The organism is Pseudomonas marginalis, assembly GCF_001645105.1.
Classification (GTDB): domain Bacteria; phylum Pseudomonadota; class Gammaproteobacteria; order Pseudomonadales; family Pseudomonadaceae; genus Aquipseudomonas; species Aquipseudomonas petroselini.
Genome location: NZ_LKEG01000025.1, coordinates 7,986 through 64,232, shown reverse-complemented (window position 1 = coordinate 64,232; position 56,247 = coordinate 7,986). Strand labels below are relative to the sequence as shown.

Genomic DNA, 56,247 nt, shown 5'->3' with positions numbered 1-56,247 from the left:
ATTGGCTGGAGGGCCAGACGTTGGCCATATAACGTTCACCGTTGAGCTCAACTTCAAACGCGCTTTTCCGGGCGTTGGCCAACTGTTCATAGCCGCCGCCGATCTCTGTAAGCGTCTTGAAGTTATGCGCAGGTTGCTGAGGGTCAACCAACACCTTGCCGTCGCGCTCGACCAGCATCAGGTAACCACTCTCGCCGAGTTTGATGTGTTTGATGATTTCGGTGAGTTGCTGCAACGACACATCGATACTGATCACGCCGCTGTTGCTACCCAGTTGGGTATCGATGCTGCGCACAACGCTGACATACACCGCATCTTTAGGCGCGTAGTAGTAAGCATCGGTACGCAGGGTCTTGCCTGGACTGCTCAACGCAGACTTATACCAAGGCCGCTCGCGGGGGTCGTAATTGGCCCGGTTCGGGTTGTCGGGCCAGGACACAAAACCGCCGGTGCTGTTACCGAAAATGATGTTGGAATACGCCGAATGGCTATTGGCCAAGTGCGCATAAAAATCAAAGATCTGCTTATCCAGCGCGCCTTGCGCAATGCTGGGAGCGTTGGCGCCACTGTAGTTTTTCAGGCTGCCGTCAGCGTTGCGCAATAACGGCTGAGAGGCGAGGTAGTCGACGTTCTGGCGAATACTTTCGAAGTACAACTGCATCGCCGTTTCAACCTGGCGTATTTCCCGGTTACTGCCCTCGATAAAATCATCGCGGGCGGCGTTGCGCAAATCCATGACCACCAGTGTCGCAATCAGGCAGACAGGCAAGCAGGCGATCACAACAAACGCCCAGGTCAACTTCTGTTTGACGTTCATCTGCACTCCAGAATGTTATCGAGTCATTTTTATAAGAGGATTGCGTAGAACGAGGTGGCCTTGAGTCAGGCGGCGACTTGGTTACGCGCGGGTTGGACAGTAGCGAGCAGCCGCCAGGAATAAAAACAATAAGATTTACTGGTTCATATAAATAATATTGATCAGACACCGACAGCCAAGCCCGTCAGGAATCACCGATATGTGGGGTGCTCATGGAGCACGCAGATCGAGCCTTCCGACGCGCCAGCAAGCGGTGAATAGCGATTCATCACCAAGGGATCATGCCCCGGGACAATATGATGCTCGGAATCGGCCAACGATCTGATTCGGGCCCAGCCACTGCGCATATCGTCCACATTGAAGACGATCGGGAATGGACGGTCCTCGATAAAATTGCGGTAGTAGTGGCTGGCATCGGAGGCCAGTACCACCCAGCCTCGGCGGGTAAAAATGCGCACCACTTGCAAACCCATGGTATGCCCTCCCACCAGGTGCACGGAAAGGCCGGGCGTCAACGTGGCGTCACCGTCATGGAACTGCACACGCCCGCGGTAGACCTCGCGGACCATCCCGACCACATTCTCGACGTCATAGGCCTCGTGTGCACACGTGTGCGCCATGTGCCGTCCGGTTGCGAACAGCATCTCATGGTCTTGAAGATGATAAGTGGCCGATGGGAACAGGTCGAAGTTGCCCACATGATCGTAATGCAGGTGGGTAATGATCACGTTGTCGACAGCGGCCGCATCAATACCGAGCATCCGCAACGATTCAGCCGGGCAACGAATGAAGTCTCGCCCACGCTGGCGGGCCGTGGCCTGGTTGAAGCCGGTATCAATCACCCAAGTGCCGGTGCTGTTGGTCGCGACCCAGATAAAGTAATCCATGGGCATCGGCCCATCGTGCGGGTCGCCGCCGAGGAAGTTCGAGGAGGCGGTGCGCCGATGCTCGGCATATTTCACCGCGAACACGTCAAAAGGCTCAATCGCGGGGGCGATGTTCATGGTTCGGATACCCAGCAGTTGGACGAAGAGCCGGGACGTAGCGGTGACGCCCCGGACGGTAGCGCGCAGCTTGTCGACTAGCCGTGAGCATCGATGATGCGGTACATCTCAGTGTGATCGGTCTGAGGCGTGGTGCTTTGCGCCGCTTCCTGCCAGACGGCCAGGCACTCATGGCCGAGCTTCATCTGCTGACCCATCTGCTCTGCAAGGGTGACGGCGATTTTCAGGTCCTTGACCATCAGTTGCAATGCGAAGCCCGATGCGTAAGTGCCGCTGAGCATGAACTGGTTGACCTTGTTGGCCGTGGTGAAGTTACCGCCGGAAGCATTATTGAGCACGCTGGTCATCACTGCCGGATCTACACCGAATTTCTCACCCACATGCAGCGCCTCAACGGTGGCCAACAACCCGGTGGCAGACACAAAGTTGTTCAACGCCTTGACCGCATGACCTGCACCATTTGGACCAACGTGGGTTGAGCTGCCCATGACGTCCAGCAGCTCGCGGTGTTGCTGGAGCACGTTGACATCCCCGCCCACCATGATTTGCAGCGTCCCGGAAATAGCGCGTTTCACGCCACCGGAAACCGGCGCATCAAGGAAACACAGCGACAGCTCATTCAGTTGTTTGCCCAGCGCTTGGGTTTCGAGCGGTTCCGAGGAACTCATGTCGATCACGCAGGCGCCCTGCGCCAGGCGTTTGGCGACACCATAGTCGCCCACAAGCACCTGATTGACGATGCGGGAGTTGGGCAACATGGTGATGACGATACGGACATCGGCAAGTGTCTGCGCACTTTCAAGGCGACGGGCGCCCACTTCTGCACACAGATCACTGACAGCCTGGTCGTTGGTGTCGCTCACCAACAAAGGGTATCCCGCCTTGGCAATAAGACTTGCCATCGGGCGCCCCATCATCCCCAGCCCGATGAAGAGGACTGTAGGGCGAGTGCCTTGGTTATCGTCGTTCATAGCGTATCTCGATGGTTAATTGTTTTTTTGGCCAAGGTGCTCAGATACCCCGGGCGCTTTGTGAGAACACCTTAAGTATTGTAATACAATATGTCAATAATTCAGACCAATTACGACTTGCTGCCTGAACCCCCTGTATTGTTGAAGCTGTAATATTGTAATACAGTGATACGACTAAATCGCTGAACGCGCCCTCATAAAAACAATTGATTTAAAGGAAATCCCCATGCAAATCAGAGCTGCCGTGTTGGACCAGATGGGTTTGCCGGCTCCATTTGCCCAAAGCCGACCTTTGCGCATCGATACGATTGAGCTACGAGATCCGGGACCCGGCGAGGTATTGATCAAGATCGCCGCAGCCGGCATCTGCCATTCCGATCTGTCCGTGATCGAAGGCGTGCGACCACGTCCGCTGCCGATGGTAATCGGGCATGAAGCCGCGGGTGTGGTCATCGCGGTCGGGCCTTATGTCGACGACTTGGTTGTGGGTGATCATGTCGTGACTGTGTTCGTCGCCTCCTGTGGCCATTGTGTTGAATGTTCGGGTGGGCGCCCTGCCCTTTGCGGCCCCGGTGCGGTGGCGGGCGCGGCTGGCACGCTGTTGCGCGGTGATCGACGCCTGCAGCGCGGGGAACAAGTCCTCAATCATCATTCGGGCATCTCCGCATTCGCCGAATACGCCGTGGTTTCGACACGCTCTCTGGTGCGCGTGGCCCGAGATATTCCCTTGGAACATGCGGCACTGTTTGGCTGCGCCGTCTTGACCGGCGTTGGCGCAGCGACCAATACCGCCAGTATAAAACTGGGCTCGACCGTCGCAATCGTCGGCATGGGTGGCGTAGGCCTGGCGGCGCAGCTAGGCGCGCTAGCGGCGGGCGCAAGCCAAGTGATCGCCATCGATACCAATGCGGAAAAACTGGCGATGGCCAAATCGTTGGGGGCGCAGCATATGTTTAATGCAGCCGACCCTGACCTGGTCGAAGCCATCCGCGACCTGACCGGCGGAGGTGTTGATGTGGCGCTGGAGTTCGCGGGGGCATCCGCTGCGTTGCAAACGGCCTGGAAAGTCGGCAAGCGCGGCAGCGAGGTCGTCACCGCCGGCCTGGCTCGACCGGACGCGACATTCGAGGTGCCGATGGTCGGCCTGGTGGCTGACGAGCGCACCTTGCGCGGCAGCTACATGGGCAGCAGCGTGCCCAGTCGCGACATCCCGCGCTACCTGGAATTATTCCGTCTCGGTCGCCTGCCGATCGACAAGCTGGTGACGCACCGATTGACCCTGGATGAGATCAATGTCGGCATGGATCGCCTGCGTGACGGTGAAGCCGTTCGCCAGATCATCACGTTCGATTGAGCAGGAGTGTCGCCATGTACCCTACAGACAAGTTCTACATTGATGGGCAATGGGTCGAGCCGATGGGCAAGGCCACGTTTACCCTGATCAATCCGGCTGACGAGCAAGCCTATGGTGAACTGGCCATGGGCAACGCCGACGATGTGGAGCGCGCAGTACACGCTGCACGCCGGGCGTTCGCGGACTATTCACGCTGGACACCGGGGCAGCGCATCGATTTGCTTGAGCGGGTATTGAGCATCTATAAGCGTCGATACGAAGAGTTTGCCCAGGCGATGACCCTGGAAATGGGCGCGCCGATTGCCTTCTCCCGGGCGGCCCAGGCGGCACGGGGCTCGCTGCATATCGAGGAAATCATTCGTGTGCTGCGCAGTTTCGAGTTCGACGAGCTGCAGGGCACGACCCAGATACGTCGCGAAGCGATCGGCGTATGCGGGTTGATCACTCCGTGGAATTGGCCGATCAACCAGATCGTGGTGAAAATCGCCCCGGCGCTGGCGGCCGGCTGCACGATCGTCCTCAAGCCCAGCGAATTCTCTGCGCTCTCAGCCTTGCTGTTTGCCGAGGTGCTGGACGAAGCGGGCGTACCGCCAGGGGTCTTCAACCTGGTCAATGGCGACGGACCCAACGTGGGCCACGCTATCAGTGCGCACCCGGACATCGACATGGTGTCTTTCACCGGCTCTACCCAGGCCGGTATTCGCGTGGCGAAAACCGCCGCCGACACGGTCAAACGCGTCGCTCAGGAGCTGGGGGGCAAGTCGGCCAATATAGTGCTGGGCGATGCTGATTTCAGCCAAGCAGTCTCCAAGGGTATCGCCGCGTGCTTCACCAACAGCGGGCAATCCTGCTCGATCCCGACTCGCATGCTGGTGCCGGCGGAACGCATGGCCGACGTAGTGCAAATCGCTCGGATCGAGGTGGCGAAGTACCGTGTCGGTGATCCGCAGGATGAAAATACCCAGCTGGGGCCGCTGGTCAACAGGGCTCAGTTCGAACGCGTACAAACCCTTGTGCAACGCGGCATTGACGAAGGCGCTGAGTTGGTCTGCGGTGGCGTCGGCCGTCCCGAGGGCCTGCAACAGGGCTATTACGTCCAGCCCACGGTGTTCGCCAACGTAACCCCGCACATGACCATTGCCCAAGAGGAAATCTTCGGCCCGGTGTTGTCGATCATTGCCTATCACAACGAGTCAGAAGCCATCGCAATCGCGAACGGCACGCCTTACGGCTTGGCGGCCTACGTGCAATCCGCTGATCTGAACCACGCCCGCGATATGGCCGGGCACCTGCGTGCTGGCCAGGTTCACCTGAACTATCCGCCGGCCGATATCGGCGCGCCCTTCGGCGGCTTCAAACAGTCCGGCAATGGCCGAGAGTGGGGGGCGCACGGACTGATGGAGTACTTGGAAACCAAGGCCATCGTCGGCTTTTCGCTTGCCAACTGAACACACCAATAAAAACAATACAGGTTGTGAAAAAATGAAAACGACTGCTGAGTCGGTGGACTTGAAATCCACCCAAGGTGTAGACCGCTCTACGCTCAAAGTAATCGCTGCCGCGTCCCTGGGCACCGTGTTCGAATGGTACGAATTCACCCTGTATGGCGCGCTGGCGTCGGTGATCGCGCTTAATTTCTTCTCCGGCCTGGACACCGCCACCGGGTTTATCTTCGCGTTGCTGACCTTTGCGGTCGGCTTTGTGATGCGACCGGTTGGGGCAGTGGTATTCGGGCGTATCGGCGACCGTATCGGGCGCAAAAAGACCTTCCTCATTACCATTGTGATCATGGGTATTTCTACGGTGGCGGTGGGCCTGCTGCCCACCTATGAATACGCCGGGATCCTGGCCCCCAGTCTGTTGATCGCACTGCGGATGCTGCAAGGCCTTGCGCTGGGCGGTGAGTATGGCGGAGCGGCGACCTACGTCTCCGAACACTCGACCAATCGCCAGCGCGGCCTCAATACGGCGTGGATCTCGGCCACCGGCACCCTGGGGCTGCTGCTGGCTTTCGGTGTGATCCTGGCGTGCCGTTACATCAGCGGCGACGACTTTAATACCTGGGGCTGGCGCATCCCGTTCCTGTTCTCGCTGGTACTGCTGGGCATCTCGATATCCGTGCGCATGGGCATGGAAGAGTCGCCGGCGTTCAAGAAAATGAAAGCCGAGAAACGCCTGTCGAAATCACCGCTGCGCGAAACCTTTCTGGACAAGGCCAACCTGCGCCGCCTGGTAATCGCCTTGTTCGGCATTTGTGGCGGCATGACCTGCGCTTACTACATCGCAGTGCTGTACCCCACGTTCTTCATGACCCAGAACCTCAAGGTCGATCCCCAGCAAGCCAACACCACGCTGACGCTGGCATTGATGACTGCACTGCCTATGTTTTTGCTGGCCGGCTGGCTGTGTGATCGCCTCGGACGCAAACCCGTCCTGTTGGCGGGTTTCCTGATGTCGGCACTGTCCATCTTCCCTATCTACAAAGGCGTGGCGCTCTACGCCAACCCTGACTTGATGGCCGCTGAACAGCGCACGCCGGTGACGTTGGTCACCGACACTTCCCAATGCTCATTCATGTTCAATCCGACCGGTACCCGGACCTTCAGCAGCCCGTGCGACGTCGCCAAGCAGGCCCTCTCCGCAACCGGCATCAGCTACGAAACCCAATCACTGCCTGGCCAAGCCCACGCGGTGATCAAAGTGGGTTCGGCACAGCTGGTCTCTGAAGGCACCGTAGGCCTCGACGCAGCGGTCGCCAAGGACCGCATGGGTGCGCTGAAAACCTCGTTGCAGAGCCAATTGGACCAGGCGGGATACCCCCTCAAAGCCGACCCGGAGAAGTTCCAGCGCGGCAAAGTTTTCCTGCTGTTGATGGCGTTGGTGTTTTGCGGCGTGATCTCGCTGACGCCGGTCGCGCCCATGCTGGTGGAAATGTTCCCGGCGCGTATTCGTTATACGTCCATGTCGTTCCCCTACCACTTTGCCAGCGGCTGGATCGGCGGACTGTTGCCCACCATCGCCTTCGCCCTTTCAGCACAGATGGGCAATATCTACTTCGGCCTGTGGTATCCGGTGGCATGGATCGGCGTGTCGTTTGTGGTCGGCCTGTTTTTCCTGCGCGAGACGCGCGATATCGACATCAATCTCTAACCTCCCCTCCCCTGAGCCAGGTGAAACCATGAGCAATAACGAACTGTTTGATAAAGGCTTCGAGAATCGCAAAGCCGTACTGGGTGCCGCCCACGTTGAGAAGTCCTGGTCGTCGGCAGACGATTTCAATAAACCCATGCAAGCCTTGGTGACCGAGTATTGCTGGGGTGCCGTGTGGGGTGACGAGACCTTGCCGTTCAAAACCCGCAGCCTGCTCAACATCGGCATGCTGACGGCCATGAACCAGCACCATGAGCTGGGCGTGCATGTGAAGGGCGCGCTGACCAATGGCGTGTCCGTCGAGGAGATTCGCGCAGCGTTGATGCAGGCTGCAATCTACGCGGGTGTGCCGAGCGCATTGGCGGCGTTCCGGGTCGCGACGGAAGCCATCAAGACCTGGAACACCGAGCACAGCCGTTAAACCTCGAACACCAAAACGCAGCCCTCGGGCTGCGTTTTTTGTTGTGATTACAGTGCCGCGATCTGTCGACAGCCATCAAACGACATCAATAACCACCTTCCCAACCATCTTGCCCGACTCCTGCAACGTATGCGCGGCGTGTGCGTCTGCCAGGGAGAAGCGCTGCTCATCCAGCAAAGGAACGAGCCTGCCTGCCTCGGCAAGGCGTGTGGCATGCCGCAGAATCTCACCGTGATGCGCACGCCCCTCCCCACTCAACATCGGCAACAATACGAATATCCCGGACACCGTCACGCACCGCAGCGAGCTTGGCGCCAGGTTATGAGTGCCGAACGCAAAGCAACTCAATACATGACCATAGGCGCGAGCGGCTACCAGCGAATCATCAAGGGTCTGACCGCCGACGGTATCGTAAACCAGATCGAAACCTGCCCCACCCGTATGCTGTTTTACATACTGCTCAACCGTACTGCTGCGGTAGTCGATGGCCGTTGCACCATAGGACTCAACAATTGCGCGCTTCTGGGATGATGCTGTGGCGAACACCTTGGCGCCATGAGCAACCGCGATTTGTACCGCCATGTGCCCTACTCCACCGGCGCCGCCTTGCACCAGCACAGACTGCCCCGATTGCAGGCCAGCACGGTCAATCAGCCCCTCCCACGCGGTCAGGAATACCAACGGTATCGCAGCGGCTTCGCGCATGCTGAGGTTACTCGGTTTGGGCGCCAGCAGGTCGGCATCGACGGCGGCGTACTCAGCCATGGAACCTTGCAGGCCACGTACGCCACCCGTCAGCCCATACACCGCGTCCCCAACCTTAAAGCCGGTGACACCCTCGCCCACGGCTTCCACCACGCCGGCGAGGTCAGTGCCGAGGATCGCGGGAAGTTCAGGCATCGCATAGGGCGCCTGCCCCTTGCGAATCATGAAATCAATCGGGTTGACCCCGCTTGCCGCTATCTTGACAAGTACTTGGCCGGCTCCAGCCAAAGGGCGATCAACCTGGGTCAGGGTGAACGTACCGTCGGCATAATCGCTCAACACCTGAGCCTGCATCTGTGTCTGTATGCTCATGACGCTCTCCTGTTTACAGCCTTGTAAAACGACAGTCTTTACCTTTGAGTAACAATGGTTGATGCAGCTTAGACACCTCGTGTCAACGCGGGAAATTGCGGCACGATGAACTCTGCCAATTCGTCCAGAACCTCCGGGGCCGAGCGCTGCCCATATTTGAGCTGGATCATCACGTGGTTAACCCCGAAGGATTGAAGGGTGTGCAGCATCTCCAGCAGTGCATTGCGGCCTAACCTGAAGCCTTGGTGAATAGGTGTGGGGGCAGTATCGGGGTCGAGGGTCAGGTCGATAAAGAGGGACTGACTGAATGGCTTGAAGGCATCGCCTGCCTGCTCGCGCACAGTCTCGTGCCAGAGGCGAACGATATCCCTTTGCTTATCCAAGGCGCGCGGGTAAGAGATCCAACCGTCGGCTTCCCTGGCGATCCACTGCAATGTCTGGCGACTACTGCCGGTGATAAGTAATGGAATGGATTGGCCTGAGGGTTTGGGCACCAGGTCTGCATGCCTCAGCTCGCCCTCGCTCCAGCGAATCGGTTCGAACTGAGTGCTGAGGGATTTGCGCATAACCTCCAGATGCTCGACGAATCGCTCCCCACGGCTGTGGGATTCCACATTGAAAGCAGGGTATTCCACCGGACGGTCGCCAGAAGCCACGCCGAGCAACAACCTGCCTCCGCTGAGTTGATCGATGCTCGCTGCAGCCTTGGCCAAATGGAGCGGATGACGAATGGGAACAACGATCGCGGCGGTTCCCAGTGCGATATCCCGGGTTTGCCCGGCAAGATAGCCCAGGTAAGTCCAGGGGTCGTAGATTTGCCCGACATCGCCAAACGTCGGATCGCGCAGCGGGACATCACGAAACCATAAGGAGGCAAAACCGGCCTTTTCCGCCTGCTGAGCCAACGCGACCTGGTTGCGCATTGTGGGCATATCGCCCTCGTAAGCCTCTATCGGAAAAAACAAACCGAGGGTCAGTTTCCCAGGCTGGAAGGTCCGACGAAAACCCGGTAACGCCTGGTACGGTGTACTGGACAACGAAAACATAAAAACTCCTTATTGATGATCGACGTGACGGGCCCAATGCGGGAATTTGCGCACGCGCTCGTCCATGCTGCGCAGGGCCTCCAGCGACTTGCGCAGCTTGGTAAAGGCATCGCCGCTTTCATCCCATCCTTGCCAACCGATATAGCCGTCGTAACCCAACCGCTTCAACAGCGCCATGACCGCAAAATTGTCCATTTCGCCCTGGTCGAGGGTTTCAATGGTCGCGGTCTGGCCCCAGCCCAGAGGGCTGCGGCGTGAACCTGAAAGATTCACTTGCTTGAGAAAAGGCAGCGCCCGCCTGAGCGTGGCGCCCAGCCGCTCGCCGTCGCCGGCGTACCAGTGGTAGCCGCAGAAAACGATCCCCAGATTGGGGTGATTGAGTCGCTCACAAATACGCAGGGCGTCGTCGTGCTTTTCGCTCCAGTGCAGTAAATGCGAGTAGATCAGGATGCGGATATTGCGCTGCTGCGCGATAGACAAGGCTTCGGCCAACCAGCGCACCACAGGCTCATCGCCCGCAGGATCCGAACGCGCGAAGTCCCCCGCGGTTTTAATCGCCAATTCAACGGTGGAGCCTGGCGGTGCCACTTTCAGCATCTGATAGATGCCCGCGTTCTGCTCCGCCTCTACGCCTAGGCGCAGGTTGAGCACCACATAGATGCCCGCTACCTCCAGGTCGTAACGCTCCTTGACGCTGCTCAATTGCTGGACAGCTGCCCAGTTGCGTCCCTCCCAGATTGAAAGATAGGTGGCGTCATAACCCACCGCCTTAGTCATCTCGCACCGGTCCTCAAAACTGTAGGTGCCCATGGAGCTGTAGAAACAGGTGTCCTGTGCGTAAAACTTTTGCGTCATGGTGCTCTCCAGCAGGCCGTCAGGCATTGATCGCAAAGCACCGTCGAACGTCCACTTCGCCTTCACCAACACCGACAGCAAATGTCTTGACACTAACTGTAGTGATCACTATAAAATACACATAATATGTAGCGGTCGCTACCTAAATAGCTTTCAGTGATGTGCCGGACGGGAAGCATTCCCACCGACCGAATGAATGGGATAGGCAACGTGATAGACCTCGCCGTACACCACATCGCGCAGTGGATCGAGATTATTCGCTCGCTAGACGTTGTCGGGATTGCGCTGTATGCCGCGATATTTGTGGTGGGCACGGTCGCCTTCGTACCCGCCTCGGTGCTCACGGCGCTCGCCGGTTTTTTGTACGGCCCGATGTGGGGAACGCTGCTCATCTCGCCCGCTGGTTTGCTGTCTGCAGCGGTCGCGTTCGCCTTGGGCAGATCGCTTCTGCGCCCTTGGGTCAAACGACGCCTGGTGAACAGCCCCACATCAGCGGCGGTCGACCGCGCAATCGAGTCTGGAGGTTTTCGAATTGTTTTCCTCTTGCGCCTGGCGTCCATCGTGCCGTTCGCTCCGCTGAGCTACGGACTCGGAGCCAGCCGAATCACCCGTCGAGAATTCCTCCTGGCGACCTGGATCGGCCTGCTCCCTGGAACATTTCTGTATGCGTATCTGGGCTCTCTGGCGGCTGATGTCACACAGATAATCAGTGGCGAGGTAACGACCAATCGCTCGACTCAAATGATGACTTGGGCGGGACTGGTCGTTGCATTGATCGCCTTACTGACCATCGCTCGATATGCACGCAAAGCAATCAACCAAGCCCTTCTTCAACCCTCTTCAAACTAGGAGTAACACCATGAGCAACCCAACTTACGTCGAAGACTACAACGCCATCGTCACGGTGCTGAACCACTACAACGAAGGTGGCAAGCAAGCCAAAAGCAGCATCATGAAACCTGCCTTCAGCGAGCAGGCCACCATCTTTGGTGTAGATGGCGAAGGCAAGCTGACCGGAGGCCCGATCCAAGGTCTGTTCGACATCATCGACAGCGCCTTCCGGCCGTCACCGGAAGCCAAAGGTGCCATCGTCAACGTCGATATCGTGGGCACCGCTGCCAGCGCACGTATCGATACCAATGACATCTCCGGCTTCTGCTTCACCGATTTCTTCAACCTGCTGAAGGTTGATGGAAAGTGGACCGTCATCAGCAAGATCTACCACACCCACGTTGCTCCTTAACCCACCCGCTTGAACCGCGCCCCATTGGCGCCAAAACCCTGCAAAGGAGTTTGACCATGAGCAAGAACATCAAGGCAGTACCCACCCAGGACTACAACGCCGTTGTCGCCGTGGCCCAGCAATACGCAGACGGCCTGCGTGCCGGCAGCCCGGAAGTGCTGGAGCAGGCCTTCCACAAGGAAGCGGTGATGTACGGCTTCACCAACGGCAAACTGCTGGGCGGCCCGATCAGCAATCTGTTCGACTTCGTCCGCACTAATGGCAAGGCCCCGGATATCAGCACTCGCCTGGACGTGCTGGCGATCACCCCAACCACCGCCGTGGTACGGGTGGACATGGAAAAGGACGCGATTGGCGCCGACTACAACGATTACCTGACACTGATCAAAATCGACGGCACCTGGAAGGTGATCGCCAAGGTTTATCACCAGTTCGAAGGCTGATCCGAGCGGCCTGAACGCAATGCTGTTTCTTAAGGTGATAAATCATGGCAAAAGTTGAATACAGCGCCGTTGTAGACGGCGGCGCCGAGCGCGTTTGGGATGTACTCAAGCGCTTCGGGAAAATCAGCCAGTGGCACCCGGCGATCCCGCAGAGCGTCATCGAAGACGGTCAGCCGGACGGTCTGGTCGGTTGCATCCGTCGGCTGACGTTGCAGGATGGCGCCATTCTGCGCGAGCAGTTGTTGTCGATAGACGCGGTAAATCTGCAGTTCTCCTACCGTTTCGTTGAAGCGCCACTGCCCGTCGACAACTACGTGTTGACCGTGCGCCTGATCCCGTTGACTGGCAAGGACGAAACCGTGATTCTGTGGTCTGCGACCTTCGATACGCGCGAGCCTGACCCAGAGGGGCAATGGACCTCGACCATCGAGTCGCTCATTGTCGGTGGTCATGAAAGCCTCCAGGTTTACCTGAACCAAACCGCCACCGCGTGAATGTGCCCTACCCCGCTCCAGCAATGGATGCGGGGTTCAATTTTTCTGGAGTTACGATGCACGACCACCTTGCCGAAGTGCCGCTTGAAAAAGCTTATCGGCTGATCAACCACGGTCCCACCGTGCTGGTTTCTGCTCAACACGAGGATACTCGAAATGTGATGGCCGCGGCATGGGCCTGTGCATTGGATTTCTCACCGCCCAAAGTCACTGTGGTGCTGGACAAGATCGCCAAAACCCGCGAACTGGTAGAGCGTAGCGGCCTCTTTGTGATTCAGGTTCCCACCGTGGCACAGCTGCAATTGACCCGCGATGTCGGCAGCGTCAGCCTGCAGGAAGATCCACAGAAGCTGGCTCATAGCGGCGTGGAGCTATTCAGTATCAGCGGCCATGACGTGCCATTCGTGGCCGGCTGCTCAGCCTGGCTTGCGTGCAAACTTTTGCCCGAACCGCACAACCAGTCGACCTACGACCTGTTTATCGGTGAAGTCGTCGCTGCCTGGGCCGACACACGGGTATTCAGCGACGGCCATTGGCACTTTGAGCGTGCGCACCCGGACTTTCGTAGCCTGCACTACATCGCAGGTGGCCACTTTTATGCGATCGGAGAAGCGTTGGACGTCGCGACAAAGGAGGACACGTAATGAACCCCATCGAGAAACGCCCGCTCGGTCAATCCAACGTGGCACTCAGTGCCGTCGGCTTGGGCACGGTGCAGATCGGCTATAACGCCCACATCGATTACGACCAGGCGCTGGCCATCGTGCAGTCAGCTCATGAAGCGGGTATCCGCTATTTTGACACGGCACCGATGTATGGCACTGGCCGCGCGGAATACACCTTGGGTCGTGCGTTACGCGAACTGAATATACGCAACGATGTGGTCGTCAGCACCAAAGTAGGCCGGGTACTCGACACCGGCGACATCCCGGCTGCCCAGCGCCCGGCGGACTCAAGATGGTTCCTGCACAACCCTCACTATCAGTACGATTATACCTATGACGGATTCATGCGCTCGGTGGACCACAGCCTTGAGCGCTCCGGCCTGGATCGTATCGACGTACTCCTGGTGCACGATCTGGGACGTGCCTGGCATGGTCGACGGGCTGAAGTTTATTGGAATCAGATCCGTGAGAGTGGATTCAAGGCGCTGGACGAACTGCGCAGCACAGGGGTGGTGTCTGCCGTTGGCCTGGGTGTCAATGAAACCGAAGTGGTCGTGGAGGTGGCGCGGGAGTTCGCCCTCGACTGTGCGATGATTGCCGGCCGTTATACGCTGCTCAACCATGAGCCACTCAACGGGCATTTTGATGAATTGCAACGTCGCGACGTTTCGATCATCGCGGCAGGCGCCTTCAATTCAGGCGTGCTGGCGATGGGTGCACGTCCCGACGCAATGTTTGATTATCGTGCCGTTCCGGCCGACATCGCAGCGCGCGTGGCTGTCATACAGTCGATCTGCGCCGACCATGGTGTGGCGATGTCGGCTGCAGCGTTGCAGTTTTGCGCCTGCCACCCAGCTGTACGGGCGCTGGTGTTCGGCGCTCAGTCGGTGGCGGAGGTTCAGCAGAACGTCGCAGCGTTTTCGACACGGATCCCCGGCGCATTTTGGGCACAGCTCAAGCAGCAGAAACTTATTCCTGAACACGCACCGGTGCCTGGCGAAACCCCGCGCTGACACGCCAAGAGCGCAGCCCGCAAGGCGCTGCGCTCTCCCAGTGAATGATCTAGTGCAGTTTCAACCGAGGCTCGGTGCCTCGTCCCAGGCGGTTACCCAACATCAGCAATGCGGTAGGCACCAGTCCATAGAGCGCGACCTGGTGCATGCGGTACAGCGATGCATAGAACACCCGCGCCAACCATCCCTCCAGCGTCACACTGCCCGTCAGTTTACCCATCAGGTTACCCACCGCCGAAAAGCGTGACAGCGAGACCAGCGAGCCATAGTCCTTGTAGACATAAGTCGGCAAAGCTTTACCTTCAAGCCGGGCCTGCAGGCTCTTGACCAGCATCGAAGCTTGCTGGTGAGCGGCCTGAGCGCGCGGCGGCACATTCTGCTCACTCCCCGGCTGTGGGCACGCGGCACAGTCACCGAACGCAAAAATATTGTCGTCCAGCGTGGTTTGCAACGTGGGTCGCACCTTCAGCTGGTTGATGGGGTTAGTCTCCAGGCCATCAATATCCTTGAGGAAGAACGGCGCACGAATACCGGCTGCCCACACCTTGAGGTTGGCCTCGATCAATTCTCCGTTGCGGGTTTTAAGGTGTTCGGCAGTAACCTCACTGACGGCAGCGTTTGTCATCACGGTCACCCCCAGTTTTTCCAGCGTGCGGTGCACGGGATCGCTGATGCGCTTGGGCAGCGCTGGCAGCACTCGGTCGCCCGCTTCTATCAAGGTGATGTGCATGTCATGCGGCTGAATGCGATCCAGCCCGTAGGCCACCAGCTCATGGGCAGCGTTGTGCAACTCGGCAGCCAGCTCCACGCCCGTTGCGCCGGCACCGACGATCGCCACACGGATTTTCTCACCCGCAACGCCGAGCGCCTGAGCACGCAGGTAGTGGTTCAGCAACTGCTGATGGAAGCGTTCGGCTTGCTGGCGGGTGTCGAGGAACAGGCAGTGCTGTGCCGCACCGACGGTGCCAAAATCATTGGTGGTGCTGCCGACGGCGATGACCAGGGTGTCATAGTTCAAAACACGTTCAGGCACCAACTGCCGGCCGGCGCCATCCAGGGTAGGTGCAAGCCGAACGGATCTGGCGGCACGGTCCAGGCCGCTCATGCGGCCGAGTTGGAAATGGAAGTGGTTCCACTTGGCCTGGGCCACGTAGTTCAACTCGTCATCGTGGGCATTGAGTGAGCCCGCCGCGACTTCATGCAACAGTGGCTTCCAGATGTGCGTGAGGTTGGCGTCAACGAGGGTGATGTGAGCGGTGCCGCGCTTGCCAAGGGTCTTGCCCAAACGCGTCGCAAGTTCCAGACCGCCAGCGCCACCGCCGACAATCAAAATACGGTGTGTCATTGAAGGGTCTCATTGCTTTTACAGGGGGAGACAGGACGGATCCTGTAGCGCCCAGGCACACGGCGTTGCGTCGGTGCCTGGGCGGGGTGATTTCAACGCTTATGACTTACCAATCCTGGCGGGTCGGCGAAATGATCAGGTCGTTGACGGTGACGTTTTCAGGCTGATTCAGTGCATACACCACTGCGCGACCAATGTCGTCCGGCGAGATAGCGATTTTATTCAGCTCTTGAGCCGCTTTACGGCCTGCCGGGTCGGTGACTTTATCGGCCCAACCGGTGTTAATCACACCCGGGCTGACCGTGTTGACACGGATGCCGTGCTGCACGCCCAGCTCTTTGCGCATCGACTCAGTCATGGCCTGCACGAAGAACTTAGTGGCGCTGTAGATACCTGCAGCAGGTCCGACCTGGTGACCGGCGACCGAATCCATATTCAGGATCTGGCCCGACTTCTGTTTCAGCATGAACGGCAACACCGCTGCGATACCATGCAGGTAGCCTTTGATGTTCACGTTGATCATCTTTTCCCAATCATCGGTGGCCAGGTCGACCCAATTGGAAAACAGCATCAAGCCTGCGTTGTTGATCAGGATATCCACCGAACCGAAAGAGTCCTGGGCGAATTGCGCGAGCGCTTTCATATCCTCAGGGTTGGTAACGTCGCTGACGCGACCTACCGCTTCACCGCCCTTGCCTTTCAGTTCGCTGACGATGGCGTCCAGGCCTTGCTGGTCCAGGGCTGCTGCGACAATTCGAACGCCTTTCTCGGACAAGGCACGTGCCGATGCAGCACCCAGGCCGGACGATGCGCCAGTGATGATCGCGGTTTTATTCTGCAGATAGTTCATGGGCGTTCCTCTCGTTGGTGACTGCCCGTCTGTGCGGGCAGTTTTTGGGGTTATCGCGGATATAAGCGGATCAGTAGTTGCCGACAGGCCAGTCGGTGTAGCCTTTGGCGCCGCCGCCGTAATACGACTCGCGCGGTGCGATGGTCAGTTCGGCCCCACGACGCAAGCGCTCAACCAGGTCCGGGTTGGAGATAAACAGGCGACCAAACGCTACGGCGTCGATCTTGCCTTGGGCGCGGCGCTCGATAGCCATGTCCAGGTCGTAGTTGTTGTTGCCGATGAAGGGCCCGTTGAACTGCGCGCTCAATGCGTCCATGTCCACGCCTTCCGGCACTTCACGCGAGGTGGCGGTAGCGCCTTCAACGAAGTGCAGGTACGCCAGGTCGAAGGCGTTCAACTGCTGGATCAGGTAGCCGTACATCGCCATCACGTTGCTGTCGGGCGGCGTGTTGCCGGCGTCAGGCGTCACCGGCGACAAACGGATGCCAACCCGGTCGTTGCCCCAGATCTTGATGATTGCTTCGGTCACTTCCAGGGTGAGGCGCGCACGGTTCTCGATGGAGCCGCCGTACTGGTCGGTGCGATGGTTGGTCGAGTCCCGCAGGAACTGGTCCAGCAGGTAGCTGTTGGCCGAGTGAACCTCTACACCATCAAAACCAGCGCGCTTGGCATTCTCGGCAGCACGTTTGTACTGCTCGATGATCCCCGGGATCTCATCGGTTTCAAGCGCCCGTGGCATCGACACCGGGACGAAGCCGTTGGTGGTATAGGTGTCGCCTTCGGCCTTGATCGCGGAAGGCGCGACCGGTGCGGCACCGTCAGGTTGCAGCTCAACACTGGAGAACCGCCCCACATGCCACAGCTGGCTGACGATCTTGCCGCCGGCGGCATGCACGGCGTCCGTCACTTTCTTCCAGCCCGCAACCTGCTCCTCGCTCCAGATGCCAGGGGTGGCCGCGTAACCGCGGCCTTGCGCGGAAATATTGGTGGCCTCGGCGACGATCAAGCCCGCCGTGGCGCGTTGAGCGTAATACTCGGCGTGCAGCTCGTTGGGGATGCCATCTTCGGCATAGCGGCTACGGGTTACAGGCGCCATCAAAATACGGTTGGCGAGTTTCATCGCGCCCAGGCTGATGGGGGTGAATAAGTCGGTACGAGTCGCGTTATCTGTCATGATAGACCTCAGTTAAATAGACCGGTCGTCTAGTAATTTAGTAAAAAATAGCTACGACAAAAGTCGCTTTGCCAGCGTCAGGGATGCTTCAAAGGCGTCGTCGCGCTTGCCGATCTTCATCATCAACGAAGCGCCGAGCCAAACCTGATAGAGCGATTGCGCAAGCGTCGCGCTTGGCGCTGTGGACGTGATCGAGCCATCGACAAGCCCCTGCTCAATACAGCGCTCAAGCTTTGCGTGGATAGTCTGCGTGCCTCGGTCGAGCACCAGGCGCATGCCCTCCGAGAGATCACAGACCTCGGCACCCAACTTGACCACCAGGCACTTGTCGGTAGGCAAATCAGAGCACTGGGTCTGCGCCCAATACTGGAAGTAACTCAGCAACCTTTGCGCGGCGGGTGCAGAGCCCATCAACAGCGTGTCGACTGTTGCGAGGTAGTCGGAAAAATACTGTTCAAGCAATGCCTGACCAAATTCTTCCTTGGATTTGAAGTAGTGGTAGAACGAACCTTTCGGCACGCTCGCAGCCGCTACCACCTCAGCTAACCCTACGCTGGTGTAGCCTTTGTGAGTCATCAACGTCCTGGCGACATCCAGGATGTGTTGGCGTGTTTCAGAATGATGCTTTTTCATAATGCAGCCACTCTAATTAAAACTAGACCGGTCGTCTAGTAGATTTTAGAATAGCCTCACGTTCTACGACCAACGGCGAACGAAGACAAATGACAGGGTCACGCTCATGAACACCCCTCCCCCCACGTCAACGTTCAATACCGAGTGCCTTGCGCAATTCAACCTCAATTGCCTGGTGATCTTCGCTGCGCTTTATCAGGAAAAAAGTGTCACCAGGGCGTCCGAGCGCTTGAACATTGGACAGCCCGCGGTCAGCAACAGCCTGTCCAAGCTCAGGCTGATTTTTCAGGACCCACTGTTTTTTCGCCGAAACGCAGAGATGGTGCCCACCGCAGTCGCCGATGATATTGCGCAGCATGTGATACCGCTATTGAGCGGTATTGGCCATGTACTTGAGCGATACACCGTACCGCCCTTTTGACACGCGTCACGGTAGACCTGAAATCTCAACATTATGCTGCGCAACCGAAAAGTTCATTTTGTGTATCATTAGGGGAGAAATCTATTCCAGGCATGCTGTCTGGCGATACGCCCCAAGGTGCTGCACTCAATGACCGACCCCGCCCCAACCCCTGTTCCACGCGCAAAAGGCCGCCCGCGCGCGTTCGACCGCGACCAGGCTCTGCTGCATGCGCTTGCAGTGTTTTGGAAGCGTGGCTACGAGCCGGCCTCTGTGGCGGAATTGTGTTCAGCCATGAGTATCAGCCCTCCCAGCCTGTATGCGGCGTTTGGCAACAAAGCCAAGTTGTTTCTGGAAGCGGTTGCCTACTACGAAGCGACCTTCTGGGATGCCACGTGGGAGCGCATGGACACCGAGCCGGACATCGTGCGCGCCATCAGCGACTTCTTCCACACCTCAGCGTCGATCCTGACCGAACCCGAGGCCCCCTGTGGCTGCATGGTCGTACTCGCGGCCGTCAATGTCTCCGACGATGCCGGAGAAGTCACCGCCACCCTCAAGGCCTTGCGCCAAGAGGGCCGTGACTACCTGCAGCAACGGTTGGACCGCGCGGTTGCGGACAGGCAACTGCGCCACGACACCAATACCCGCCTGCTCGCCTCTGCCTTGAATACCCTGCTCGAAGGCATGTCGCTGCAAGCGCATGACGCTGCCAGCCGTGAAGACCTCCAAGGCATAGGCGCCACAGCGGTAGCCATGCTTGCTCCTGCCCTCGTAGAGCCCGCATAGGCGCGGACGACCTCTGACAATGGAGGGTGCTGGAAGCACTGCACCCTCCTGGCGATCTCCGTGATTCAATTCACGAACGACTGCTGCCCCTCCCCCAACGCCACCTCGACAATATAATGCCCGTTCTTCGTGACCCGGCTTGGGTACAGATTGGCCATTTCTGTTTCATGGGGAGCAAGCACCCGCGACATCTCTCCGCCGACCGTTTTCATTATTTCATCGGAGGTCATGATTAAATTGGTCTGACTTCCGAATGCCAGCCCTACCGGAAGATAAAAGGGATCGGCCGGGTTGCCGCCATGAAGATTCTCATGGCGGTAAACCAAATCACCGGTATAGACGAACACATCGGCACTTTGCGGCTTGTTATCGTTCCTGATAACAATGTACTGCGACGCAGCAGTGTGGGTGTCTTTCGCCAGGCGCACATCAACACCCGGGAACAGATCTTCAATATCCCCCTTGAGCCCACGCATTCTGCCTTCACGCGCCAACTGCACGGCGTAGATCATGTCACCGGTGTCAGTTGCGGTGAGCAACCAGCGAAACCGGCGCTCCATTGCCATGATCGAAACCCAGGAGGCTAACTCTTCCTGCTGAATGTAGAAGGTTGCATTGGGGAAAAGCTCCAGCCCTCCCATGTGATCAAAGTGCGCATGAGTGAGGACCACGTCCGTCACCTCTTCCGGCTTACACCCCACTTCAGCCAAGACATCTTGCGGCCCGAACCAATTCTGGACATTAAAGCGATTGACGAATTCGGCACCGTGGGACGCGTTGTTGAGCCCGCAGTCCAGGAGGATGGTACGCCCCTGGCCTTTTAGCAACGTGTAGCAATAAGGGAGCTTTGCGGTTCCAGCATTGTGCTTCCCGTACACCAGAGAGCTCTCAGCGGCATCAGGTACCCATGCGTATTCGAGCATCCAGATTGAGTAATTCGACATTTTCCTATCCTTCTTGTTGTTGGGATTTTGTCTACGTATTGCTCACGATTACAGCCGCGTGATTGGCACAGCATGAATGGCTGAAATCCACCACTTCGAATCCCGGCAAGCATCGGGATGCAGACTCAAGCTCTTTCCACGCCGCTTGCAACAGAGGTAATGGATCGAGCGCCGCTGAATGGCCTGACAAGGTGCCGTCAATCGCCTTGGCGGTTTGTGTGAGGCGCTCCAGCCCACCCTTCATATGCCGGTGAAAATGCGCAGTCCTTTGGGTTGATGTGAGGCCCAGCAAAAGATCCCGGCCCTCTGCTATCTGCGCGACAGCCGCCAGGCGGGCAGCATGATCCAGCGCGGCTCTCGAGCGCTCAAACGACATCGCCAGCAACACAGCGGCAAGCCTGCTTGCCGCGTCTTGAAGCTGCTGGAAAACACGTTGGGCGCCCGCCGCGTAAGCGACGGTGGCGTCATCAAAACCCGCCGAGGAACTGACCCTCGTGAGCACAACACTTGCCCCCTTCATGCGCCGATCTCAACTGACGGGAGTTTTTGCCCCAGGATCATATCGGCGGCTTTTTCCGCAATCATGTAGGTGGTCGCGTTCGTATTGGCAGAGGGCATCGACGGCATAATGGAGGCGTCTACCACCCTTAAGCCCTGCAGACCATGCACGCGAAGCTCGGCGTCAACCACGGTTAACGGCTGATCTTCAGGGCCCATGCGGGCCGTGCCCATCATGTGATACACCGTGGTGCCCATGCGCCTGGCGAAGTCGAGCAACTCATCATCGGTCTGCAGGTCAGCGGACGGAGAGGTTTCCGACTCAACGAATCGTGCCAAGGCGGGGCTGCGGAAAAGCTGGCGGGCCACTTTCATCCCACCAATGAGGACTTGCTGGTCCGTCTCGTGGGCCAGGTAGTTGGGTTGAATTATCGGTTTGTCGAACGCATCACGACTGCGCGCACGCACATACCCCAAACTCTCGGGGCGCTCCTGCCATACGCCTAACGTAAGCCCAGGGTGAGAATCGAGCAGGCCCACGACGCCCTCACGAAAGCTGGCAGGTGAACACGCAAACTCCAGATCCGGGCGATCAACCGAAGGATCGGATTTGCAGAACAAGTGAACCAGGGAAGGGCTGACCGCCAGAAGGCTGGGGCGTCGTAGCAACCAACGCCCGATTTCCAGCAACAACGCGGGGCCCTGCACCATCTGATTGATGGTGCGGATTCCCTTAACGCGCGAAACCATCCGAACCGCATAGTGATCGCGCAGATTCCGCCCCACGCCCTCCAGCGCATGCACGACCGGAACACCAATCTCAGCCAGCACATCGACCGGTCCCACGCCGGAAATCTGCAGCAATTTCGGGGTATTGAGTGCACCGGCAGACAGGATCACCTCATGCCGGGCGTGAATTTCGACCACCTTGCCATGAGGGCCACCCTGGATGTAACGGATGCCCACCGCACGCTTGCCCTCAAAAATGATATTCGTCACCTGGGCATCGGTACGTACGCTGACGTGCTTGCGTTTTTCCGCCGTACGCAGGAACGCTTTGGCGGAGCTGTAGCGAAACCCGTTGTGAATCGTGCGCTGAAAGAACCCCACGCCCTCCTGCCTGCCCGCATTGTGATCCGGATTGCGTGGAATCCCGATTGACTCAGCGGCATCCACCAGCGCGTTACTGACCGGGTGATGCCAGTCCAGGGGCGAGATCGGCAGCTCACCACTGCGACCACGAAACGTAGCGTTTTCCGGGCCTTCCCACGCTTCTGAGCGTTTGAAATAGGGAAGCACGTCCTGGTAGGCCCAGCCTGGGTTTCCTGCGGCGGCCCAACCGTCGTAATCAGCGGCTTGGCCGCGGACGTAATTTAAACCATTGATCGAGCTGGATCCGCCTAACACCCGCCCCTGAGGCAGCGAAAAGCGTCGATTGTTGGTACCTGGACTCGGCTCTGCCTCGAAATTCCAAGTCAACGTCTTGCTGTAAATATTCTTGATGTACCCCGCAGGGATGTGAATCAGCGGGTTCGTGTCACGAGGACCCGCCTCAAGCACACAAACGCTCTTGCCCCCAGCGCTCAGACGGTTGGTGAGAACGCATCCGGCTGTACCTGCACCTACGACGATGTAATCGAAGACTTCCTTCAGACCGGTATCGATGACCATTGAAGACCTCATTTGCGCATGGGTGCGGACCATGGGTTCCCGGCACCCTTTATTGTATTTATTGAGCAAATTCACGCTATATTATTGTACTACAATATGTCAAGAATACTGATTCACGCTGCTTCAGCCTGGTGAGTGTTGAGAGGTTGCGCCTATGACCTTTCGTCGTCCGCCAGAACACAGCGCCAACAACGACAATCCAAACACTTGGCAGACGCGTGAAGAACTCCTAGAGTGCGATAGTAGGACGCTAATATTGTAATACAATAATAAGGTAGAAATATGACTACTAAAGCTTCTCCCCTCACCAGGGAAATGTCATTGCCGGGAGACAGAATTGATGCGGGCAAACGGCGCGTATTGATCTCAAGCGTCATAGGCAGCGTCATTGAGTGGTACGACTACACGCTCTATGGCGTCGCCGCTGCGCTGGTGTTCAACCACCTTTTTTTCCCAAACTTCAGTCCTGCTGCTGGCACCATCGCGGCATTTGGATCGTTCGCCGTAGGATTCATCGCACGGCCGCTGGGTGGTTTTTTTGCGGGACAGATGGGCGACAGACTGGGGCGTAAAAAAACCCTGGTACTGACCCTGATGCTCATGGGCGTTTCGACAACATTGATCGGAATGCTACCGACCTACCAACAGATCGGCATGTGGGCCCCCGCACTGCTAATACTGCTGCGCGTCGTGCAAGGGTTTGCAGTGGGTGGAGAATGGGGAGGCGCCGTGCTCATGGCCGTGGAGCATGCGCCTGATAATCGTCGAGGCATGTGGGGAGCATTCCCCCAAACCGGCGTCTCTACGGGCCTGGTGCTGGGTTCAGCGGCGTTCGCTGCGGCGTCTGCATTACCAGAATCGGAATTCCTTAGCTGGGGATGGCGTATTCCTTTTCTGTTCAGTGTCTTGCTGGCTGCAGTGGGTCTTTTCATACGGCTCAAGACCGAAGAATCACCGGCCTTTCTAGCCATGACAAAGTCTGTCGCGCAGCGAAAAAGTCCTATCTCGCAAGTGTTCACGACTCAACGCAAGCCACTGCTTCTGGCGCTGGGCGTGCGTTTTGCAGAAGGTGGAAATTACTATATTTACACCGTGTTCATTCTCGCCTTTGTGTCGCAGTACACCCAGATACCCAAGAGCGACGTGCTCCTGGTGGTGATGCTGGCGGCGCTATTCAACATTGTCTCAATCCCCTTCTGGGGTGCCGTCTCGGACCGCATCGGGCGCCGTCCGGTATTCATAGGGGGCGCGTTATTTATCGCAATCACCGCCTACCCGTTCTTTTTGATGGCCATGAGTGGCTCGCTGGTATTGCTGGCGATAGCGCTTATCGCGGTACTTTGCCTCGGCCATGGTCCGGTCTACGGCACACTGGCGGCCTATTACTCAGAACTGTTCCCCACCGCGGTGCGCTATACCGGGATTTCAATCGGCTACCAGGCGGCCTCGATTCTGCTGGGGGGGATTACCCCAATGCTTGCCAGCGCACTAATCCTTTGGGCTGACGGCTCTCCTTGGGCAGTGATCCTCATGATGACCCTGAGCGCTCTGGTTGCGGCAACCACTATGTTCATCAGCCCGGAGACATTCCGGCGAGACCTCAAGAACATCTGACCTGACAATTTCAAACGCTTGGACCGGGTGCCTTCCTTGCTGATCGCAAGCGAGTAAACACCCGGTATATCCCCTTATCCGTCTCACCTTTTAAATGGCTCGATCAGTGGCCAGGCACGCCTGCGCGCCCAATATTCGGGGCTTTCAGCCCACATGGAAAAAATATCCGGCACGTCCCGAAAAGCTGCCGATCACCTATTGCAATTTGGTTTTGTTCGGATATATTCGCTTACAACAGATCAATAATATTGTAATACAAAAACACAAAAATTTATACTTCAGACCTGCCTACGCCGCATTTATCGGTACCACCGATAACAACGCCGCCGGGCATCTGAATACTTGCAAGTCATTCATGAGCGTCTTCAAGACGCCTAAGGAGCACGTCCGCATGCCTCGTATGATTGCTGCAGTGGCCACCCAGGCCAAAAGCCCGCTAGAACTCAGAGAATTGACGATCGCCGAACCGGAGGGGAATGAAATCCTCATCCGCACGGTCGCCACGGGTATTTGCCACACTGACCTACTGTTGCGAGACGGTATTTTTGGCCCGAAGCACCCGGTAATCCCGGGCCACGAAGGCGTCGGCATAATCGAGGCAGTCGGTAGCGACGTAAAAAGCCTGCAGGTGGGCGATCACGTTGCACTGAGCCAGAGTTCCTGCGGCTACTGCTCAGACTGCCGTCGCGCGCACCCGATGAACTGCAGGAATTACGTCCAGTACAACCTGACCGGCGCTCGGCCCAACGGCAAACGCGCCATCCTGGATGCGGACATTGCATCGAATTTCGTCGGCCAGTCCTCGTTCGCCAGCTACATCCTCGCGACAGAAAACAATGCGGTAAAGCTGCCCAAAGACTTTGATTTGAAGATCGCAGCACCATTGGGGTGCGGCATGGCCACGGGCGCCGGCACCGTCATGAACGCGATGCAGCCGCCCGTGGGCTCCACCATCGCAATATTCGGCTGCGGTGCGGTAGGCCTGGCGGCAATCATGGCGGCAAAGATCCGACGTTGCAGCGTGATTGTCGCCGTCGACCTGCACGACTCGCGCCTGCAGATGGCCAAGGACCTTGGGGCCACACACGTCATCAACGGTCGTGCGACGGATATCGTCGAGCAGATTCAGAAAATCACGGACGGCGGTTCCGACTTCAGCATCGATGCCGTCGGTTTGCCCAACGTTATTCGTAACGCCGTCGAGTCGACTCGCCCAGGTGGTCACTGCGCCCTGCTCGGTCTCGATAGCCTGGGCAAAGACATCCCGATCCTCCTCGATTGGATTGCATTCAACCGCAAGCTTCAGGGCGTGATTCTGGGAGACCAGATCCCCCAGGTATTCATCCCTCAGTTGGTGCAGTTGCAGCAGGAAGGGATGTTTCCGTTCGAGCGTTTTATCACGCACTACCCGTTTGAAAAGATCAACGAAGCCATCGCCGATGCCGAGTCCGGCAAGGTCATCAAACCCGTCTTGCTTTTCTGAAGGAGCCCTTATGACTGCCATCTATGTGGTTGCCAGCTTCACCGTAAAACCCGAGAGCATTACGCAAGGCAGCGCCCTGATCCAGGGTCTGGCCGGTCCATCGCTGAAGCAGAAAGGCTGCCTGTTCTACGACGTGTACCAATCGACCGAAAACAACAGCGAGTTCGTCATCGTCGATGGGTGGGCAACTCAAGAAGACGTTGACGGGCATGCCAATAGTGAGCATGTCGCCAAAACAGTCGAAAGGCTCAATCCACTGTTGGCAGAGCCTATTTCGGTCAAGACCTATCGCAAGCTTTAGTAAACCTCTCCACAAGCATGATGCGTTCCCTTAAAACAACAATACGAGGCAACAAAAATGGAAAACGTAAAAGGCAAAGTTGTAGCAATTACAGGCGCCAGCAGCGGTATCGGTGAAGCAACTGCAAGGCACTTGGCCGGCTTGGGCGCCAAAGTCGTCATTGGTGCGCCTGCCAATACCGTGTCCGCGATGGAAAAGATCGTTAAGGAAATTCAGAGCGCTGGCGGCACTGCCACTCACGTAGTGGTCGACGTCACACGCCGCCAAGACGTTCAGCACTTTGTCGACGTCGCCGTGGAAACCTATGGCCGCCTGGACGTGATCGTGAACAACGCCGGGATCATGCCACTGTCCCCGATCGAGGCCCTCAAAGTAGATGAGTGGGACGCCATGATCGACATCAATATCAAGGGCGTCCTGTATGGCATTGCTGCTGCCCTGCCCGTGATGAAAGCGCAGAACAGCGGCCATATCGTCAACATCGCATCGGTGGCAGGCCACATCGTCACCCGCAACAGCGCGGTGTATTGCGGCACCAAGATTGCGGTACGTGCCATCTCCGAAGGCCTGCGCCAGGAGATTGGTGAGCACATTCGCACCACCATCATCTCGCCGGGTGCCGTTGAGTCCAACTTGGCCTCGACCATCACTGACGTCGAAGCCAAGGCCGAAGAAAAGAAAGTTCGCGACATTGCGATGAAAGCCACCGCCATCGCTGGCGCTATCGCGTTCGCGATGTCCCAGCCGCCGGAAGTCGACGTCAACGAAATCCTGATCCGTCCTACGGCACAACCGTTCTAACCCTGGGTTTACCGGGCAGCCTGGCTGCCCGGTCGCTGGCTTATAATTACAATAACGGAGTCAAGCATGAAATCATCCATCAAGCGGTGGGCGGCTGCGCTCAGCCTCTCTTGCACCGTAGCCCTGTGTGCTCCCGTAGTCTTCGCCGAAGATCTCTACCTGTTGGCTGATACCGCGCCAGCGAGCGGGACCAACCCCCAGACCAAGCCTGACGAATTCAAGAAAAAAGGACCTTGGAAAATTGGTATGAGCCACTACGGTCTTGCCGGTTCAACCCATACCTATCAAACCGCTCATGAAGCCGAACAAACCGTCAAAGGTATCCCACAAATCAAGGAATACCTCTTCCGAAGTGCGGACCTCAGTCAGTCCAAGCAAGCCGCTGACATTGAAGACCTCATCGCCCAAAAAGTCGATGTGCTGATCGTCGCGCCCCTGACCACCACATCAGCTTCGGCAGGTATCGAGAAAGCCCGCGCCGCAGGTATCCCCGTCGTCGTTTACCTGGGCAAAACCAGTACCGACCAATTCACCACCGAGATCCAGGGAGACGACTTCTTCTTCGGCAAGGTGATGGCCGAATACCTTATCAAGCAGACTAACGGCAAAGGCAACATCTGGTTGCTGCGGGGCGTCGCGGGGCACCCGGTTGATGAGGATCGCTACAAAGGCGCAATGGAAGCCTTCAAAGCCGCGCCAGGCATCAAGATCATTTCCGATCAATATGCCAACTGGTCCTACGATGATGCCAAGCGCATGTGCGAAAGCCTCTACCTGTCTAACCCTGAAGTGAACGGCATCTGGGCTGACGGCGCGAACATGTCGCTCGGCTGCGCCGATGCACTGCAGCAAATGGGGGTAGCCACCCTGCCCCCGATCACTGGCGAAGCCATGAACGGCTGGTTGCGCCGCTGGAAGACCGACAACCTGAAATCCATCGGCCCCATCTGCCCACCCGGCTTGAGCGCTGCGGCAATACGCGCTGCCGTTGCGCTGCTTGAGGGCAAGCCTGTCTACAAGCATTACGTGAACCGACCCGATCCGGTCACTACCGAAACTCTGGATAAATACGTGCGCATGGACCTGTCGGATGCTTTCTGGAGCCCTTCCGAAATACCGGAAGAGCAACTCCAGAAATACTACGGCACCAAGTAGTCCTGATGACGCCAACGCGCAGGCATTTGCATGCCTGCGCCTTTAACCGGAGGATCAACCATGCTACGCGCACAGAAGATCATCAAAACGTTTGGCAATACCACTGTGTTGCATGGCATCGACTTTTCACTCGAAAAAGGTTCGATCCATGCATTGACCGGCGAGAACGGCGCCGGCAAATCCACACTTATGAAAATCATCGCGGGCGTGCACAAACCAGACAGCGGCAGCCTGGAACTCAACGGCGAACGCTTGGTGCTCTCATCCCCTCTTGATGCGCTGCACAAGGGCATCTCCACGGTGTTCCAGGAGTTCACGCTCATCCCTAATCTGTCGGTCGCGGAAAATATCTTCCTGGGACGCGAACCGCGCACACGAATGGGAGCGATGGATTACGCAACCGCCGAGGAAAAAGCCACCGAAATACTCTCTCGGGTCGGACTCAACTTCGACCCAAAGACCCTGGTAAAAAACCTGACCGTCGCTCAGCAGCAGGCCGTCGAGATTGCCAAGGGCATATCCGCCAATGCTGACATCTTCATTTTTGACGAGCCGACCGCCGCGCTCAATGCCGCCGACGTAGAGCGGCTGCAACAGCTCATCTACGAGCTGAGGGACGCCGGTAAGGCGATCATTTACATCTCACATCGGTTGCGGGAAATTTTCGAAATGTGCGACACCGTGACGGTGATGAAAGATGGTCGGCATGTCGCCACGCGTCCAACCGCGTCACTGACCGAGCATGAATTGGTCGCACTGATGGTAGGCCGAGACCTCGTCGATTTTTTCCCGCCGCGCGGCGAAGTCGCCAAAAAGGTGGCACTCGACGTACGTGCACTCAAGGTCGAAGCGCATTCGCCCGACGTCCGATTCACCCTCAATCGCGGCGAAATATTGGGCGTGGCCGGCCTGGAGGGCCAGGGCCAGCGGGAGATTGCACGCGCCATCGTCGGACTCAAAGCGGCTGCGCATTCGGACATTGTCAAAATGTCCCCCTCCACCGGCGCTACGATCCGGCTGGCGCCATCGAACGGTATTGAACCGATGATTCGAGCCGGGTTGGGCTTCATCCCTGAGGACAGGAAAAGCGAAGGTCTGTTTTTAAACCTGTCGATCGCCGACAACATCGCGCTGGGTACGCAAATAGGACGCCCCCTTGGCTCGATCCTGACGAATGCAAAATCTGTGGTTGCCGGGCTTATGCGCGATATGAACATTGGCAAAGGCGATTCGCGGGTGATCGTCAAGTCGCTGTCAGGAGGTAACCAGCAAAAAGCCTTGATCGGCCGCTGGCTGGCGTCGGGGGTCGACGTCATCGTTCTTGAAGAGCCGACGCGCGGCGTGGACGTCGGCGCCAAGGCTGAGATTTACCGCCTGCTGCGCGAATTTGTCGAACAGGGCGGAGCACTGTTGGTGCTTTCACGCGAGCTGTTGGAGTTGATCGGCTTGTGCGATCGAATCCTGGTGATCCACGAGGGCCGGATCGTCACGCAAATGAGCGGGTCGGAGGCGACCGAAGAACGCATCTTGCGCGCCGCCATTGGCACGCAACACGCGAATGTACACGTCGCCTCCCACACAGGAGTTCATGCCTTATGAGCGCCCTCAATCTTTTCGCCATGCCTCGCAACTCAAGAAGTGGCACGCTGCGTATCGCGCTGATGATTCTGGCATTGGTCCTGCTGGTCGCCGCCCTCAGCTCACCCGAGTTCTTAACCCGGCAAAACCTCTCCAACGTCATGGCGCAAACCGCCCCGCTGGTGCTCGCTTCGGTTGGCCAAATGATGGTCATCGTCACTGGCGGCCTCGATGTTTCCAACGGTGCTGTCGTGAGTCTCACCACGACCCTGGTGGCCATGCCCTACCCGGCCGCGATGACCTTCAGCATCGCCCTGCTGGCAGCGCTGTCAATCGGCCTGATCAACGGGGTTGGGGTGGCCAGGCTCAACGTTCACCCCATTATCATGACGCTGGCAACCATGAGCTTTGCCCAAGGTTTGGCGCTGCTGCTGCGTCCGATACCAGGCGGTGATGTGCCTTCCTGGCTGACCGCGCTGGTAAACGGCGATGTCGCAGGTGTGCCCTTGTCACTGTTCTGGATCGGCGTACCGGTAGCGGCGGCGGCCTGGCTGCTGTATCGCCGGCCGTTTGGTGTTCACCTGTTTGCCGCCGGCGGCAGTGCCGAGAATGCGCGTCTGAACGGCATCAATACACAACGCATCATCGTTGCTGCTTACCTGTTGAGCTCACTGTTTGCGTTCATTGCCGGTCTCTACCTGGCGGGCCGTCTGTCCTCGGGCGACGCCAAAGTCGGCAACGCGTTCAACCTTGATTCGGTGACGGCAGTGGCGTTAGGCGGTGCTCAACTAAGCGGCGGGGTTGGCAGCCTGCTGGGCACTGTAGTGGGCGCACTGCTGGTAAGCCTGATCGGCAATGCGATGAACCTGTCCAACATTTCCGCTTTTATCCAGATCGGTGTGAAAGGGTTACTGCTGCTGGCAGTGGTAAGCCTGCAACGTCGCAAGGAGATTGGTCTATGAACGCCCGCTCTTATACACCGTTACCCCTAGCAGCCAGGACGACCAGCCAACGGGCTAAAACCGTGTTGCACTGGGTCCTGCAACTGCCCCCCTCTTATCTGGTACTCGCCGCGCTGCTGGTGATCATTGCCTTCTTCGCCAACAACCTGTTGAACCCGATGTTCACCTCAATCATCCTGCGCCAGTGTGCGCCACTGGGCATCATCGTATTGGGGCAGGCACTGGTGATGAGAGCCGGGTCAATTGACCTCTCGGTTGTCGGTGTGTCCGCCATGACCATCTACCTCGTCACATCAGGCGTACTCTCCAGCCTGCATCCTGCGCTTATCGTCATTATCCCGATTCTGCTCGGGATGCTGGTGGGCGTGCTCAACGGCATCTTTATCGCCTACATTCGGGCGTCGGCCGTGATGATCACGCTGGGCATGACGACGGTACTGCTCGGCGCTGTTTCCTGGTTGACCACAGGACAGCCACCTGGGGCAGTTCCTAAATGGCTCAACCTGGTAACCAGCGAACGGCTTTTGGGGTTGTCATACGCGGTTTACATATGGGTCGGGTTGACCATCGTGTTCGCATTGGCGTTGCGCACACTGGTATTCGGTAAGTTTTTAGCAGCCATCGGCGACAGCCCGAAGGCCTCGACCATCTCCGGGTTGCCCGTTCAGCGAGTGATCTTCATCAGCCACGTCGCAGCGGGCATTTTAGGGGCGATGGGGGCCTTGCTACAGACATCGGCATTGGGGGTCGGCAGTATCAAACCAGGGTTGGATATTGCAATGAATGCCATCGCGGCAGCGATATTGGGCGCAGTGACATTCGGCAGCGCGCGCGGCGGCGTGATGGGCCCGTTTATCGCAGTGCTCGCCTTCGGCTACCTCTTTGCGGCACTGACCGTGTTCGGTATCCAGGAGCCCGGCAAGCTGATGGTACAGGGCCTGGTCATCGCCGTGGCAGCGATAAGCGCCGGCGTTCGCCAAAAATAAAGCGCCACGTCAGGCCCGCATAGCCGGGCCTGACGCTCTCATACTTTCTGAATCACCACCCTTGGCATCTCCACATGCCAGGGGCGATGACGCGTCGCTGTTAGTTAGTCATTTGAATGCAAAACAATAATAAAAAGGATGACACCTTCATGAACAGAAAGATAAAAAACGTCGTAGTGATGACCTGCTCGTCGATAGTGTTCCCACTGTCGGCACATGCACTGGAGTTTTCGGGTTACTTGCGCGCAGGTGCGGGTGGGTCCTCCAGTGGCGGCACTCAATCCTGCTTCCAGCTTCCGGGAGCACAGTCGAAGTATCGGCTGGGAAACGAATGCGAGCAGTACAGTGAACTTGAGTTGCGACAAGACCTGGCGAAGTTTGATGATGGGTCGGTGTTGAGCGTGGATGGCATGGCAGCCTTCTATGAAGGCTACGGGCATACCCCTGAATTCACGGGTGATGACGGCTGGGCAAGGATGGCCCAACTGTACGGCCAATGGAGTAATGTAGCCGCGCTCAACGGCGGCTCGCTCTGGGCAGGCAGACGGTTTTACAAACGAAACGACGTGCTGATTTCAGACTACTTTTACTGGAACCAGAGTGCCACAGGCGCTGGCGTGGAGAATGTTCAATTAGGCGACTACAAGTACAGCTATGCCTTCTCGCGTAAGGACAACGTATTCCAGCGCGACTACATAAACCGCCACGACTTCAATGTCGACGGCATTCAAGTGAACCCCGGCGGTGTACTTCAACTGGGGTTGAGTTACATCGAAAAGCCGAATCGCGAGCAAGTCCATAACGGCTGGGCAGTGACCGCCCAACACAAGCAAACGCCGTTTCTGGGAGGGCATAACACATTTGCCCTCCAGTACGGCGAGGGCTCGGGCACGGGGCTGGGCTACACCGGCGATCCGACGCTGGACGACAGCTCGCGCAGCTGGCGTGCCGTCGAGTATTTCGACTGGCAGGTAACGCCGCGTTTCGGGGGCCAGTTCAACGTGGTGTATCAGCAAGATGAACGCGATATCGGCGGCAGGCAAAGCTGGTTGTCGGTTGGGGTACGTCCGAGCTATGCACTGACGGAACATATCAAACTCGTCACCGAAGTGGGCCATGACCAAGTGAATGCGTCTGGCGGCATGCGCAAGTTGAATAAATTTACGGTTGCGCCCACCTGGTCCCCTGCCGGCCAAGACTTCTGGGCCCGACCGGAAATCCGCTTGTACTACACCTATGCGCAGTGGAACAAGGCAGCGCAAGAGGCGGCATCAGAGCTCGTGCCAGGAACGGCGCTATCTGATAGCGGTGCATTCGGCACCAGTCGCAACGGTTCAAATTTTGGCGTACAGATCGAGTATTGGTGGAAATAAACGAGCTGCTTTAATCAAGGCTCGCCGCACACCGCGGCGAGCGCTCATCAATTTAAAGGCGCGTCGCCCTTTCCCCCCCGGCTTTCTGCAGGGTCGCTTCATCAGCGGCCGAATATGAATACCCGTCAACATTGTATTACAATTACGCCGCAAAGCCTGTGTGCTGCTCCATATGATGGCTCTACAAGCCTACCTGCATACAATCTGCTATTAATATAAACAGATCTATTACGCATCAAGCTGTGTGTGACCTAAAGGCGGGAGTTTTATGAGTAGTGATGCAATGCCGGTAATGAGCCGCCCTGAAACACTCAGAGGGCATGTGGAGAGCTTCCTGCGTGAGGCCATCATGAATGGACGGTTCGCCCCCGGAGAACGGCTGGTGGAGCGCGAGCTTTGTGAGATGCTTAAAGTGAGCCGCCCGCCCCTTCGAGAGGCCCTGCGTAAGCTCGAAGCTGAAAAGCTGATCGTGATCGTGCCGCACAGGGGCCCGGTGGTCGCCAGCCTGGACATTGCTGAAGCTCGCGAACTTTACGCGCTACGTGGCCTTCTTGAAGGTTTTGCAGCCCATGAATTTGCCAGGCTTGCCTCCGATAAAGATATCGTCAAGTTGGGTAAGGCCGTCAACAACCTGCACAAGCAGTCCAGCAATCCGGATCGCCGCGCACTGATTGAAGCCAAATCAAAAATCTATGACGTGTTGCTCGGCTGCTGCGGCAACCGGCTGATCACTGAAGTACTCCAGGGACTGCTCAGTCGTATCAACCTGCTTCGAGCAACATCTTTCTCCAGGCCTGAACGATTGCGCGAAAGCCTGGCTGAAATCGATGAGTTGCTGGCCTGCATCAAAAACCGTGATGGCGAAGGTGCCCAACGCATGGCCACCCTGCACATCAAGAATGCCGAAAACGCGGCACTCGAGGTTCTGGAATCAAGCACGGAGCAGTAGGCAACTCACGCCAGGATCATCGACGCGGCACCCTGACGCGCGCGGATGTTCATTGCGCCGTCAACGCGAGACATGCACTGGTGATACGCTTGCAGGCGTGCTCCAACGTCGCGGTCGACGTGGCAAAAGAAATACGGAAATACCCTTCCAGGCCAAACGCACTACCCGGTACCACCGCCACCTGCGCAGCTTCGAGCAGGTACCGGCAGACATCCACATCATTCGTCAGTACCTCACCGGCTGGCGTTTTGCGCCCGAACAGCCCCGAGCATGAAGGGAAGAGATAAAAAGCGCCCTCCGGACGGCGGCATACCAGGCCGGGGGTAGTGTTAAAAGCGTCCAGGCAAAGATCCCTGCGCTGACGAAACACTTCATTACGCTCAGACAGAAAGTCGATAGGCCCGTCCAGCGCTGCCACGGCAGCGGCCTGGGATATCGCGCAGGGGTTGCTGGTGGTCTGCGATTGAATGGTGGCCATGGCGGCTATCAAAGGTTTAGGACCGCCCGCATAACCAATGCGCCAGCCCGTCATTGAATACGCCTTTGAAACGCCATTCACGGTCAGCACGCGATCATGTAATGCCGGCACCTGCGAAGCCAGGGTGGAAAATACCCATCCGTCGTAACTCAGGTGCTCGTACATGTCGTCCGTCAGCACGTAGACCTGCGGATGCTCCAACAATACGGCGCCCAATCGATCAAGCTCAGTCGCGCTATAACCCGCACCCGTCGGGTTGCTTGGCGAATTCAAAATCAGCCACTTGGTACGCGGCGTGATTGCCTGCTCGAGTTGCTCGGCAGTGATCTTGAAGTGCTGATGGGCCGCACAAGGGACCTCAACGGGCGTGCCCCCTGCCAAGCGCACCATGTCCGGATAGGACACCCAGTAAGGCGCAGGAATGATGACTTCATCCCCAGGGTTAAGGGTGGCCTGCAGCGCATTGATCAGTACTTGCTTGCCGCCGGTGCCGACGCTGATTTCGTCGGTCGTGTAGGTGATGCCGTTTTCACGCTGAAACTTGCGAACGATCGCCGCTTTGAGCTCCGGAGTTCCATCCACATCGGTATAGCGGGTCTGGCCTGCATCAATCGCCGCTTTGGCAGCTGCATTGATGTGATCAGGGGTGGGAAAGTCCGGCTCACCGGTCGACAAGCTGATGATATCTACCCCATTGCGGCGCAGTTCGGCGGCCTTGCGCGTGATTGCCAGCGTGGGCGAGGGTTTAACCGCTTTCAGCAGATTTCCGAGCAATTGCATGGGGCCACTCTTCAGCATTCGTTGATAGTGCGTGAATGCTAGCGGCCCCCGCAAAACAATTAAAACAATATATCTGTATGAATTTAAACAATTATATTTGTTAGAGATCAGCCGCTTTTTCGCTCCTGACACAGGTGCTATTGCGCCAAAGTGGCTCTAAGGAGTAGCGCCCGTCGCTTGACAGATTCTGTAGTGAGCGATATAGAATAAAACCAAGCATGCATTCGTCAACACCGTTTGCAGGTTCGCTTGGGCGGGCCTTTTGTGAAACATCGCCTGATCTGGAGGAGCTATGCACTCAGTTTTTATCGTCGGTGGTTCGGGTAAAGTGGCCCGAAGCCTTGCTCAACAGCTGGCAGAACGAGGCCATCAACCACATTCGTTATACCGTCATGCGGAACAAGCCGAGGGCCTCCAGGCGCTCGGCGCCATCCCCATTGCGGGTAACTTGCTTGAGCTTGACGCAGAGGCTCTGGCCAAGCTGATGGCGGGCAGTGATACCGTGGTATTCGCGGCTGGTGCCGGCGGCAAAGGCGGCGCACAGATGACGGATGCCATAGACGGTCATGGCCTGGAGCTGTCTGTCGCCGCGGCTCGGTTAGCGGGTATCCGGCGCTTTATTCTGGTTTCGGCGTTTCCAGAGGCATCGCGTGGCAAAACGGTGTCCGAGACCTTCGAAAACTATATGGCCGTGAAGAAACGCGCGGACGTGCACCTCGCTGCAAGCGATCTTGACTGGGTCATTCTCCGCCCCGGCACGTTGCTGGACTCGCCTGGCACTGGCAAAGTCCACGCCGGTCTTGCCATCCCCTACGGCGACGTGCCGCGCGAGGACGTCGCCGCCGCCTTGTTGCAGATCATCGAACAGCCCGGTGTGAGTCGCGTCATCATCGAACTGACCCAAGGCACTACGCCGGTCGATGAAGCTATTCAGCCGTTTGATCGGGATCGTCGACAGGCATGAACCCACCAACCCCCATCAAGCTGCTGCTGGTCGGCGCGAGCGGGCTGGTCGGGCGTCATGTCCTGGATTTAGCGCTGTCGGACCCACGCGTCGGAAGGGTCTATGCGCCGACGCGAAAAGCGCTGGCGGCACACCCGAAACTCATCGCGACCCTCACCGATTTTGAGCATCTGGATGAACAGGCAGAGCAATGGCAAGCGGATGCCGTGATCTGCACCCTGGGCACCACGCTGAAAACAGCGGGCTCCAAAGAAGCCTTCGAACGCGTCGACCATACCTACCCACTGGCAGTGGCCAGGTTAGCTGCTGATCACGGCACGTCAACCTACGTGCTCAATTCCGCTATCGGTGCCGATGCAGGGTCTTCATTTTTTTACAACCAAGTCAAAGGCCGCCTGGAACAGGATCTGGCGAAAGTTGGATTTGAATCGCTGACGTATGTACGGCCGGGTGTCATTGGAGGCAAGCGTGAAGAGGTGCGCCCTGCCGAGCGCGTCATGATCCTCTTGTTGAAACTCGCGGCGCCGTTGTTGCCAGGGCGCTGGCGACTCAACCCCCCGGCGCTGATCGCGCGGGCACTGCTGGAAGCCGCGATTAATCAGGCACCAGGCGTGCATGTTGTTACGTCGAGCAGCATGACAAGGCCAGGTTAGGCCAGTAAACGTCGGCTCATTTCAAGCGCCGCGTCAAAGGGCTCGCGAGTCCGGTTGACCTTGACCAGCAACGAGGCGCCCAACCACATCTGGTAGAGCGCTTCAGCCAGCATCGCGGCGTCAACGGACGCGGCGATGGAGCCATCGGCTTTGCCCTGCTCAACACAACGAATCATCCGCTCGATGATCAGGGCAGTACCCTTCTCAAGCACACCGCGCATGTTTTCGGACAGGTCACACACTTCCGCCCCCAATTTGACCACCAGGCATTTTTGATCGGTATGATCAAACGCCTGTGTCTCGGCCCAATAGCGTAGATAGATCAGCAGACGTTCGGCGCCGGAGCCCTCACTGGCCAACTGCACATCGACACGCGTGAGGTACTCGTCAAAGTACTCTTCGAGCAGCGCTTGGCCAAACTCATCCTTGGAACGGAAGTAGTGGTAGAACGACCCTTTCGGCACACCCGCAGCCGCGAGCAGCTCGGTAAGGCCGACGGCGGTGTAACCTTTCTGGGTCATCAGCGACCTGGCGACATCAATGATGTGCTGGCGCATGTCATGGGCGGGCTTCTTCATAATGCGGCGCATGCTATCAAAAAAAACGATCAAGCGGCAGGCGCCCTGTGGAGCGCCTGCCGTTGTTCACATGTGCAGCAAGCAGGAAGAAGGGAACTCAACCCACCTGTTTCAACAGCGCAAATCTCGCAGGGCTCATCACCTTCATCATCAAGGCGGCGGCACAGCCCACGACAAATGAAATCATCACAATCATTTCCATGATGGAGGCTGCAAGTCCGGCATTCTCACCGCCAACCAGCGCGGGCAGATTCTGGACCGCCACGATCAGGCAAGCGACCAATCCGAGGAACCCGCCGGTGGGTGCCACAACGGTGTTCCAGAACGGATGTGGCGTGTCGCTTCGGCGGAAAAACACCAGTACCGAAACGCACGTCAGGGACAGGATCACCATGTAACCCAGTGTTCCCGCTGTCGCACCCCACGCATAGATCTGGGTGACCGGGTCCATCCCGATCAGCGCGCAAATGGCGACCGCCAGCAGCGACAACGTTGTTTGCAATACCGAGGACACAAAGGGCGACCCGTGTTTCTGATGCACGCTCCCCAACTTTGAATGCAGCACGCCAAAGCGTCCCAGCACGTATTGATAGCGAACGACGATGTTATGCAGCGACAACACGCATGCAAACAGACTGGTCACCAGCAAAACCTGCATTACATCCACAAAGGCTTTGTTGGTGAATCGCTCCACCATGGTCAGATACATATCACCTGGGTGATCGGTCGCTTGCTGTACCACTTGCGATAACCCCACACCGTTCACCTGGCACCACATCGACACGGCGTAGAACACGCCAATCACAAATACCGCGATGTACGTGGCCTTTGGAATGGTCACATTCGGGTTTACCGCTTCTTCGCGATAGACCACCGTCGACTCAAACCCCGTGAAGCAATAGATGGCAAACATGATCCCAAGGCCCGGCGACCCCGACAGAATAGTGGTCGCCGAAAACGGCTCCAGCGCATCCGGGCCAATACTGCCGCTGCCGATAATGGCAGCGTCCACCACCAACACAATCAGAATTTCCAGCACCAATGCCACACCCAGGAATTTGCTGCTCAGTTCAATCTTCTGATAGCCCAGGATCCCTACCAACGCGGTAATAGCTAATGCCAGGAGCCACCAGGAAATAGTGATACCCAGCGTGGTCAACAACAGCTGCGACAAGGCGAAGCCAATGTAAGCCTCCAACGCCACCAGGATCATGAAGTACGAGATCACTGCCAGGGTCGCGGATCCCAACCCAATGGACCGCCCCATGCCTTTTTGGATATAGGAATAGAACGCCCCTGCGTTGGTGATGTACCTCGACATGTAGATGAAACCCACACTGAAGAGAAACATGATCACCGTTGCAATCATTGCGTCAAAAGGCGCTGCGGCGCCATTGCCCATGGAGATAATCAGCGGCGTATTGGCAACCATCACGGTTAATGGCGCGGCCGTTGCAATCACCATCAGCACAATCGAGGTAACACCTAAAGACCCGGACAAGCCCGGTTTGCTATCAGTAATGCCTGGCTCTGCAGTGTGCATATTCGCCCCTATGGATATTGTTTTCCCGCAAGAGATCACTGATCTACCTTCGACGTCCCTGCCCTGACGGTGTCAGTAAGTTCGCAGTTGTCTGATCCGCAACTAAAGTGACGCTCGTTTAAAGGGAGTCCCCCTGATACGCCGACTCGCCGAATCGACAACATGCGTCGTGATCATTGTTGCGCCCGCGTAAAATTCGCCGCTATCCAATATCGGCGCGTGGTGCACGCCAAACATGACTGTTTTTTAGTACGCACCAAAAGGAAAACCCCGTGCTTCGTTACCGTGCATTTAGCGATCAATTCTTTTATCTGAAGCGCTGATTGCGCGCGGCAAGCTGGAACGAACATTGCTGCTTCAACGGCAGACTTCGGAGACTGTCGTGATGCAGCACAATCCAGATACCGCACTCCCGCCCTGCGCACTTCCAAGAGTGGCATGTGAGCGGTCAAATGATCCGTTCCTTCAATCGAGAATTCTTCCTGACTGGATGCAGGACTATACCCAGCTCTCCTGTGGCAACTTTGAAGGCGGCGTCGCGCGTGCATCTCTTGGGCGAGTCCAAGTGTTCAGAGAATGGATCAATCAAGCCGTCGATCAACGCTCGGTCGCTGACACCGATGTCGTGATGATAGGTGTGACCTTGCATGAAGGGACGTGCTCTTGGCAGAACAGGGAAATGCAGGCCGACTCGTTATTCATCATGCGCCAAGGTGAAGAAGCCCGTTTCTGTGCGACAACCAAGTCCGACATCCTGGCGGCGACAATTGACGTGTCATTCCTGAACACCCTGTCCCAGGGCCTTTACGGGGTGAGCGCCGACCGCCTGGTCAACGGCGCCTGCCTGCTCAAGGGCGATACACAGGGGATCGCTCGATACAAATCCTTGCTGTTATCAGGCCTGGGTTCAGCCGTGGCGTGTCCGGACTCGATCGACAGTGAGGCCACGCGCCTGCAACTCTCCGAGGATGTCGCCGTCGCGGCACTGGAAGCGATGGGCAGTTTGTCCCATACCTCATCCTCTTCACCGCGCGATCATCGGGTTCATCGCGCAATGGTAGACAGGGCGCGCGCGTTTATTTTGAGCCAACCAACCTCCAACCACTCTGTGGAGGCTTTGTGCGAACACTTGCACATGAGCAGGCGTGGACTGCACAGCGCATTCATTCAGGTGGTGGGTGTCAATCCGTGCACGTATATCCGCCAAGTGCGCTTGCACGGCGCCCGCAAAGACATTTTAAGTGGCGTGCCTTCGGTGTCTGAAGCCGCCATGCGCTGGGGGTTTTGGCACTTTGGAATGTTCTCCCAGTACTACAAAAACCAGTTTGGAGAGTTACCTTCGGAAACGTACCGCAACCCGCCCTGTGTCGGGATGGGAACCTGGCCCCCACTGAGTTGAAAGTCCCTTCCAACGACAAAAATATGAATATATTTTCAAACGAAACATAACTATTATTTGCGCATGATCAAAGAACTGAAAACCCTTATCGCCGTAGCGAGAGAAGGCACGTTTGCAGCCGCCGGCAGCAAAATCGGCCTGACTCAAGCAGCGGTCAGCGCGCAGATGCAACGCCTTGAGGCCGAGCTTGGGGTCGAGTTGTTCGACCGTAAAGGGCGTTCGGCGCAACTCAATCAGATGGGGCATCAAGTACTGGCGCGAGGCCAGGAACTGGTACTTCAGTTTAAAAATCTGGGCACAAGCTCTGTGGGCCTGCCGGCCAGCATTCTGGTGACTATCGGTGCGATTGCATCCGTTCAACGCTCTTATCTGCCGGAAGCGCTGGCTGAATTTCACCAGCGCTCCCCGGCCTGCAGAACACGCGTCATACCGGGCCTTTCGATGGAATTGGTGAACCAGGTCGACTCGGGTGAAATCGACATGGCCGCAATCATCCGCCCGCCCTTTTCTCTTCAAAGCGATCTGCGCTGGACCACCTTGGCACGCGAACCGTATCGACTGATTGTCCCGGCCGATATGCCAGGAGACGACTGGGCTGAGCTGGTTTCGAGCCAGCCCTTTATCCGCTACGACCGTTCATCTTTTGGCGGGCGCCAGGTTGATCGGTTCTTGCGACAGACCCATTTTTCATTGCATGAAGTCTGCGAACTCGATGAGCTTGATGCGATCATCAAGCTGGTCGCTAACGGCGTCGGTGTGGCCCTGGTACCGGAAACGGCCACCCGCAAAGGGTGGCCTGCTGAAGTGCGCGCGATCGACCTGAAACAACGTACATTCCATCGCGATATCGGCCTGGTGCATCGCGCGCGCCGCAGCCTGAGCGAACCAGTGAAGTTACTGGCACAACTGATTACCGAGCAGGCGGTGAAAAAGCACTAGATAGGCCGCGAGGTTCAGTCTTCGACCTTGCGCGCGCGAAGCAGCGTCCACCGCCCGCGCTCATCCAGGAACTTGCGCCCCGAATGGTTGATGAACCCCAACAGCACGCCCAGGCAAAGCGTGACCATGATGTAAAACCACTTGTCCGGCCCTACAAAGAACGTACACGCCACCGCACCAAACATCATCGGAATATTTGAAAACAGCCCCCATGGGGTGAACAGCAAGTGCGTCGCACACAGCGCTATGGTGACCAGGCCAACCGACAGTGCAGACGCCACCAGCGGGTGCAAGCCCTGATGTGAGAACAGCGAATCCAGGTAAATAAAAATGATGCCCCATACCACTCCCGCCACCGCACTCAGGCAGGCGTCCGCGAGTTTGTCGGCTCTGGCGCCACCGCTCAGGTAGATAGGCAGCGCAACAAAGGTGCAAGGCAGCGCGCCCAATAAGCCGAGCGGGCTCATCAGGTACAACAGCACGTAAAGCCCTACGGTAATACCGATCCACATACTCAAATTCAACGAAAATCTTGTCGACATCCTATTCACTCCTGCAACGCGTTTATTGTTATTTGTCGTGCATCAGGCGCTTCTGGAAAACATCGATTTGTACATTTTTCCGCGTGCGAACGGCAGCCAGGCCTCATCGTTCATGAAGCCTGGCCGCCATGGCTCAACACTCAGTTACGCAGGCCTGCCTGCTTCAGCAACGGCATTACCCGCTCATTGAAAAACGGCAGTTCTTCGTTGTAATCGACCATGGTCAACAACGTACCGTCGACTCCGGTTTTCTTCAGGTCGATCAGGCCTTGGGCCACTTGCTCCGGAGAACCGATCAAGGGATAACCGCCCCAGCCCGCGATGAAGCGTTCTTTGAACTTCGCGTACATCTCTGCGGAGTGGTTCTGCGACTGGACTTGCAGCACATCGGCCAGGTTGTCGCACGCCACGCGGTCGCCCTTTTCTTTGACGTAGTAGTCGTAGTATTCGCGCGCCTCCTTTTCCGTTTCTCGCACAATGACCGGACACGATGTGAAGGTCCCCAGTTCCCGGCCGAACTTGGAGCGGGCCAGGTCCTTGACGTGCTTGACCCAGGCGGCGCCTTTCTCCATGTCCTGCATGAAGCCGAAGTTGAAATCGCAGTGCTTGGCCGTGAAGTCCAAGCCTTTACCCGACGACCCGGCGCAAATCATCACCGGGCGCCCAGCCTTGTTGTAAGGTTTGGGCTCCATGACGGCGTCTTTGGTTTTGTGGAAGTCACCGTTGTAGTCCACACCGTTACGTGCCCACAACGCCGCCACGATATCCATCCATTCATCCGCGTACTCGTAGCGCTGGTCGTGTTCCATCATCTCGCGGCCAAACATCTCCATTTCCGGGGTAAACCAGCCGGTCACCAAGTTCAAGCCAAAACGGCCTTTGGAAATATGGTCGATGGTGGTCGCCATTTTAGCCGCGACGATCGGATGAATAGTGGGCACGTGGGTGGTGGAGAAAAACTGCAGCTTGGTGGTAACTGCAGCCATCGCAGCGGCCCAGGTGAACGTCTCCATGTTGGTGCCGTTGAAGTTGGTCTCACCACCGAAACCACGCCAACGCGCGATAGGTACCATGCACTCCCAACCCGCCGCTTCCAGCTGCTGAGCGATCTTTACGTTGTGCTCGAAGGTCGGCTCAAACGTGGATTCAGCCGTGGTGATTGCGCAGGCGTTTGAGCAGTTGGTTCCGAACACACCCAATTTCAGCGCGTTGTCGTTGAACATAGGGTTGCCGGTTTCGTGAAAGCGTTCTTGCATGTCCATTTCACATTCCTCTTTTTATTGTTGTTGATGCTTACGGAGCGCTGGGTCAGACGCCCATATCGTCAAACACTTCCTGCGCCAGGCGGAAGCCATCAATCGAAGCCGGCACACCACAGTAAATCGCCACTTGGAGCAGTACTTCGCGAATTTCTTCTTTGCTCAAACCATTATTGATCGCGCCGCGCACATGCAACTTCAACTCATGGGGACGGTTCAATGCCGAAATCATGCCCAGGTTCAGGAAGGAGCGTGTGCGACGATCCAGACCGGGACGGTTCCAAATAGCGTCCCAGCAATACTCGGTCACCAACTCCTGAACCGGCCAGTTAAAATCCGTGGCCTTGGCAATGGAACCATCCACATAAGCTTCACCCAGCACTTCACGGCGGGTCTTGAGGCCATCATGGAAACGCTCGGAAAGTTGGTTGCCATCGGGCGAAGTAATTTTTGCTTGGCTGTTCATTTCATCTTCCTCGGGGTGAGTTAATAACTTGGCGACCTTATGACTGCCTACACAGCCATCGCGCTAAAGTGTTGCGGTTAAACATTCAGGTTTAGAGCTATGCCACCAAACTGGGCCTTACTTGTTTAGTGCTAACAGCATTCGCTGCTTTCCACACAATCAACTCTGCAATCGAAATAATGATGAGTTCGTGCTGTTGTGCGAAAACCTCAAGATCAGCACGACGCGCCATGCTGCCGTCATCCTTGAGGATCTCGCAGATCACACCTACCGGCGACAACCCTGCCAGCTCAGCAAGATCCACGGCCGCTTCGGTGTGACCAGCGCGCTCTTCAACGCCACCGTTGCGGGCGATCAGCGGAAAAATATGCCCTGGCCTTGAAAGTGCCTGTGCCGTCGTGTCAGCCGCCGCAAGTGCTCGAAGCGTCAACGCGCGCTCTGCCGCTGAAACTCCGGTGGTGACGCCTGCTATCAAATCGACAGAAACGGTGAACGCGGTTTTCATGGAGTCGGTATTTCGCTCCACCATCAGCGGTAATTCCAGGCGCCGTGCAATGCGTTCAGGCATCGGCGCACAGACGATCCCACGGCATCGGCTGACCATAAACGTCAACGCCTGCGTGGTGGCGAACTCGGCAGCCATCACGACATCACCTTCGTTTTCGCGGCTCTCGTCATCCACCACGATCACCATCCCGCCGGTGGCGATGACTTCCAGTGCTTTCTCAATCGTTGCAAAGCCCATAACAACCTCTACGGTCTCAAGTCTCAGGAGATATCACTTGATCGCGGCGGATCTGGCGAAGCGCCCGTCTTCGTACAAAAGGGGCGAAATATCCGGACGAGTGTCGACCCACAGCACTCGGCCGAAAATCACATCGTGAGAGCCGATCGTCGCAACTTCACACACCTCGCACACCAGCGCCGCCTGCGCGTCGGCCAGCACCGGCACGCCGTGCTCCTCTACCCACTGGCCATGCTCAAAGCGCTCCTGCCCTTTGAGCTGGCCGCTGAAAATCGGCACCAGATCGACGTGGGAGAGGTGCAGCATGTTCACCGCGAAGCGACCGCTCACCTCCAGCGCCGTACTGATGGAGGCCGAGCGATTGACGCAGACGAGGATGGTGGCGGGGTCGGCAGTCACCGATTGCACCGCCGTCGCAGCCATACCGAACGGCTGGCCCAGGTGGCGCGTAGTGATCAGCGAGATGGTCGATGTCAATCGACGCATCGCCAGTTTGAAGTCGTTAACGAGTTCTTTTTCTTGTTGTTGTTCTTTCATGTCTGCCTCTTCCAAGGAGTCCCATGGGGTGTTGGAATGAAAACCTACAGATCGTCAGACAATCTGTCAAAATATTTTGCATGATTGACAGATTGTCTGACGACTTTTATAAGTGATCAAGCATTTCATTCAACGAGGGACACACCCATGCCACGCACGCTGTATGGCCATATGAAATCCAGCAACGTCATGAAAGTCGTCTGGCTGATGGACGAGCTGGGGCTCGCCTACGAGAGGATCGACTTGGGCAATGTTTTCGGCGGGCTTGAAGAGGACGATTACCGCGGGATGAACCCCACCAGTCTAGTTCCAACCCTGGTCGACGGTGACTTCACGATTTGGGAAAGCAACGCAGTGATGCGTTACCTGTGCAACGCTTATGCACCGACCAGCCCCCTCTATCCGGCGGCCCCCAAGCTCCGTGCGGTGGTCGACCAGTGGCTGGATTGCCAACAGACACAGCTCACCCGACCACAGACCGTGGTGTTCTTCCAGTTGATTCGCACCGCCCCGGAAAAACGCGATACACCCGCGTTGGAAACCGCGATTCGCGAAGCCGGCAAGGTCTGGGGCTGGATCGAACAGCGCCTGGCCACACATGAGTACATCTGCGGGCAAACGATGACCATCGCCGACATTGCCTGGGCCGTGCACGCACACCGGTGGCTGAAAATGGACTTCGACCGGGCGGAGTTGCCCAACCTCAAGGCCTGGTACGCAAGGATGCTCAAGCATCAATCCTTCCGCCAGAAATGGGCCGGCCCGGTGGTTTGATCAGAGAGATGAGTGCTATGGAATTACACAATAAGGTCTGCATCGTCACGGGCGCCGCCAGCGGCATTGGTAAAGCGGTGGCCACACTTTTTGCAAAAAACGGGGCGTCGGTGATCGTGGCCGATATGAACATCGAGGCCGCACGTGCTACGGCGGATGAGATCGACGCTTTCGCGATCGCATGCAACGTCGCCGTGAACGCCGACGTACAGTCAATGGTAGAAACGGTCATTGAGCATTTTGGCCGCATCGACGTGCTGGTAAACAACGCCGGCTTCGGCATGACCGGCAACGTTGTCACCATCGAAGAAGAGGATTGGGACCGCCTGATGTCGGTCAATCTCAAAGGCATGTTTCTGTGTGCCAAGCATGTGGTGCCCGTCATGGCCAGGCAGAAGTCCGGGTCCATCATCAACACCACGTCCTATACAGCCACCAGCGCGATTGCCAACCGTACCGCCTATGTGGCCTCCAAAGGCGGCGTATCGGCGCTCACACGTGCAATGGCACTGGACCATGCTGCAGATGGCATCCGCGTGAACGCCGTCGCGCCGGGAACCATCGACAGTCCCTACTTCGACCGGATTTTCGCCCAGTCAGATAACCCGCAGGCACTGCGTGCAGCGTTCGACGCACGCGCCGTGTTGAATCGAATGGGGCGGCCGGAGGAGATCGCCGAGGCCTTCCTGTTTCTCGCCTCCGACCGCTCACGCTTTGCGACCGGCAGCATCCTGACGGTGGATGGTGGCTCTTCGATCGGCAACCACCTGGTTGACTGACCTTTACCTGTGACCTTTGCCCGGTGAATGCCGGGCTTTTTTTGCACACGGATAAACGAAAGCCGCCGGCCACACGAACCGTGCGACCGGCGGCTCGTTCACGCGTAGTCAGGCCGTCGCCAGCCCTGCACGCTGTGCAACATGGGCCAGGCCCTGCATCAGATAATGCCGAAAGTGATCCGGATGCTCAGTCATCGGGAAATGCCCTAGCCCGTCCATCACCAGGTGAAACGAACCCGGTATCAACTCGGCCAGTTTGGCGCCGTCCGCGGGCGTAGCCGAGTAATCATAAGTGCCCGAAAGCAGCGCCACCGGTGTGCGCCCTGCATCAATTCGCGGCGCGGTCACAGCACCGTCGAACTCGTCGCTGTAGAAGGCCAGGTCACCCGGGTATATACCTGGCCCTCCCTGGGAGTAAATCCAACTGGCGCGACGCCGATCCTCAACAGGGCTGGTCGGGCTCATCAAACCTCGTACATAGGCGCCGTTGTGCAGCCCACCATGAACTTGCACATGATTCTGGTAAGGGTTGCGACGGCCACGCGACTGGAAGGGGGGCTCCAACGCCACCACGCCGATCAATTGCTCAGGGTGTTCGGCAGCCAGCACCAGGGACATCGCCGCGCCCATGGAACCGCCTACAACGATGGCCGGCGCGCCGATCACCTGCTCAATAAACGCCGTGCACCATTGTTGATAACGTTCGCTGGTCAGCAGGTACGGTGCTCCATCCCACGTTCGCGGTGGCATCGATTTACCATGGAACGGAAGATCGATCGCATACATACGAAATTGCTGCGCCATCTGGACGTCCGCCATCTGCGCGAAATATTGCCGCCCATCAGCACCTGCCGTGTGCAGGAACAGCAAGGGAATGCCCTCGCCAGCCACTTCGTAATACATCTCGTAGGCCTGCCCCGCCGCGTGCACCTCGGCATACTGGCCTTGAATCTGGGAAAGGGACCGCTCGACAGCGTGTGCCGGTGTAGAAGGAGTCAGGGTTACCAACTCAAACAAACGCTCGAGAAACGGTCGCGCCTGGGCAATCAGTTGTGCATCGCCGCTCACCTCAAATGCCGGGTTGGCAATCTGCAGTGCTGTAAAGCTGTGATAAGTGGCAACCGGCGGAGTAGTCAACACGCGCGCCCATTCAGGTTCGTCGGCCTCGATGCGGATCGTTGGCTCACCCGTAAAGCCTTTGAATAGTCGCCCGTCGACAACACTCAGCCCAATGGACTGCCCGCCTACCCTGAACTCGACAGCCACCGATAAACCAGGCGCCAGGCGACGCAGTTCGGGGTCCGGGTAAGCGTCAACCAGCCGCTCATTCAAACTGATGAAAGTCATTATTTTTCTCCTGCGCCACTGTTGCAGTGCCGCGTCATCACGTCAGTGTCCTACCGCCCAAAGCGGGCTGCATGGAGTGCAAACCGGTGCGCATTTATCAACTGCCAGGCGACAAGATAAAGGCGAGACCACGCCGTGATGAATATCCAGATTTGCAGACAATCTGTCAATCGGACAAAGCTATGCTTCCTCCTCGACACGCTCCAGATAGCTGATAGCCACATTGGCCGACAGCTGGATATGCTTGCGACAGGCCTCTCCCGCCCTGGCGCCGTCTCTGGCTTTGATCGCCGCAACGATCTCTTTGATCTCCTCAACCGAATGCTGGAGCCGCCCAGGTTGAGTCATCGACATTGCCCGCAGCAGCGTGATGCGGTTATGCAGCGTCGTCAGCATCTGAACAATAAAGACGTTGTTACTGCCCTCCATCAAACACACATAGAACTGGGTTTTCGCTTCGATCAGGGCATCACGTGCGACGCGCGTGCTATCCAAGTCGCGGTCCGGGTATTGCCAGTATTGCTGGGCACGAAACTCGAACATCGCGGCAGCTTCCTCCAGCCGTCGAATCTGCGCGTCGGTACCGAGCAAGGCGAATTCCTGGCCGGAAAAGCTCTCCAGCAGACCGCGCACGGCGTAGAGCTGACGCGTTTCATCCAGGGAGATCTTGTTCACCGACGGCCCTTTGTGAGGGTTGCAGGTAATCAAGCCTTCCGCCTCGAGCTGGCGCAGTGCCTCGCGAATGGAGGTACGCCCTACCCCTGTCATCTCACACAGTTCTCGTTCAACCAAACGCTGACCGGGGCGCAGCACGCCGGTGGAGATAGCTTCCCGAATCTTGTCTTCCACCAACAAACGCAGGGTCGCGCCACGCTTGGGAACCTGGAGGCTTGATTCACTCATCGACACTCTCTCCTCATAGGGATCTTCTTTTCTCAAGGCAATTCACAGGTCATCAATCGAGTACGGCAACGGTGAATGCCGAGACCCGAGCCTCCGGCAAGCGCAGTGCGCGCCTGAGAGATTGTCTGATTGTATGTGAACCAAGCGCTAAACAGCTACCCAAGCAGAATTTGCGGACACGATTGTGCGCTGCGCCGTTAGCAGGAATAGGAAGATATATAAGAAAGAGTCAGTAAGGCGTCCGACCTATAGCGTTCGAACGCCTAGCCAAATGATCGAGTTTAAGGAGTCGCTTTAAACTGATTAAGGTGCTTCATGCGTTTGGAAAATCTTGCTAACAACCGTCCACTTGCCCTCTACTTTCAGCAGATGGAAGAAGTCCGTGAAAGAGAGGCCGGACATACCATTGGCGTCAATGCGAGCACTCGCGGCATTACCGACGATTTCAATACGAGTAATAGCAGCCTGCGCATCCGGAGATGGGCGAAAACCCTTGTCAATCCCCTCGAACAGGATTGGAATCGCGCCGCCTTCAAGTTTGCCATTGGCGCCGACGCTGTACATCGTCGCGTGTTCATTGAAGGCAGGTTTCATCATACTGCTGTTGGCCTGCTTGCAACCCTCAATATACGCGTTAAGCACCTTAGTGATAGCTTGATAGTCTTCTACATACGTAGCGCTGCTTACTGTTTTACTACTGATAACTGTCGGATTGTTCGGTGAGTTTTCTGCTTGAGCCATCGCGCCAAAGCTCGAAATCAAGGCAAAAAAAAACAACGGCTTAATAGATATAATTTTCATTTAGTTGCTCTTCATAAGGAGTGTAATTATTGGAATATGCTCAACCGCACAAACGCAACAGATGCTCCGAAAGTCTGCGATGCGCAGGCAGCCTCGGAATGAGATGACGATGTGTATTCAACAACGAAGCCCGCAGTTTCAGCGTGACTTGCCGTTGCTTTTTCTGAAGTTACTCGCTGAGGTTGGACTTAAGTTCCTGAGATACCTGCGCAATCGCGCTGCGCGGCGTCGGCAGATGGCTGGAGCCATTCGATAGACCGAAATCGTGAATCATGCCGTTGTAGCGAACCGTCTTCACAGGCACACCCGCAGCGTCGAGCTTGCGGCCGTAAGCTTCAGCTTCATCGCGCAGGACATCGAATTCGGCTGTCTGGATCAGCGTCGGCGGCAAGCCCTTCAACTGCTCGGTCGTGGCCTGCAGTGGAGAAGCGTAAATCTGTTGGCGTGTCTCGGCGTCGGGTGCGTAATTGTCCCAGAACCACGCCATCATGTCCTTCGTCAGGAAATAGCCGTTGGCAAACTCCTTGTACGACGGCGTGTCAAAATTGGAATCTGTCACTGGGCACAGCAACACTTGCGAGCGCAGTGCAGGTCCACCCTTCTCGTTCGCCATCAGGGCAACTACGGCGGCAATGTTCCCGCCAGCACTATTGCCGGCTACGGCGAGGCGAGTGCCGTCTACCTTGATGTCTTTGCCATTTTCGGCGACCCATTTTGTCGCGGCATAGGCTTGCTCGGTGGCGACGCCATATGCCGCCTCTGGCGAGAGGCTGTAGTTGACGAAGACCGCCACCGCACCCGAGCCTACCACCAGGTCACGCACCAGTCGTTCGTGGGTCGGGAAGTCGCCCAACACCCAGCCGCCGCCATGGAAATACATGAACGCGGGCAGCGTCTTCTGTTGGCTACCGACCGGGCGCACGATGGTCAACTTCAGATCGCTGCCGTTGACGCGGATCGTCTTCTCACTGACATCAGCTGCCGGCAAGGCCACTTGAGGGGCAGCCTGGGCGCCCGCCAGCGCGGCACGGGCATCGACCGGCTTCATGGAATCGAACGTCGGCACACCTTCAAGCGATTGCAAGAGTTTCGCCGTGTTGTGCTCAACTCCCGGGTATGTGGTGGCGGAGGCACTACCCGGCGCAAGAGTAACGACCGTAAAAGCGAGAGCGGAGGTAAGGGTTTTCATGACGGTTCCATTTGTATGGCTGAGTGCCGGGAAGCAATCAGCTACAGCAGACTCAAGGACGACAGAGGTTCAAGCCGCGACGTGGGTGTGAAAGATCTTGCTGACGACCGTCCACTTGCCATCGACTTTCAGCAGATGGAAAAAGTCGGTGAAAGAAATGCCTGACATGTCGTTGGCGTCGATGCGCGCGCTAGCCGCCGTACCGACAATCTCAATGCGGACGATAGCTGCCGGTGCATCTGGAGAGGGGCGAAAACCCTCATCAATCCCCTTGAACAGGATTGGAATTGCGCCACCGGCCAGCTTACCGTCGCCATCGACGCTAAACATGGTCGCTTGCTCATTGAAAGCAGGCTTCATGAGGCTGCTTTTTGCTTGCTTGCAGCCCTCGATGTACTGGTTCAGCACCTCGGTGATGGCGTGGTATTCGTGTACGTAAGTAGGTTTGCTCATGGTTAACTCCTGCTTCATAGGATTGAGGATTAGCGCGCCGCAGCGGCGCGCGTTCGACGTGGACATGTTCAGGCTTTGGTATCAAGCCATACAGAGCCGTAACGCGTGTAGGCAGCAGGAATCTCAATGATTTCTTTCAAATCATCTGCTGCAGTGCGCACCCAGAACGGATCACGCAGCATTTGCCGGCCGACAAACACCAAGTCAGCTCGGCCGTTTTGCAGGATGTCTTCGGCCTGACGCCCACTCTGGATGACACCCACCGCACCCGTGGCAATATGCAATTCTTTGCGCAGCAACTCAGCGGCCGGGACTTGGTAACCAGGATAGGTCTGCACCTTGATCATCTTGATCCCGCCGGAGCTGCAGTCGATCAGATCGACGCCCTGCTCTTTCATCCAGCGACCGTATTCAAGGAACGACTCGGGGGTATTCCCGCCTTCGGCGTAATCAGAGCTGGAGATACGAACAAACAGAGGGCGATCGCCCCAATGGGTTTTGACTTCCTCCAGCACTTCGCGCAGGAAGCGATAGCGACGCTTGGCATCACCGCCATATTCGTCGTCGCGGGTATTGGCGAGTGGTGAGAGGAACTCACTCAGCAAATAACCATGTGCGGCATGGATCTCAAGCACATCAAAGCCCGCTTCACTGGCGCGTCGTGCGGCATCGCCATAGAGCTTCACCAAACCCGGAATTTCGTCAGCCGCGAGTGCGCGAGGCACGGGGCTGGTTTCCGTGAACGGGATAGCCGATGGCGCGATGTGAATGAGATTGGGCAGGTCAGCGTTGCGCCCCGCATGGCCGATCTGAGCACCGGCTTTGGCACCAAAGCTGTGAAGCAGTTCGGTCAGCGCTTTCAAGCCGACGACGTGCGCGTCGCTCCAGATACCGAGGTCACCGGCCCCGATACGGCCATCGGCGTGAACTGCCAGCGTCTCGGGGAAAATCAGCCCCGCCTGGCCCAAGGCGCGAGCACCGTAATGCACTCGGTGCCACTCAGTGACAAAGCCGTCATCGGCAGCCATGTGCATGCACATGGGCGACATGACCACGCGGTTTTTCAGTTCAAGGCCTTTGATTTCATGAGGGGACAGCAGCAAACTCATCTAACCAATTCCATAGTGATCGATATGGAATAATGATAATGTGCACATCCGATTCGCGTAAGTACGCACATTTTTGTGCTGTAGGTACATTTTTTATACCTAGGAGATCCCTTTGAAGAAATGCACCCCACAGAGTGAAGTTGAAGCGTTTGCCTGTCCTGTCGCCTTTACGGTGGATGTCATCGGCGGCAAATGGAAATCGCTCATACTGTTCCATCTGATGTCAGGAACGAAGCGGTTCAACGAATTGCGCCGGCTGATGCCAGATGTGACCCAGAGAATGCTCACACTACAACTCAGAGAGCTGGAGACAGATAAGGTTATCCATCGCGAAATCTATCGAGAGGTCCCGCCCAAGGTCGAGTATTCCCTAACAGCATTAGGCAACACGCTTGCCCCACTGATCAGCGCGATGCGGGAGTGGGGAGCGGTGCATGAGCGTGCCATCCTGGCATTCAGGCGCGCTGAGATTGGTGCAAATTCATTTGAATCGCTCGCCCAACTTTAGATTCTTGTCAGGCAGGCGAACGCCTCAGCGCAGGATAAAGAACTAGCACTGGGGCGTGGGCTCTGGTGGATCTCGATCCACCTGGATGCCCCCCCTTACCGAGTGCCTCTGGCCAAATGCTCGTAAGCCAGACGAGCGGATTGACCCGCTACTTGGCGATGGACGTGACGCCCCTCCCCCTGGGATCAGATACGGGTTCAGGCACCCCATGCTCAACGCGGATTGCCTGAATATCACCGTTGAAGCCCTGGTTAGCCAGGTAGTAGCCAGCGACGTCAAGGTCCGCCGCCAGTTGCCCGGAAATCGGCGCGTAGGGCTCCCAGAAGATCGTGTTGGCAGGCAGTAGTTGGTGGTGAAAACGCATCGCACCCACCGCGTCTTTCAGCCCCAGGTGGAAGTCATACACGTTACTGACAACTTGGAAGATAGACGTAAAAATCCGCGAACCACCCGGTGTACCAATGACCAGGGCGACCTTGCCGTCCTTCAGGAAAATCGTCGGAGTCATCGAAGACAATGGCCGCTTTCCGGGTTCGATAGCATTGGTATCAGTGCCCACGACGCCCATCTGATTGGGCACCCCCGCCAGTGCCGAAAAGTCATCCATCTCGTCATTGAGCAAAATGCCGGTTTTTTCCGCGACTACACCGGAGCCGAAAAAGCCATTGAGCGTGTAGGTGTTGGAAACGGCATTGCCCCATTTATCGACGATTGAGAAGTGCGTGGTCTGGGGTTTTTCCGGCGATTCAATATTCAGGCCGGCGACGACCTTATCGGTGTCCGAAGGGACCGACAAATTGACCTGCGACGCCCGACCCGCCAGGTAGTGCTCGTCGATCAACTCATGCACCGGCACCGTGTAAAAATCGGGATCGCCCAGGTAATGCGCCCGATCGGCAAACACCCGCTTCTCGATCTCCGCCACCAGGTGCATATAGCGCGCGGAATTGAGCGGCACGCCCTGGAAGTCCTCGCGGCGCATCTCTTTCATCTTCAACAGTTGCACGAGCGCGACCCCGCCGGAGCTGGGCGGTGGAGCGGTGACAATCTGAAAGCCATTCCAGTTGGCTTGTATGGGATCTCGCCACACGGCTTTGTAGTCGGCCAGGTCCTGCGTGCTGATCAGCCCGCCATTGGCACTCATATCGGTCACGATCAGCGCAGCGGTTTTACCAGCGTAAAAACCTTTCGGTCCCTGCGCGGCGATGCGCTTGAGAACCGCCTCAAGTTCAGGCTGCTTGAAGGTAGTGCCTGCCTGCAGCTTGCCAAAATGTTCAGCGAAGTTGGTTTTACCGGCAAAGCGTTTTTCATTTTCGCTCGTAGCGATACTGGCCAGTGCTTCATCGACGACGAAACCATGGTGCGCATAGTGAATGGCCGGCTCGATCAGTTGCGTCCATTTGAGCTTGCCAAAGCGTTTGTGCGCTTCCCACAAACCGGCGACCGTACCCGGTACGCCCACCGACCGGTGGCCGATCACACTGCCTTGCGGTTGGTCGGCAGCAATCACTTTTTTACCCGAGCTGTCGACGAACATGTCTCGCGTCGCTTTCAGCGGCGCACGCTCGCGGTAATCGAGAAAGTAGGGTTTGCCCTTGAAGTAGACGGTCATGAAACCGCCGCCGCCGATATTCCCGGCTTCGGGGTAGGTCACGGCCAGGGAAAAGGCAACGGCGACAGCCGCATCCACGGCATTCCCGCCTTTGGCAAAGATTGCGTTGGCCGTGTCCGCAGCAAATTGGTCAGGTACGGCCACCGCAGAATGCGTCAATGCCGTGCGTGGGCTGGCGACCGCCAGTTGATAAGTTCCCATAAATAGCAACACCATCCATAGTGCAACGCAGCGACGCGTCCGATAGAACACTGATTTCTTGCACATAGACCACCTGTTTTTTTTATAAATAATGGCAGCACAGTGGCAACTAACAGGGCGCGATTCGTTATCTGAACCGAGCACCCCAGCGCCTGAAAAGAATGAATACGCAACATCTTCTTATTGGTTTATCAGTCAAAAAAAGAGCCCTCGACGCGGTTAACGTGGAAGGCTCTTGTGTGTCACTGATTAAGCGTTCTGTTCGCCCCCTACAGCGCTTTTTCTCTCCAAGGGTGCTTTCTCCCACTTGGCGATAACCAGGGGTGCAATTGCATTACCCAGCACGTTCAAGGTGGTAGTGCCGCTGTCGATGATCCGGAAGATCCCGGCAATCAACGCGACCCCTTCCAGCGGCAGCCCGGCAGACGCCAAAGTAGCCGACAGAATGATGATGGCAAACCCAGGTACACCCGCAGCGCCCTTTGACGTCAGCACCATCGTGACCACCAGCAGAATTTGCTGAGTCAACGAAAGATCGATGCCATAGAGTTGGGCAATGAAGATCGTCGCCACACCCAGGAAGATCGAAGCACCGTCCAGGTTAAACGCATAACCCACCGGCACCACGAAGCTGACGATTCGCCGAGGCACGCCGTAGGCTTCCAGCTTGGTCATCAACTGCGGCATGACAGCCGCAGAAGCTGCACTGGAGAAGGCCAGAATCAGCTCATCGCGGAAGTACTTGATCAACTTGAAGACGTTTTCGCCGATCAGGTAGCAGATACCGCCGAGCATCACCAGGGCAAAGGTAATCAGCGCCAGGTACACCACACCGATCAACTTGAGCAACGGCAGCAACGAGGCAAATCCGAAGGTCGCTACAGTGGCGCCGATCATGCCGAATACACCGATCGGTGCGTAGGCCATGACGAACGATACCACCTTGAACATTGCGTCGGAGAAGCCCTGCACAACCGCTACAACCGGCGCACTTTTGGCTTTTGGCAACGTGTTCAACGCCATGCCCAGCAGCACCGCAAAGAACAGTACCGACAGCAACTTCCCTTCCGACATCGCGACAATCACGTTATCGGGCACGATGTTCTGCAGGATGATCAGCGCGCCTTTCGACGGCTCCATATGCACGGCTGCTGCGTTGTGCGCGATGCCCGCGATTTCGGTGCCTTTACCCGGCTCGAACATGTTGGCGAAACACAAGCCGAGCACGATGGCGAGGCTGGTGATTGCAAAGAAGTAGATCAACGACTTTGCGCCCATGCGACCGAACGATTTGTTATCACCGCCCCCAGCAATGCCGAGGATCATGCAGCAGAAAACAATCGGCACGACGACCATCTTCATCATTTTGATGAAGATATCCCCGAGCGGTTTAAGGATTTCGGTACTGACCCAAACTTGATTTTCCGGGTGGGTATTGAAATACCAACCCACGAGCACGCCAAGCAACAGCCCGGCAACGATTTGCCAAACTAAGGGGATACGTTTCATGTCTAGCCTTTTTGTTGGAATGAAAGGACTGCGTGACGGCAGTAGCTAGATTCATGAGCTTCCAGCTCATTTATATTTTCCTGACGCACTCTTTGGCGTGCGCCAGGTTTTTATTATTTA

57 protein-coding genes and 1 pseudogene (1 of these 58 cut by a window edge) are annotated in these 56,247 nt (G+C 57.2%); 29 read left to right on the top strand and 29 right to left on the bottom strand.

Annotation, left to right across the window (positions count from 1 at the left end):
* From AO064_RS31650 to AO064_RS04465, 3 genes and pseudogenes are all read right to left on the bottom strand, one after another.
* A pseudogene (locus AO064_RS31650) lies at window positions 1–661 on the bottom strand (cache domain-containing protein); its annotated part reaches 272 nt to the left of the window's first position; the annotation flags it as partial.
* Window positions 662–1,008: 347 nt separating this feature from the next.
* Window positions 1,009–1,821 (bottom strand): N-acyl homoserine lactonase family protein, encoded by an 813-nt coding sequence (locus AO064_RS04470; protein ID WP_064052547.1) that lies wholly within the window; start codon window positions 1,819–1,821, stop codon window positions 1,009–1,011.
* A gap of 77 nt (window positions 1,822–1,898) precedes the next feature.
* Window positions 1,899–2,792 (bottom strand): NAD(P)-dependent oxidoreductase, encoded by an 894-nt coding sequence (locus AO064_RS04465; protein ID WP_064052546.1) that lies wholly within the window; start codon window positions 2,790–2,792, stop codon window positions 1,899–1,901.
* A gap of 226 nt (window positions 2,793–3,018) precedes the next feature.
* Here AO064_RS04465 and AO064_RS04460 point away from each other — a divergent pair, with 226 nt between their 5' ends.
* Genes AO064_RS04460 through AO064_RS04445 form a run of 4 tightly spaced genes read left to right on the top strand, consistent with a single transcriptional unit; the run spans window position 3,019 to window position 7,717 of the window.
* Window positions 3,019–4,146: a zinc-dependent alcohol dehydrogenase family protein gene (locus AO064_RS04460; RefSeq protein WP_064052545.1), complete on the top strand. Its 1,128-nt coding sequence runs from the start codon at window positions 3,019–3,021 to the stop codon at window positions 4,144–4,146.
* 14 nt (window positions 4,147–4,160) lie between these two features.
* A complete protein-coding gene (locus AO064_RS04455; protein ID WP_064052544.1) occupies window positions 4,161–5,594 on the top strand; it encodes an aldehyde dehydrogenase family protein in 1,434 nt (477 codons plus the stop codon).
* 34 nt (window positions 5,595–5,628) lie between these two features.
* The gene (locus AO064_RS04450) at window positions 5,629–7,296 is read left to right on the top strand and encodes an MFS transporter (protein WP_064052543.1); all 1,668 of its coding nucleotides are present in this window, start codon (window positions 5,629–5,631) and stop codon (window positions 7,294–7,296) included.
* Window positions 7,297–7,324: 28 nt separating this feature from the next.
* Window positions 7,325–7,717, top strand: a complete 393-nt coding sequence (locus AO064_RS04445; protein WP_064052542.1) for a carboxymuconolactone decarboxylase family protein — start codon at window positions 7,325–7,327, stop codon at window positions 7,715–7,717.
* A gap of 75 nt (window positions 7,718–7,792) precedes the next feature.
* On the opposite strand, the gene AO064_RS04440 is transcribed toward AO064_RS04445, so the two are convergent.
* From AO064_RS04440 to AO064_RS04430, 3 genes are all read right to left on the bottom strand, one after another.
* Complete coding sequence (locus AO064_RS04440) at window positions 7,793–8,794, bottom strand: zinc-dependent alcohol dehydrogenase family protein (protein ID WP_064052541.1); 1,002 nt, start codon at window positions 8,792–8,794, stop codon at window positions 7,793–7,795.
* Window positions 8,795–8,862: 68 nt separating this feature from the next.
* Window positions 8,863–9,840: an LLM class oxidoreductase gene (locus AO064_RS04435; protein ID WP_064052540.1), complete on the bottom strand. Its 978-nt coding sequence runs from the start codon at window positions 9,838–9,840 to the stop codon at window positions 8,863–8,865.
* 9 nt (window positions 9,841–9,849) lie between these two features.
* Complete coding sequence (locus AO064_RS04430; protein WP_208602889.1) at window positions 9,850–10,722, bottom strand: sugar phosphate isomerase/epimerase family protein; 873 nt, start codon at window positions 10,720–10,722, stop codon at window positions 9,850–9,852.
* A 183-nt stretch (window positions 10,723–10,905) separates the two neighbouring features.
* Between AO064_RS04430 and AO064_RS04425 the strand changes: the two genes are divergently transcribed.
* The 6 genes from AO064_RS04425 to AO064_RS04400 are packed head-to-tail and all read left to right on the top strand — an operon-like array spanning window position 10,906 to window position 14,553.
* Window positions 10,906–11,544: a TVP38/TMEM64 family protein gene (locus AO064_RS04425; RefSeq protein WP_244159481.1), complete on the top strand. Its 639-nt coding sequence runs from the start codon at window positions 10,906–10,908 to the stop codon at window positions 11,542–11,544.
* Between the two features lie 10 nt (window positions 11,545–11,554).
* Window positions 11,555–11,938 carry a nuclear transport factor 2 family protein gene (locus AO064_RS04420; RefSeq protein WP_064052538.1) on the top strand — a complete coding sequence of 128 codons (384 nt, stop codon included), beginning with the start codon at window positions 11,555–11,557 and terminating at the stop codon, window positions 11,936–11,938.
* Between the two features lie 56 nt (window positions 11,939–11,994).
* The gene (locus AO064_RS04415) at window positions 11,995–12,381 is read left to right on the top strand and encodes a nuclear transport factor 2 family protein (protein WP_064052537.1); all 387 of its coding nucleotides are present in this window, start codon (window positions 11,995–11,997) and stop codon (window positions 12,379–12,381) included.
* Between the two features lie 44 nt (window positions 12,382–12,425).
* Entirely contained in the window at window positions 12,426–12,875 is a 450-nt protein-coding gene (locus tag AO064_RS04410) for an SRPBCC family protein (RefSeq protein WP_064052536.1), read from the top strand.
* A gap of 56 nt (window positions 12,876–12,931) precedes the next feature.
* The gene (locus tag AO064_RS04405; protein ID WP_064052535.1) at window positions 12,932–13,519 is read left to right on the top strand and encodes a flavin reductase family protein; all 588 of its coding nucleotides are present in this window, start codon (window positions 12,932–12,934) and stop codon (window positions 13,517–13,519) included.
* A complete protein-coding gene (locus tag AO064_RS04400; RefSeq protein WP_064052534.1) occupies window positions 13,519–14,553 on the top strand; it encodes an aldo/keto reductase in 1,035 nt (344 codons plus the stop codon). Before AO064_RS04405 ends, AO064_RS04400 begins: the two co-directional genes overlap by 1 nt.
* Before the next feature lie 49 nt (window positions 14,554–14,602).
* On the opposite strand, the gene AO064_RS04395 is transcribed toward AO064_RS04400, so the two are convergent.
* From AO064_RS04395 to AO064_RS04380, 4 genes are all read right to left on the bottom strand, one after another.
* Window positions 14,603–15,898 carry an NAD(P)/FAD-dependent oxidoreductase gene (locus tag AO064_RS04395; protein WP_064052533.1) on the bottom strand — a complete coding sequence of 432 codons (1,296 nt, stop codon included), beginning with the start codon at window positions 15,896–15,898 and terminating at the stop codon, window positions 14,603–14,605.
* Window positions 15,899–16,004: 106 nt separating this feature from the next.
* Complete coding sequence (locus tag AO064_RS04390) at window positions 16,005–16,748, bottom strand: SDR family oxidoreductase (protein WP_010656559.1); 744 nt, start codon at window positions 16,746–16,748, stop codon at window positions 16,005–16,007.
* A gap of 70 nt (window positions 16,749–16,818) precedes the next feature.
* Window positions 16,819–17,922, bottom strand: a complete 1,104-nt coding sequence (locus tag AO064_RS04385) for an alkene reductase (protein ID WP_064052532.1) — start codon at window positions 17,920–17,922, stop codon at window positions 16,819–16,821.
* Window positions 17,923–17,973: 51 nt separating this feature from the next.
* A complete protein-coding gene (locus tag AO064_RS04380; protein WP_064052531.1) occupies window positions 17,974–18,555 on the bottom strand; it encodes a TetR/AcrR family transcriptional regulator in 582 nt (193 codons plus the stop codon).
* 106 nt (window positions 18,556–18,661) lie between these two features.
* Between AO064_RS04380 and AO064_RS04375 the strand changes: the two genes are divergently transcribed.
* Entirely contained in the window at window positions 18,662–18,976 is a 315-nt protein-coding gene (locus tag AO064_RS04375; RefSeq protein ID WP_064052530.1) for a helix-turn-helix domain-containing protein, read from the top strand.
* A gap of 129 nt (window positions 18,977–19,105) precedes the next feature.
* On the top strand, window positions 19,106–19,744 hold the full coding sequence (locus AO064_RS04370; RefSeq protein WP_064052529.1) for a TetR/AcrR family transcriptional regulator: 639 nt from the start codon (window positions 19,106–19,108) through the stop codon (window positions 19,742–19,744).
* 65 nt (window positions 19,745–19,809) lie between these two features.
* Here the strand turns inward: AO064_RS04370 and AO064_RS04365 are convergent, their stop codons facing one another.
* Genes AO064_RS04365 through AO064_RS04355 form a run of 3 tightly spaced genes read right to left on the bottom strand, consistent with a single transcriptional unit; the run spans window position 19,810 to window position 22,857 of the window.
* A complete protein-coding gene (locus tag AO064_RS04365) occupies window positions 19,810–20,688 on the bottom strand; it encodes an N-acyl homoserine lactonase family protein (protein WP_064052528.1) in 879 nt (292 codons plus the stop codon).
* Window positions 20,689–20,719: 31 nt separating this feature from the next.
* Window positions 20,720–21,208 (bottom strand): hypothetical protein, encoded by a 489-nt coding sequence (locus AO064_RS30635; RefSeq protein WP_064052527.1) that lies wholly within the window; start codon window positions 21,206–21,208, stop codon window positions 20,720–20,722.
* Entirely contained in the window at window positions 21,205–22,857 is a 1,653-nt protein-coding gene (locus AO064_RS04355; RefSeq protein ID WP_064052526.1) for a GMC family oxidoreductase, read from the bottom strand. Before AO064_RS04355 ends, AO064_RS30635 begins: the two co-directional genes overlap by 4 nt.
* A 282-nt stretch (window positions 22,858–23,139) precedes the next feature.
* Here AO064_RS04355 and AO064_RS04350 point away from each other — a divergent pair, with 282 nt between their 5' ends.
* From AO064_RS04350 to AO064_RS04305, 10 genes are all read left to right on the top strand, one after another.
* Complete coding sequence (locus AO064_RS04350) at window positions 23,140–24,471, top strand: MFS transporter (RefSeq protein ID WP_064052525.1); 1,332 nt, start codon at window positions 23,140–23,142, stop codon at window positions 24,469–24,471.
* Between the two features lie 106 nt (window positions 24,472–24,577).
* Entirely contained in the window at window positions 24,578–25,954 is a 1,377-nt protein-coding gene (locus AO064_RS04345) for an NAD(P)-dependent alcohol dehydrogenase (protein ID WP_208602887.1), read from the top strand.
* A gap of 10 nt (window positions 25,955–25,964) precedes the next feature.
* Window positions 25,965–26,255 (top strand): putative quinol monooxygenase, encoded by a 291-nt coding sequence (locus AO064_RS04340; RefSeq protein WP_064052523.1) that lies wholly within the window; start codon window positions 25,965–25,967, stop codon window positions 26,253–26,255.
* 57 nt (window positions 26,256–26,312) lie between these two features.
* Window positions 26,313–27,056, top strand: coding sequence for an SDR family oxidoreductase (locus AO064_RS04335; protein ID WP_064052522.1), 744 nt, complete (start codon window positions 26,313–26,315; stop codon window positions 27,054–27,056).
* A gap of 66 nt (window positions 27,057–27,122) precedes the next feature.
* Window positions 27,123–28,211, top strand: a complete 1,089-nt coding sequence (locus AO064_RS04330; RefSeq protein WP_064052521.1) for an ABC transporter substrate-binding protein — start codon at window positions 27,123–27,125, stop codon at window positions 28,209–28,211.
* Window positions 28,212–28,271: 60 nt separating this feature from the next.
* On the top strand, window positions 28,272–29,810 hold the full coding sequence (locus AO064_RS04325; RefSeq protein WP_122256173.1) for a sugar ABC transporter ATP-binding protein: 1,539 nt from the start codon (window positions 28,272–28,274) through the stop codon (window positions 29,808–29,810).
* On the top strand, window positions 29,807–30,751 hold the full coding sequence (locus AO064_RS04320) for an ABC transporter permease (RefSeq protein WP_064052519.1): 945 nt from the start codon (window positions 29,807–29,809) through the stop codon (window positions 30,749–30,751). The genes AO064_RS04325 and AO064_RS04320 overlap by 4 nt, the downstream gene beginning before the upstream one ends.
* Entirely contained in the window at window positions 30,748–31,737 is a 990-nt protein-coding gene (locus AO064_RS04315; protein WP_064052518.1) for an ABC transporter permease, read from the top strand. The genes AO064_RS04320 and AO064_RS04315 overlap by 4 nt, the downstream gene beginning before the upstream one ends.
* A gap of 179 nt (window positions 31,738–31,916) precedes the next feature.
* Window positions 31,917–33,110 carry a maltoporin gene (locus AO064_RS04310; RefSeq protein ID WP_371916660.1) on the top strand — a complete coding sequence of 398 codons (1,194 nt, stop codon included), beginning with the start codon at window positions 31,917–31,919 and terminating at the stop codon, window positions 33,108–33,110.
* Window positions 33,111–33,378: 268 nt separating this feature from the next.
* Complete coding sequence (locus AO064_RS04305; protein ID WP_064052516.1) at window positions 33,379–34,059, top strand: GntR family transcriptional regulator; 681 nt, start codon at window positions 33,379–33,381, stop codon at window positions 34,057–34,059.
* A 49-nt stretch (window positions 34,060–34,108) separates the two neighbouring features.
* Here AO064_RS04305 and AO064_RS04300 read toward each other — a convergent pair whose 3' ends face one another.
* Window positions 34,109–35,317 carry a pyridoxal phosphate-dependent aminotransferase gene (locus AO064_RS04300; protein WP_064052515.1) on the bottom strand — a complete coding sequence of 403 codons (1,209 nt, stop codon included), beginning with the start codon at window positions 35,315–35,317 and terminating at the stop codon, window positions 34,109–34,111.
* 292 nt (window positions 35,318–35,609) lie between these two features.
* Between AO064_RS04300 and AO064_RS04295 the strand changes: the two genes are divergently transcribed.
* Entirely contained in the window at window positions 35,610–36,281 is a 672-nt protein-coding gene (locus tag AO064_RS04295; protein WP_064052514.1) for an SDR family oxidoreductase, read from the top strand.
* Complete coding sequence (locus AO064_RS04290) at window positions 36,278–36,934, top strand: NAD-dependent epimerase/dehydratase family protein (protein ID WP_082893877.1); 657 nt, start codon at window positions 36,278–36,280, stop codon at window positions 36,932–36,934. The genes AO064_RS04295 and AO064_RS04290 overlap by 4 nt, the downstream gene beginning before the upstream one ends.
* On the opposite strand, the gene AO064_RS04285 is transcribed toward AO064_RS04290, so the two are convergent.
* Both AO064_RS04285 and AO064_RS04280 read right to left on the bottom strand, forming a co-directional pair.
* Window positions 36,931–37,512: a TetR/AcrR family transcriptional regulator gene (locus AO064_RS04285; RefSeq protein ID WP_064052513.1), complete on the bottom strand. Its 582-nt coding sequence runs from the start codon at window positions 37,510–37,512 to the stop codon at window positions 36,931–36,933. The two genes, AO064_RS04290 and AO064_RS04285, sit on opposite strands and share 4 nt — an antisense overlap.
* Window positions 37,513–37,609: 97 nt before the next feature.
* Window positions 37,610–39,055 carry an APC family permease gene (locus AO064_RS04280; protein ID WP_064052512.1) on the bottom strand — a complete coding sequence of 482 codons (1,446 nt, stop codon included), beginning with the start codon at window positions 39,053–39,055 and terminating at the stop codon, window positions 37,610–37,612.
* Between the two features lie 385 nt (window positions 39,056–39,440).
* Between AO064_RS04280 and AO064_RS04275 the strand changes: the two genes are divergently transcribed.
* Window positions 39,441–40,454 (top strand): helix-turn-helix domain-containing protein, encoded by a 1,014-nt coding sequence (locus AO064_RS04275; protein WP_064052612.1) that lies wholly within the window; start codon window positions 39,441–39,443, stop codon window positions 40,452–40,454.
* A gap of 63 nt (window positions 40,455–40,517) precedes the next feature.
* A complete protein-coding gene (locus tag AO064_RS04270; RefSeq protein ID WP_064052511.1) occupies window positions 40,518–41,393 on the top strand; it encodes a LysR family transcriptional regulator in 876 nt (291 codons plus the stop codon).
* A 14-nt stretch (window positions 41,394–41,407) separates the two neighbouring features.
* On the opposite strand, the gene AO064_RS04265 is transcribed toward AO064_RS04270, so the two are convergent.
* From AO064_RS04265 to AO064_RS04245, 5 genes are all read right to left on the bottom strand, one after another.
* Window positions 41,408–41,935 (bottom strand): DUF1097 domain-containing protein, encoded by a 528-nt coding sequence (locus tag AO064_RS04265; RefSeq protein ID WP_082893876.1) that lies wholly within the window; start codon window positions 41,933–41,935, stop codon window positions 41,408–41,410.
* A 140-nt stretch (window positions 41,936–42,075) separates the two neighbouring features.
* Window positions 42,076–43,197: an LLM class flavin-dependent oxidoreductase gene (locus AO064_RS04260; RefSeq protein ID WP_064052509.1), complete on the bottom strand. Its 1,122-nt coding sequence runs from the start codon at window positions 43,195–43,197 to the stop codon at window positions 42,076–42,078.
* A 46-nt stretch (window positions 43,198–43,243) separates the two neighbouring features.
* A complete protein-coding gene (locus AO064_RS04255) occupies window positions 43,244–43,660 on the bottom strand; it encodes a carboxymuconolactone decarboxylase family protein (protein WP_034105481.1) in 417 nt (138 codons plus the stop codon).
* A gap of 97 nt (window positions 43,661–43,757) precedes the next feature.
* Entirely contained in the window at window positions 43,758–44,405 is a 648-nt protein-coding gene (gene ribB / locus AO064_RS04250) for a 3,4-dihydroxy-2-butanone-4-phosphate synthase (protein WP_064052508.1), read from the bottom strand.
* Window positions 44,406–44,438: 33 nt separating this feature from the next.
* Window positions 44,439–44,942 (bottom strand): flavin reductase family protein, encoded by a 504-nt coding sequence (locus tag AO064_RS04245; RefSeq protein ID WP_034105483.1) that lies wholly within the window; start codon window positions 44,940–44,942, stop codon window positions 44,439–44,441.
* A 147-nt stretch (window positions 44,943–45,089) separates the two neighbouring features.
* Here AO064_RS04245 and AO064_RS04240 point away from each other — a divergent pair, with 147 nt between their 5' ends.
* Both AO064_RS04240 and AO064_RS04235 read left to right on the top strand, forming a co-directional pair.
* Entirely contained in the window at window positions 45,090–45,716 is a 627-nt protein-coding gene (locus tag AO064_RS04240) for a glutathione S-transferase family protein (RefSeq protein ID WP_064052507.1), read from the top strand.
* A 17-nt stretch (window positions 45,717–45,733) separates the two neighbouring features.
* On the top strand, window positions 45,734–46,495 hold the full coding sequence (locus AO064_RS04235; protein ID WP_064052506.1) for an SDR family oxidoreductase: 762 nt from the start codon (window positions 45,734–45,736) through the stop codon (window positions 46,493–46,495).
* Between the two features lie 108 nt (window positions 46,496–46,603).
* Here the strand turns inward: AO064_RS04235 and AO064_RS04230 are convergent, their stop codons facing one another.
* The 6 genes from AO064_RS04230 to namA form a co-directional block, all read right to left on the bottom strand.
* On the bottom strand, window positions 46,604–47,842 hold the full coding sequence (locus tag AO064_RS04230) for an alpha/beta fold hydrolase (RefSeq protein WP_064052505.1): 1,239 nt from the start codon (window positions 47,840–47,842) through the stop codon (window positions 46,604–46,606).
* Between the two features lie 180 nt (window positions 47,843–48,022).
* Window positions 48,023–48,745 carry a GntR family transcriptional regulator gene (locus AO064_RS04225; protein WP_064052504.1) on the bottom strand — a complete coding sequence of 241 codons (723 nt, stop codon included), beginning with the start codon at window positions 48,743–48,745 and terminating at the stop codon, window positions 48,023–48,025.
* A gap of 303 nt (window positions 48,746–49,048) precedes the next feature.
* The gene (locus tag AO064_RS04220; protein ID WP_064052611.1) at window positions 49,049–49,486 is read right to left on the bottom strand and encodes a nuclear transport factor 2 family protein; all 438 of its coding nucleotides are present in this window, start codon (window positions 49,484–49,486) and stop codon (window positions 49,049–49,051) included.
* Between the two features lie 229 nt (window positions 49,487–49,715).
* Window positions 49,716–50,735, bottom strand: coding sequence for an alpha/beta hydrolase (locus AO064_RS04215; protein WP_064052503.1), 1,020 nt, complete (start codon window positions 50,733–50,735; stop codon window positions 49,716–49,718).
* A 69-nt stretch (window positions 50,736–50,804) separates the two neighbouring features.
* Window positions 50,805–51,188 (bottom strand): nuclear transport factor 2 family protein, encoded by a 384-nt coding sequence (locus AO064_RS04210; RefSeq protein ID WP_012724348.1) that lies wholly within the window; start codon window positions 51,186–51,188, stop codon window positions 50,805–50,807.
* 68 nt (window positions 51,189–51,256) lie between these two features.
* Window positions 51,257–52,297 (bottom strand): NADPH dehydrogenase NamA, encoded by a 1,041-nt coding sequence (gene namA / locus AO064_RS04205; RefSeq protein ID WP_064052502.1) that lies wholly within the window; start codon window positions 52,295–52,297, stop codon window positions 51,257–51,259.
* Window positions 52,298–52,409: 112 nt separating this feature from the next.
* Here namA and AO064_RS04200 point away from each other — a divergent pair, with 112 nt between their 5' ends.
* Window positions 52,410–52,805: a winged helix-turn-helix transcriptional regulator gene (locus AO064_RS04200; protein WP_064052501.1), complete on the top strand. Its 396-nt coding sequence runs from the start codon at window positions 52,410–52,412 to the stop codon at window positions 52,803–52,805.
* Between the two features lie 148 nt (window positions 52,806–52,953).
* Here the strand turns inward: AO064_RS04200 and ggt are convergent, their stop codons facing one another.
* Complete coding sequence (ggt, locus tag AO064_RS04195; RefSeq protein WP_244159479.1) at window positions 52,954–54,618, bottom strand: gamma-glutamyltransferase; 1,665 nt, start codon at window positions 54,616–54,618, stop codon at window positions 52,954–52,956.
* Window positions 54,619–54,867: 249 nt separating this feature from the next.
* Window positions 54,868–56,127, bottom strand: a complete 1,260-nt coding sequence (locus AO064_RS04190; RefSeq protein WP_064052499.1) for a cation:dicarboxylate symporter family transporter — start codon at window positions 56,125–56,127, stop codon at window positions 54,868–54,870.
* Window positions 56,128–56,247: the final 120 nt, after the last annotated feature.

Bases quoted from the DNA above. Each gene is read 5' to 3' on its own strand.
- AO064_RS04465 (WP_064052546.1), bottom strand. From the start codon at position 2,792: ATGAACGACGATAACCAAGGCACTCGCCCTACAGTCCTCTTCATCGGG.
- AO064_RS04230 (WP_064052505.1), bottom strand. From the start codon at position 47,842: ATGACTTTCATCAGTTTGAATGAGCGGCTGGTTGACGCTTACCCGGAC.
- AO064_RS04415 (WP_064052537.1), top strand. From the start codon at position 11,995: ATGAGCAAGAACATCAAGGCAGTACCCACCCAGGACTACAACGCCGTT.
- AO064_RS04225 (WP_064052504.1), bottom strand. From the start codon at position 48,745: ATGAGTGAATCAAGCCTCCAGGTTCCCAAGCGTGGCGCGACCCTGCGT.
- AO064_RS04305 (WP_064052516.1), top strand. From the start codon at position 33,379: ATGAGTAGTGATGCAATGCCGGTAATGAGCCGCCCTGAAACACTCAGA.
- AO064_RS04330 (WP_064052521.1), top strand. From the start codon at position 27,123: ATGAAATCATCCATCAAGCGGTGGGCGGCTGCGCTCAGCCTCTCTTGC.
- AO064_RS04405 (WP_064052535.1), top strand. From the start codon at position 12,932: ATGCACGACCACCTTGCCGAAGTGCCGCTTGAAAAAGCTTATCGGCTG.
- namA (WP_064052502.1), bottom strand. From the start codon at position 52,297: ATGAGTTTGCTGCTGTCCCCTCATGAAATCAAAGGCCTTGAACTGAAA.
- AO064_RS04365 (WP_064052528.1), bottom strand. From the start codon at position 20,688: ATGTCGAATTACTCAATCTGGATGCTCGAATACGCATGGGTACCTGAT.
- AO064_RS04255 (WP_034105481.1), bottom strand. From the start codon at position 43,660: ATGAACAGCCAAGCAAAAATTACTTCGCCCGATGGCAACCAACTTTCC.
- AO064_RS04270 (WP_064052511.1), top strand. From the start codon at position 40,518: ATGATCAAAGAACTGAAAACCCTTATCGCCGTAGCGAGAGAAGGCACG.
- AO064_RS04400 (WP_064052534.1), top strand. From the start codon at position 13,519: ATGAACCCCATCGAGAAACGCCCGCTCGGTCAATCCAACGTGGCACTC.
- AO064_RS04240 (WP_064052507.1), top strand. From the start codon at position 45,090: ATGCCACGCACGCTGTATGGCCATATGAAATCCAGCAACGTCATGAAA.
- AO064_RS04325 (WP_122256173.1), top strand. From the start codon at position 28,272: ATGCTACGCGCACAGAAGATCATCAAAACGTTTGGCAATACCACTGTG.
- AO064_RS04420 (WP_064052538.1), top strand. From the start codon at position 11,555: ATGAGCAACCCAACTTACGTCGAAGACTACAACGCCATCGTCACGGTG.
- AO064_RS04260 (WP_064052509.1), bottom strand. From the start codon at position 43,197: ATGGACATGCAAGAACGCTTTCACGAAACCGGCAACCCTATGTTCAAC.
- AO064_RS04245 (WP_034105483.1), bottom strand. From the start codon at position 44,942: ATGAAAGAACAACAACAAGAAAAAGAACTCGTTAACGACTTCAAACTG.
- AO064_RS04295 (WP_064052514.1), top strand. From the start codon at position 35,610: ATGCACTCAGTTTTTATCGTCGGTGGTTCGGGTAAAGTGGCCCGAAGC.
- AO064_RS04375 (WP_064052530.1), top strand. From the start codon at position 18,662: ATGAACACCCCTCCCCCCACGTCAACGTTCAATACCGAGTGCCTTGCG.
- AO064_RS04385 (WP_064052532.1), bottom strand. From the start codon at position 17,922: ATGACAGATAACGCGACTCGTACCGACTTATTCACCCCCATCAGCCTG.
- AO064_RS04235 (WP_064052506.1), top strand. From the start codon at position 45,734: ATGGAATTACACAATAAGGTCTGCATCGTCACGGGCGCCGCCAGCGGC.
- AO064_RS04280 (WP_064052512.1), bottom strand. From the start codon at position 39,055: ATGCACACTGCAGAGCCAGGCATTACTGATAGCAAACCGGGCTTGTCC.
- AO064_RS04275 (WP_064052612.1), top strand. From the start codon at position 39,441: ATGCAGCACAATCCAGATACCGCACTCCCGCCCTGCGCACTTCCAAGA.
- AO064_RS04190 (WP_064052499.1), bottom strand. From the start codon at position 56,127: ATGAAACGTATCCCCTTAGTTTGGCAAATCGTTGCCGGGCTGTTGCTT.
- AO064_RS04350 (WP_064052525.1), top strand. From the start codon at position 23,140: ATGACTACTAAAGCTTCTCCCCTCACCAGGGAAATGTCATTGCCGGGA.
- AO064_RS04445 (WP_064052542.1), top strand. From the start codon at position 7,325: ATGAGCAATAACGAACTGTTTGATAAAGGCTTCGAGAATCGCAAAGCC.
- AO064_RS04215 (WP_064052503.1), bottom strand. From the start codon at position 50,735: ATGAAAACCCTTACCTCCGCTCTCGCTTTTACGGTCGTTACTCTTGCG.
- AO064_RS30635 (WP_064052527.1), bottom strand. From the start codon at position 21,208: ATGAAGGGGGCAAGTGTTGTGCTCACGAGGGTCAGTTCCTCGGCGGGT.
- AO064_RS04315 (WP_064052518.1), top strand. From the start codon at position 30,748: ATGAACGCCCGCTCTTATACACCGTTACCCCTAGCAGCCAGGACGACC.
- AO064_RS04265 (WP_082893876.1), bottom strand. From the start codon at position 41,935: ATGTCGACAAGATTTTCGTTGAATTTGAGTATGTGGATCGGTATTACC.
- AO064_RS04455 (WP_064052544.1), top strand. From the start codon at position 4,161: ATGTACCCTACAGACAAGTTCTACATTGATGGGCAATGGGTCGAGCCG.
- AO064_RS04395 (WP_064052533.1), bottom strand. From the start codon at position 15,898: ATGACACACCGTATTTTGATTGTCGGCGGTGGCGCTGGCGGTCTGGAA.
- AO064_RS04440 (WP_064052541.1), bottom strand. From the start codon at position 8,794: ATGAGCATACAGACACAGATGCAGGCTCAGGTGTTGAGCGATTATGCC.
- AO064_RS04410 (WP_064052536.1), top strand. From the start codon at position 12,426: ATGGCAAAAGTTGAATACAGCGCCGTTGTAGACGGCGGCGCCGAGCGC.
- AO064_RS04340 (WP_064052523.1), top strand. From the start codon at position 25,965: ATGACTGCCATCTATGTGGTTGCCAGCTTCACCGTAAAACCCGAGAGC.
- AO064_RS04435 (WP_064052540.1), bottom strand. From the start codon at position 9,840: ATGTTTTCGTTGTCCAGTACACCGTACCAGGCGTTACCGGGTTTTCGT.
- AO064_RS04470 (WP_064052547.1), bottom strand. From the start codon at position 1,821: ATGAACATCGCCCCCGCGATTGAGCCTTTTGACGTGTTCGCGGTGAAA.
- AO064_RS04370 (WP_064052529.1), top strand. From the start codon at position 19,106: ATGACCGACCCCGCCCCAACCCCTGTTCCACGCGCAAAAGGCCGCCCG.
- AO064_RS04450 (WP_064052543.1), top strand. From the start codon at position 5,629: ATGAAAACGACTGCTGAGTCGGTGGACTTGAAATCCACCCAAGGTGTA.
- AO064_RS04310 (WP_371916660.1), top strand. From the start codon at position 31,917: ATGACCTGCTCGTCGATAGTGTTCCCACTGTCGGCACATGCACTGGAG.
- AO064_RS04210 (WP_012724348.1), bottom strand. From the start codon at position 51,188: ATGAGCAAACCTACTTACGTACACGAATACCACGCCATCACCGAGGTG.
- AO064_RS04320 (WP_064052519.1), top strand. From the start codon at position 29,807: ATGAGCGCCCTCAATCTTTTCGCCATGCCTCGCAACTCAAGAAGTGGC.
- AO064_RS04380 (WP_064052531.1), bottom strand. From the start codon at position 18,555: ATGAAAAAGCATCATTCTGAAACACGCCAACACATCCTGGATGTCGCC.
- AO064_RS04300 (WP_064052515.1), bottom strand. From the start codon at position 35,317: ATGCAATTGCTCGGAAATCTGCTGAAAGCGGTTAAACCCTCGCCCACG.
- AO064_RS04220 (WP_064052611.1), bottom strand. From the start codon at position 49,486: ATGGCTCAAGCAGAAAACTCACCGAACAATCCGACAGTTATCAGTAGT.
- AO064_RS04335 (WP_064052522.1), top strand. From the start codon at position 26,313: ATGGAAAACGTAAAAGGCAAAGTTGTAGCAATTACAGGCGCCAGCAGC.
- AO064_RS04285 (WP_064052513.1), bottom strand. From the start codon at position 37,512: ATGAAGAAGCCCGCCCATGACATGCGCCAGCACATCATTGATGTCGCC.
- AO064_RS04290 (WP_082893877.1), top strand. From the start codon at position 36,278: ATGAACCCACCAACCCCCATCAAGCTGCTGCTGGTCGGCGCGAGCGGG.
- ribB (WP_064052508.1), bottom strand. From the start codon at position 44,405: ATGGGCTTTGCAACGATTGAGAAAGCACTGGAAGTCATCGCCACCGGC.
- ggt (WP_244159479.1), bottom strand. From the start codon at position 54,618: ATGGGAACTTATCAACTGGCGGTCGCCAGCCCACGCACGGCATTGACG.
- AO064_RS04430 (WP_208602889.1), bottom strand. From the start codon at position 10,722: ATGCCTGACGGCCTGCTGGAGAGCACCATGACGCAAAAGTTTTACGCA.
- AO064_RS04355 (WP_064052526.1), bottom strand. From the start codon at position 22,857: ATGGTCATCGATACCGGTCTGAAGGAAGTCTTCGATTACATCGTCGTA.
- AO064_RS04460 (WP_064052545.1), top strand. From the start codon at position 3,019: ATGCAAATCAGAGCTGCCGTGTTGGACCAGATGGGTTTGCCGGCTCCA.
- AO064_RS04390 (WP_010656559.1), bottom strand. From the start codon at position 16,748: ATGAACTATCTGCAGAATAAAACCGCGATCATCACTGGCGCATCGTCC.